At 40.6% G+C, this 57,671-nt stretch carries 55 protein-coding genes and 8 tRNA genes (2 of these 63 only partly in view); 8 read left to right on the top strand and 55 right to left on the bottom strand.

The window, feature by feature from the left end; genetic code table 11:
* The 11 genes from rplD to VAHSUH02_RS01960 form a co-directional block, all read right to left on the bottom strand.
* Window positions 1-348, bottom strand: the 5' portion of a protein-coding gene (rplD, locus tag VAHSUH02_RS02010) for a 50S ribosomal protein L4 (RefSeq protein ID WP_005377066.1). Its footprint begins 276 nt before the window's first position; only the first 348 of its 624 coding nucleotides appear in the window; the start codon lies at window positions 346-348; its stop codon lies beyond the left edge, outside the window.
* 26 nt (window positions 349-374) lie between these two features.
* Window positions 375-1,016: a 50S ribosomal protein L3 gene (gene rplC / locus VAHSUH02_RS02005; RefSeq protein WP_005377130.1), complete on the bottom strand. Its 642-nt coding sequence runs from the start codon at window positions 1,014-1,016 to the stop codon at window positions 375-377.
* Between the two features lie 12 nt (window positions 1,017-1,028).
* Complete coding sequence (gene rpsJ, locus VAHSUH02_RS02000; RefSeq protein WP_004695100.1) at window positions 1,029-1,340, bottom strand: 30S ribosomal protein S10; 312 nt, start codon at window positions 1,338-1,340, stop codon at window positions 1,029-1,031.
* A 182-nt stretch (window positions 1,341-1,522) separates the two neighbouring features.
* Entirely contained in the window at window positions 1,523-2,710 is a 1,188-nt protein-coding gene (gene tuf, locus VAHSUH02_RS01995) for an elongation factor Tu (protein WP_005377009.1), read from the bottom strand.
* Between the two features lie 50 nt (window positions 2,711-2,760).
* Window positions 2,761-4,836 carry an elongation factor G gene (fusA, locus tag VAHSUH02_RS01990; protein WP_005377031.1) on the bottom strand — a complete coding sequence of 692 codons (2,076 nt, stop codon included), beginning with the start codon at window positions 4,834-4,836 and terminating at the stop codon, window positions 2,761-2,763.
* A 15-nt stretch (window positions 4,837-4,851) separates the two neighbouring features.
* A complete protein-coding gene (rpsG, locus tag VAHSUH02_RS01985) occupies window positions 4,852-5,322 on the bottom strand; it encodes a 30S ribosomal protein S7 (protein ID WP_004693556.1) in 471 nt (156 codons plus the stop codon).
* Window positions 5,323-5,374: 52 nt separating this feature from the next.
* The gene (gene rpsL / locus VAHSUH02_RS01980; protein ID WP_004693554.1) at window positions 5,375-5,749 is read right to left on the bottom strand and encodes a 30S ribosomal protein S12; all 375 of its coding nucleotides are present in this window, start codon (window positions 5,747-5,749) and stop codon (window positions 5,375-5,377) included.
* 76 nt (window positions 5,750-5,825) lie between these two features.
* Complete coding sequence (locus tag VAHSUH02_RS01975) at window positions 5,826-6,071, bottom strand: ribosomal L7Ae/L30e/S12e/Gadd45 family protein (protein ID WP_005377124.1); 246 nt, start codon at window positions 6,069-6,071, stop codon at window positions 5,826-5,828.
* Window positions 6,072-6,434: 363 nt separating this feature from the next.
* A complete protein-coding gene (gene rpoC, locus VAHSUH02_RS01970; RefSeq protein ID WP_005381686.1) occupies window positions 6,435-10,640 on the bottom strand; it encodes a DNA-directed RNA polymerase subunit beta' in 4,206 nt (1,401 codons plus the stop codon).
* 29 nt (window positions 10,641-10,669) lie between these two features.
* On the bottom strand, window positions 10,670-14,818 hold the full coding sequence (rpoB, locus tag VAHSUH02_RS01965) for a DNA-directed RNA polymerase subunit beta (RefSeq protein WP_105112035.1): 4,149 nt from the start codon (window positions 14,816-14,818) through the stop codon (window positions 10,670-10,672).
* Window positions 14,819-15,154: 336 nt separating this feature from the next.
* A complete protein-coding gene (locus VAHSUH02_RS01960) occupies window positions 15,155-16,570 on the bottom strand; it encodes an aspartate ammonia-lyase (RefSeq protein ID WP_005379846.1) in 1,416 nt (471 codons plus the stop codon).
* Window positions 16,571-16,781: 211 nt separating this feature from the next.
* On the opposite strand from VAHSUH02_RS01960, the gene VAHSUH02_RS01955 reads away from it, so the two are divergent.
* Window positions 16,782-18,428: an ArnT family glycosyltransferase gene (locus VAHSUH02_RS01955; RefSeq protein ID WP_038148732.1), complete on the top strand. Its 1,647-nt coding sequence runs from the start codon at window positions 16,782-16,784 to the stop codon at window positions 18,426-18,428.
* Window positions 18,429-18,543: 115 nt separating this feature from the next.
* Here the strand turns inward: VAHSUH02_RS01955 and rplL are convergent, their stop codons facing one another.
* The 24 genes from rplL to hcp form a co-directional block, all read right to left on the bottom strand.
* Window positions 18,544-18,912 carry a 50S ribosomal protein L7/L12 gene (gene rplL / locus VAHSUH02_RS01950; protein ID WP_005377172.1) on the bottom strand — a complete coding sequence of 123 codons (369 nt, stop codon included), beginning with the start codon at window positions 18,910-18,912 and terminating at the stop codon, window positions 18,544-18,546.
* A gap of 70 nt (window positions 18,913-18,982) precedes the next feature.
* Window positions 18,983-19,489, bottom strand: coding sequence for a 50S ribosomal protein L10 (gene rplJ / locus VAHSUH02_RS01945; RefSeq protein WP_005382951.1), 507 nt, complete (start codon window positions 19,487-19,489; stop codon window positions 18,983-18,985).
* Between the two features lie 174 nt (window positions 19,490-19,663).
* A complete protein-coding gene (gene rplA, locus VAHSUH02_RS01940) occupies window positions 19,664-20,374 on the bottom strand; it encodes a 50S ribosomal protein L1 (protein ID WP_005377180.1) in 711 nt (236 codons plus the stop codon).
* Window positions 20,375-20,449: 75 nt separating this feature from the next.
* Window positions 20,450-20,875 (bottom strand): 50S ribosomal protein L11, encoded by a 426-nt coding sequence (gene rplK / locus VAHSUH02_RS01935; protein ID WP_004693535.1) that lies wholly within the window; start codon window positions 20,873-20,875, stop codon window positions 20,450-20,452.
* Between the two features lie 99 nt (window positions 20,876-20,974).
* Window positions 20,975-21,511 (bottom strand): transcription termination/antitermination protein NusG, encoded by a 537-nt coding sequence (gene nusG / locus VAHSUH02_RS01930; RefSeq protein WP_005377143.1) that lies wholly within the window; start codon window positions 21,509-21,511, stop codon window positions 20,975-20,977.
* Between the two features lie 11 nt (window positions 21,512-21,522).
* On the bottom strand, window positions 21,523-21,744 hold the full coding sequence (gene secE, locus VAHSUH02_RS01925; RefSeq protein WP_005377007.1) for a preprotein translocase subunit SecE: 222 nt from the start codon (window positions 21,742-21,744) through the stop codon (window positions 21,523-21,525).
* A 41-nt stretch (window positions 21,745-21,785) separates the two neighbouring features.
* On the bottom strand, window positions 21,786-21,935 hold the full coding sequence (rpmG, locus tag VAHSUH02_RS01920) for a 50S ribosomal protein L33 (RefSeq protein WP_004693530.1): 150 nt from the start codon (window positions 21,933-21,935) through the stop codon (window positions 21,786-21,788).
* Window positions 21,936-22,170: 235 nt separating this feature from the next.
* On the bottom strand, window positions 22,171-23,358 hold the full coding sequence (gene tuf, locus VAHSUH02_RS01915) for an elongation factor Tu (RefSeq protein ID WP_005377009.1): 1,188 nt from the start codon (window positions 23,356-23,358) through the stop codon (window positions 22,171-22,173).
* 220 nt (window positions 23,359-23,578) lie between these two features.
* A tRNA-Met gene (locus VAHSUH02_RS01910) sits at window positions 23,579-23,655 on the bottom strand.
* A 5-nt stretch (window positions 23,656-23,660) separates the two neighbouring features.
* A tRNA-Thr gene (locus VAHSUH02_RS01905) sits at window positions 23,661-23,736 on the bottom strand.
* 30 nt (window positions 23,737-23,766) lie between these two features.
* A tRNA-Met gene (locus tag VAHSUH02_RS01900) sits at window positions 23,767-23,842 on the bottom strand.
* A 5-nt stretch (window positions 23,843-23,847) separates the two neighbouring features.
* Window positions 23,848-23,932, bottom strand: a tRNA-Tyr gene (locus VAHSUH02_RS01895).
* 10 nt (window positions 23,933-23,942) lie between these two features.
* A tRNA-Thr gene (locus VAHSUH02_RS01890) sits at window positions 23,943-24,018 on the bottom strand.
* A 197-nt stretch (window positions 24,019-24,215) separates the two neighbouring features.
* Window positions 24,216-25,013: an undecaprenyl-diphosphate phosphatase gene (locus VAHSUH02_RS01885; RefSeq protein WP_105112034.1), complete on the bottom strand. Its 798-nt coding sequence runs from the start codon at window positions 25,011-25,013 to the stop codon at window positions 24,216-24,218.
* Between the two features lie 76 nt (window positions 25,014-25,089).
* A complete protein-coding gene (gene brxF / locus VAHSUH02_RS01880) occupies window positions 25,090-25,554 on the bottom strand; it encodes a BREX-3 system P-loop-containing protein BrxF (protein WP_005377114.1) in 465 nt (154 codons plus the stop codon).
* 26 nt (window positions 25,555-25,580) lie between these two features.
* Entirely contained in the window at window positions 25,581-26,918 is a 1,338-nt protein-coding gene (locus tag VAHSUH02_RS01875) for a hypothetical protein (RefSeq protein WP_005383922.1), read from the bottom strand.
* Entirely contained in the window at window positions 26,918-27,568 is a 651-nt protein-coding gene (gene hypB, locus VAHSUH02_RS01870) for a hydrogenase nickel incorporation protein HypB (protein ID WP_005377062.1), read from the bottom strand. Before hypB ends, VAHSUH02_RS01875 begins: the two co-directional genes overlap by 1 nt.
* A gap of 7 nt (window positions 27,569-27,575) precedes the next feature.
* Complete coding sequence (locus VAHSUH02_RS01865) at window positions 27,576-27,917, bottom strand: hydrogenase maturation nickel metallochaperone HypA/HybF (RefSeq protein WP_038148934.1); 342 nt, start codon at window positions 27,915-27,917, stop codon at window positions 27,576-27,578.
* Window positions 27,895-28,737: a bifunctional 5,10-methylenetetrahydrofolate dehydrogenase/5,10-methenyltetrahydrofolate cyclohydrolase gene (locus tag VAHSUH02_RS01860; RefSeq protein WP_038148936.1), complete on the bottom strand. Its 843-nt coding sequence runs from the start codon at window positions 28,735-28,737 to the stop codon at window positions 27,895-27,897. The genes VAHSUH02_RS01865 and VAHSUH02_RS01860 overlap by 23 nt, the downstream gene beginning before the upstream one ends.
* A gap of 135 nt (window positions 28,738-28,872) precedes the next feature.
* Window positions 28,873-30,822 carry a penicillin-binding protein gene (locus tag VAHSUH02_RS01855; protein ID WP_005383931.1) on the bottom strand — a complete coding sequence of 650 codons (1,950 nt, stop codon included), beginning with the start codon at window positions 30,820-30,822 and terminating at the stop codon, window positions 28,873-28,875.
* 21 nt (window positions 30,823-30,843) lie between these two features.
* Window positions 30,844-32,256: a CCA tRNA nucleotidyltransferase gene (locus VAHSUH02_RS01850; RefSeq protein ID WP_005383938.1), complete on the bottom strand. Its 1,413-nt coding sequence runs from the start codon at window positions 32,254-32,256 to the stop codon at window positions 30,844-30,846.
* A gap of 124 nt (window positions 32,257-32,380) precedes the next feature.
* Window positions 32,381-33,253, bottom strand: a complete 873-nt coding sequence (gene sdaAA, locus VAHSUH02_RS01845) for an L-serine ammonia-lyase, iron-sulfur-dependent, subunit alpha (protein WP_016476490.1) — start codon at window positions 33,251-33,253, stop codon at window positions 32,381-32,383.
* A gap of 9 nt (window positions 33,254-33,262) precedes the next feature.
* Window positions 33,263-33,925: an L-serine ammonia-lyase, iron-sulfur-dependent subunit beta gene (gene sdaAB, locus VAHSUH02_RS01840; protein WP_005383948.1), complete on the bottom strand. Its 663-nt coding sequence runs from the start codon at window positions 33,923-33,925 to the stop codon at window positions 33,263-33,265.
* 328 nt (window positions 33,926-34,253) lie between these two features.
* Window positions 34,254-35,819 carry a hydroxylamine reductase gene (gene hcp, locus VAHSUH02_RS01835; protein WP_005377073.1) on the bottom strand — a complete coding sequence of 522 codons (1,566 nt, stop codon included), beginning with the start codon at window positions 35,817-35,819 and terminating at the stop codon, window positions 34,254-34,256.
* 313 nt (window positions 35,820-36,132) lie between these two features.
* Here hcp and VAHSUH02_RS01830 point away from each other — a divergent pair, with 313 nt between their 5' ends.
* A complete protein-coding gene (locus VAHSUH02_RS01830) occupies window positions 36,133-36,858 on the top strand; it encodes a Crp/Fnr family transcriptional regulator (protein WP_005379849.1) in 726 nt (241 codons plus the stop codon).
* A gap of 70 nt (window positions 36,859-36,928) precedes the next feature.
* Here VAHSUH02_RS01830 and VAHSUH02_RS01825 read toward each other — a convergent pair whose 3' ends face one another.
* From VAHSUH02_RS01825 to VAHSUH02_RS01810, 4 genes are all read right to left on the bottom strand, one after another.
* On the bottom strand, window positions 36,929-38,521 hold the full coding sequence (locus VAHSUH02_RS01825; RefSeq protein WP_005379852.1) for an LPO_1073/Vpar_1526 family protein: 1,593 nt from the start codon (window positions 38,519-38,521) through the stop codon (window positions 36,929-36,931).
* Window positions 38,522-38,533: 12 nt separating this feature from the next.
* Window positions 38,534-39,085, bottom strand: coding sequence for a TIGR01440 family protein (locus VAHSUH02_RS01820; protein WP_005377059.1), 552 nt, complete (start codon window positions 39,083-39,085; stop codon window positions 38,534-38,536).
* A gap of 189 nt (window positions 39,086-39,274) precedes the next feature.
* Entirely contained in the window at window positions 39,275-39,835 is a 561-nt protein-coding gene (locus VAHSUH02_RS01815) for a Fe-S-containing hydro-lyase (RefSeq protein ID WP_005377058.1), read from the bottom strand.
* Between the two features lie 19 nt (window positions 39,836-39,854).
* Window positions 39,855-40,697 carry a fumarate hydratase gene (locus tag VAHSUH02_RS01810; RefSeq protein WP_005377154.1) on the bottom strand — a complete coding sequence of 281 codons (843 nt, stop codon included), beginning with the start codon at window positions 40,695-40,697 and terminating at the stop codon, window positions 39,855-39,857.
* 659 nt (window positions 40,698-41,356) lie between these two features.
* Between VAHSUH02_RS01810 and VAHSUH02_RS01805 the strand changes: the two genes are divergently transcribed.
* The 4 genes from VAHSUH02_RS01805 (at window position 41,357) to VAHSUH02_RS01790 (ending at window position 42,540) form a co-directional block, all read left to right on the top strand.
* Window positions 41,357-41,432 (top strand) — tRNA-Asn (locus VAHSUH02_RS01805).
* Between the two features lie 5 nt (window positions 41,433-41,437).
* Window positions 41,438-41,512: transfer RNA gene (locus VAHSUH02_RS01800), tRNA-Glu, on the top strand.
* Between the two features lie 3 nt (window positions 41,513-41,515).
* Window positions 41,516-41,591, top strand: a tRNA-Val gene (locus VAHSUH02_RS01795).
* A 97-nt stretch (window positions 41,592-41,688) separates the two neighbouring features.
* Complete coding sequence (locus VAHSUH02_RS01790) at window positions 41,689-42,540, top strand: hypothetical protein (RefSeq protein ID WP_005377182.1); 852 nt, start codon at window positions 41,689-41,691, stop codon at window positions 42,538-42,540.
* Between the two features lie 125 nt (window positions 42,541-42,665).
* Here VAHSUH02_RS01790 and atpC read toward each other — a convergent pair whose 3' ends face one another.
* The 16 genes from atpC to VAHSUH02_RS01710 all read right to left on the bottom strand — a co-directional run bounded on the left by atpC (window position 42,666) and on the right by VAHSUH02_RS01710 (window position 56,472).
* A complete protein-coding gene (atpC, locus tag VAHSUH02_RS01785) occupies window positions 42,666-43,073 on the bottom strand; it encodes an ATP synthase F1 subunit epsilon (protein WP_005377150.1) in 408 nt (135 codons plus the stop codon).
* A 3-nt stretch (window positions 43,074-43,076) separates the two neighbouring features.
* A complete protein-coding gene (gene atpD / locus VAHSUH02_RS01780; RefSeq protein ID WP_005383952.1) occupies window positions 43,077-44,501 on the bottom strand; it encodes a F0F1 ATP synthase subunit beta in 1,425 nt (474 codons plus the stop codon).
* A gap of 18 nt (window positions 44,502-44,519) precedes the next feature.
* The gene (atpG, locus tag VAHSUH02_RS01775) at window positions 44,520-45,374 is read right to left on the bottom strand and encodes an ATP synthase F1 subunit gamma (protein WP_005383954.1); all 855 of its coding nucleotides are present in this window, start codon (window positions 45,372-45,374) and stop codon (window positions 44,520-44,522) included.
* Between the two features lie 3 nt (window positions 45,375-45,377).
* Window positions 45,378-46,916 carry a F0F1 ATP synthase subunit alpha gene (gene atpA, locus VAHSUH02_RS01770; protein ID WP_005377173.1) on the bottom strand — a complete coding sequence of 513 codons (1,539 nt, stop codon included), beginning with the start codon at window positions 46,914-46,916 and terminating at the stop codon, window positions 45,378-45,380.
* Window positions 46,917-46,926: 10 nt separating this feature from the next.
* Window positions 46,927-47,484, bottom strand: coding sequence for an ATP synthase F1 subunit delta (atpH, locus tag VAHSUH02_RS01765; protein ID WP_005377000.1), 558 nt, complete (start codon window positions 47,482-47,484; stop codon window positions 46,927-46,929).
* A gap of 4 nt (window positions 47,485-47,488) precedes the next feature.
* On the bottom strand, window positions 47,489-47,986 hold the full coding sequence (atpF, locus tag VAHSUH02_RS01760) for a F0F1 ATP synthase subunit B (protein ID WP_005381595.1): 498 nt from the start codon (window positions 47,984-47,986) through the stop codon (window positions 47,489-47,491).
* 18 nt (window positions 47,987-48,004) lie between these two features.
* Entirely contained in the window at window positions 48,005-48,232 is a 228-nt protein-coding gene (gene atpE / locus VAHSUH02_RS01755; RefSeq protein ID WP_005377043.1) for a F0F1 ATP synthase subunit C, read from the bottom strand.
* Between the two features lie 19 nt (window positions 48,233-48,251).
* A complete protein-coding gene (gene atpB / locus VAHSUH02_RS01750) occupies window positions 48,252-48,926 on the bottom strand; it encodes a F0F1 ATP synthase subunit A (protein ID WP_005377061.1) in 675 nt (224 codons plus the stop codon).
* Between the two features lie 228 nt (window positions 48,927-49,154).
* Window positions 49,155-49,517, bottom strand: coding sequence for a hypothetical protein (locus VAHSUH02_RS01745; RefSeq protein WP_005383965.1), 363 nt, complete (start codon window positions 49,515-49,517; stop codon window positions 49,155-49,157).
* 10 nt (window positions 49,518-49,527) lie between these two features.
* A complete protein-coding gene (locus tag VAHSUH02_RS01740; protein WP_005377088.1) occupies window positions 49,528-49,722 on the bottom strand; it encodes an AtpZ/AtpI family protein in 195 nt (64 codons plus the stop codon).
* Between the two features lies 1 nt (window position 49,723).
* The gene (gene wecB / locus VAHSUH02_RS01735; protein ID WP_005383967.1) at window positions 49,724-50,866 is read right to left on the bottom strand and encodes a non-hydrolyzing UDP-N-acetylglucosamine 2-epimerase; all 1,143 of its coding nucleotides are present in this window, start codon (window positions 50,864-50,866) and stop codon (window positions 49,724-49,726) included.
* 56 nt (window positions 50,867-50,922) lie between these two features.
* Window positions 50,923-52,077: a glycosyltransferase family 4 protein gene (locus tag VAHSUH02_RS01730; protein WP_005377132.1), complete on the bottom strand. Its 1,155-nt coding sequence runs from the start codon at window positions 52,075-52,077 to the stop codon at window positions 50,923-50,925.
* A 46-nt stretch (window positions 52,078-52,123) separates the two neighbouring features.
* Window positions 52,124-53,482, bottom strand: a complete 1,359-nt coding sequence (locus VAHSUH02_RS01725; RefSeq protein WP_005383969.1) for a PFL family protein — start codon at window positions 53,480-53,482, stop codon at window positions 52,124-52,126.
* 10 nt (window positions 53,483-53,492) lie between these two features.
* Window positions 53,493-53,768, bottom strand: a complete 276-nt coding sequence (locus VAHSUH02_RS01720; protein WP_005377141.1) for an ACT domain-containing protein — start codon at window positions 53,766-53,768, stop codon at window positions 53,493-53,495.
* A gap of 121 nt (window positions 53,769-53,889) precedes the next feature.
* Window positions 53,890-55,536 carry a phosphoglucomutase gene (locus VAHSUH02_RS01715; protein ID WP_005383970.1) on the bottom strand — a complete coding sequence of 549 codons (1,647 nt, stop codon included), beginning with the start codon at window positions 55,534-55,536 and terminating at the stop codon, window positions 53,890-53,892.
* Between the two features lie 15 nt (window positions 55,537-55,551).
* Window positions 55,552-56,472 carry a YitT family protein gene (locus tag VAHSUH02_RS01710; protein ID WP_038148939.1) on the bottom strand — a complete coding sequence of 307 codons (921 nt, stop codon included), beginning with the start codon at window positions 56,470-56,472 and terminating at the stop codon, window positions 55,552-55,554.
* Window positions 56,473-56,667: 195 nt separating this feature from the next.
* On the opposite strand from VAHSUH02_RS01710, the gene ispE reads away from it, so the two are divergent.
* Window positions 56,668-57,564, top strand: coding sequence for a 4-(cytidine 5'-diphospho)-2-C-methyl-D-erythritol kinase (gene ispE, locus VAHSUH02_RS01705; protein ID WP_005383973.1), 897 nt, complete (start codon window positions 56,668-56,670; stop codon window positions 57,562-57,564).
* Window positions 57,561-57,671: the 5' portion of a GntR family transcriptional regulator gene (locus VAHSUH02_RS01700; protein WP_005383974.1), read on the top strand. It continues 588 nt past the right edge of the window; 111 of the gene's 699 nt are visible here — the first part of the coding sequence; it begins with the start codon at window positions 57,561-57,563; its stop codon lies beyond the right edge, outside the window. Before ispE ends, VAHSUH02_RS01700 begins: the two co-directional genes overlap by 4 nt.

Here is a 57,671-nt window from a genome sequence, read left to right as displayed (position 1 = left end):
ATCGCTAAGAGCAGATTTAACTGCTAAACGTCTAGCCTTACGAGGCATAGCTTTGTAATAGCTGCGAGGTTGTGGACCAAATGTAGTACCGCCACCAATCCAGATTGGGGAACGGCTGGAACCGGAACGTGCACGACCAGTACCTTTTTGTTTCCAAGGTTTACGGCCACCGCCACGAACCATACCTCTAGTTTTTGTTGCATGTGTGCCGAGACGTTCGTTAGACAATTGACGAACTACGGCTTGATGCATAACGGCTTCGTTTACTTCAACGCCGAATACTGCATCGTTTAACTGTATTTCACCGACTTTAACGCCGGATTGATTATATGTTGCTACTGTAGGCATTACATAATCCTCCTTTCGACAAATGATTATTTAACAGGTTTAACCGTGTTGCGAACCATAACCAAGCTACCTTTAGCGCCTGGGATACCACCTTTAACCAATAAAAGGTTACGTTCAGCATCAACTTTCACAACGGATAAGCGTTGTACGGTAACTCTGTAACCACCCATTTGTCCAGGGAGTTTTTTACCTTTGTATACCTTACCGCCGCCACCGGAGATCATAGGACCGATGGAACCAGGTTCACGGTGAGATTTGGAGCCATGAGTTTCAGGACCACGAGAGAAATTATGGCGTTTAATTGTGCCAGCAAAACCCTTACCTTTACCTGTACCTACTACGTCCACCAATTCACCTTCTGCGAAGATATCAGCTGCCAGAGTTTGGCCTACTGTGTAGTCAGCTGCACTGTCAACGCGAACTTCGCGAAGATATTTAACTGGAGCTACGCCAGCTTTGTCGAACTGACCTTTTACAGGTTTTGTTAAATGTTTTTCTTTAATGGAACCGTAACCAATTTGTACTGCTTCATAACCGTCTGTTTCAACAGTCTTAACGCGCACTACAACGCTTGGGGTAGTTTCCACTACTGTTACAGGAACTAATTGGCCTTCAGCTGTGAAGACTTGTGTCATTCCTAATTTTTTACCCAAAATAGCTTTAGACATTATCGCACCTCCTTATAGTTTTATTTCAATAGATACACCAGCTGGTAAATCTAAACGAGTGATAGCATCTACTGTTTTCGAATTTGGTTCAAGAATATCGATCAAGCGTTTATGTGTACGCATTTCGAATTGTTCACGGGAATCTTTGTTAACGTGTACGGAACGAAGAATCGTGAAGATATTCTTTTCTGTTGGCAATGGAATCGGACCAGATACCATAGCGCCATTTCTTTTTGCAGTGTCTACGATCTTAGCAGCGCTTTGATCGAGAGCTTTGTGGTCGTATGCCTTAAGGCGAATACGGATTTTTTGCTGTTTAGCCATTATTAATAATTCCTCCTGTCGTCCATTTCGTGAATGAACTGCTCCATAGAAATTCTCCTCCGCAGAGGCAACCTTCTACTTCATAGTTTGAAAACACAACACGAGAGCGGCAGAACATGCCGCTCTTACATGTCGTGGATATTGTGCCCAACGCATCACTACGATGAGCATAAAAGGTTAAATTAACCTTCGATTTCAGTTACAACGCCAGCGCCTACTGTATGGCCACCTTCGCGGATCGCGAAGCGAAGACCTTCTTCGATAGCGATTGGAGTAATCAATTCGATATTCATTGTTACGTTATCGCCAGGCATACACATTTCTACACCTTCAGGAAGGTTTACAACACCTGTTACGTCTGTTGTACGGAAGTAGAATTGTGGACGGTAGTTGGAGAAGAATGGAGTATGACGGCCACCTTCTTCTTTAGTCAAAACGTATACTTCTGCTTTGAATTTTGTGTGTGGGTTGATGGAACCTGGTTTAGCCAATACTTGACCACGTTCGATGTCTTTACGGTCAACACCACGAAGCAATGCACCAACGTTGTCACCTGCTACTGCAGAATCCAAAGTTTTGCGGAACATTTCAAGACCAGTTACTACGTATTGTTCAGCTTTTTCTTTCAAGCCTACAACTTCTACTGTGTCGCCTACGTTTACTTGACCACGTTCAACACGGCCAGTTGCTACTGTACCACGACCAGTGATTGTGAATACGTCTTCCACAGGCATCAAGAAAGGTTTGTCAGTATCACGAACTGGTGTTGGGATGTAGGAGTCTACAGCTGCCATCAATTCGTCGATTTTAGCTACATATTGAGCGTCGCCTTCCAAAGCTTTCAAAGCGGAACCTACAATGATAGGTACTTCGTCGCCAGGGAATTCGTAGGAGGAAAGAAGTTCACGAACTTCCATTTCTACTAATTCGATCAATTCTTCGTCGTCAACCATGTCAGCTTTGTTCAAGAATACTACGATTGCAGGAACACCAACTTGGCGAGCCAACAAGATGTGTTCGCGAGTTTGAGGCATAGGGCCGTCAGCTGCGGAACATACCAAGATAGCGCCGTCCATTTGAGCCGCACCAGTGATCATGTTTTTAACATAGTCAGCATGGCCTGGGCAGTCAACGTGTGCATAGTGACGGTTTTCAGTTTCGTATTCAACGTGTGCAGTGTTGATTGTGATACCACGTTCACGTTCTTCTGGAGCTTTATCGATCATGCTGTAATCTTGGAAATCAGCTTGGCCTTTTTCAGCCAATACTTTAGTGATTGCAGCAGTCAAAGTAGTTTTACCATGGTCAACGTGACCGATTGTACCGATGTTAACATGCGGTTTCGTACGTTCAAATTTTTCTTTAGCCATTTTAAATTATCCTCCGAGGAAAATAGTAATTCTATTAATCTAATGTAAGATTAACCGTTTTTCTTTGCTTGAATTTCTTCAGCAATTTTCTTAGGAACTTCTTCGTAATGATCGAATGTCATGGAGTAGTTACCGCGACCTTGAGTTTTGGAACGAAGGTCAGTTGCGTAACCGAACATTTCGCTCAATGGAACATATGCTTTGATATGTTGGTTACCATTACGAGCTTCCATGCCGTCCATGCGACCACGACGAGAGTTCAAGTCACCGATAACGTCGCCCATGTATTCTTCAGGAACGTCTACTTCTACGGACATGTATGGTTCAAGCAATGCAGGATCTGCTTTGCGAGCACCTTCTTTAAAGCCCATGGAACCAGCGATTTTGAAGGCCATTTCGTTGGAGTCAACGTCATGGTAGGAGCCGTCAAATACGATAACTTTGATGTCAACCATTGGATAACCAGCAATAACACCGGATTCCATAGCTTCTTTAACACCATTTTCAACAGGTCCGATGTATTCACGAGGAATTGCACCACCTACGACCTTATTTTCAAATTCGAAGCCAGCACCTGGTTCTTGAGGAATTAATTCCAACCAGCAGTGACCATATTGACCACGACCACCAGATTGACGAACGAATTTACCTTCAGCTTTAACAGCTTTACGGATAGTTTCGCGATAAGCTACTTGAGGTTTACCTACGTTACATTCTACTTTGAATTCACGGTTCATACGGTCGACGATGATATCCAAGTGAAGTTCGCCCATACCGGAGATAATAGTTTGACCTGTTTCTTCATCAGTACGAACTTTGAAAGTAGGATCTTCTTCTGCCAAACGAGCAAGAGCTGTACCCATTTTTTCTTGGTCAGCTTTTGTTTTAGGTTCAACAGCAACGGAGATAACTGGTTCAGGGAATTCCATGGATTCAAGAATTACAGGATTCTTTTCATCACAAAGAGTATCACCAGTAGTAGTATCTTTCAAGCCTACAGCTGCAGCGATGTCGCCAGCGTAAACCATATCGATTTCTTTACGAGTGTTAGCGTGCATTTGAAGAATACGGCCGATACGTTCTTTCTTACCTTTTGTGGAGTTGAAAACGTAGGAACCGGATTCCAATGTACCGGAGTACACACGGAAGAACGCTAATTTACCAACATAAGGGTCAGCCATGATTTTGAATGCCAATGCGGAGAATGGTTCATCATCGGAAGAAGGACGAGTAGTTTCTTCTTCAGTACCAGGAACGGTACCTTTAATAGCTGGAATGTCGATAGGAGCTGGCATGTAATCTACAACAGCGTCCAACAACATTTGTACACCTTTGTTTTTGTAGGAAGAACCACAAAGAACTGGGAACAATTGGTTAGCAATAACTGCTTTACGCAATGCTGCTTTCAATTCTTCAATGGAGATTTCTTCACCTTCCAAATATTTCATCATGATATCGTCATCAGTTTCAGCGATAGCATCGATCATCATTTCGCGACGAGCTTCAGCTACTTCTTGATATTCTGCTGGGATATCAGTGATTTCATATTCTTTACCGTCATCGGATTTGTAAATTTCCGCTTTCATAGTCATCAAATCGATGATGCCTTCGAAAGTATCTTCAGCGCCGATTGGCACTTGGATAGCTACGGAATTTGCACCCAAACGGGATTTCATCATATCAACTACGTTGAAGAAGTCAGCACCTACTGTATCCATCTTATTTACATAAGCGATACGAGGTACGCCGTAGTTAGATGCTTGACGCCATACTGTTTCGGATTGAGGTTCAACGCCACCTTTAGCACTGAACACCGCTACGGAGCCATCAAGTACACGTAGAGAACGTTCTACTTCTACAGTAAAGTCAACGTGACCAGGAGTATCGATGATATTGATACGATGATCTTTCCAGTGACATGTTGTCGCCGCAGAAGTGATTGTGATACCACGTTCTTGTTCTTGCGCCATCCAGTCCATCGTAGCAGCACCTTCATGTACTTCGCCGATTTTGTGAACAATACCTGTATAGTAGAGGATACGTTCTGTAGTTGTTGTTTTACCAGCATCGATGTGAGCCATGATACCGATATTACGAGTTTTTGCTAGGGAAAACTCTCTTGCCACAGTTGTCACCTCTTATTACCAACGATAATGAGCAAATGCTTTATTAGCTTCTGCCATTTTATGAGTATCTTCTTTTTTCTTGATTGCAGCGCCTGCATTGTTGAAAGCGTCCATCAATTCGCCTGCTAAGCGTTCTTTCATAGTGCGTTCACCACGAAGACGAGCGTAGTTTACAACCCAACGAATACCGAGGGTTTGACGGCGATCAGCACGAACTTCAACTGGCACTTGGTAGTTCGCACCACCGATACGGCGAGCACGTACTTCAAGTACAGGCATAACATTTTTCAATGCTTGATCAAAAACTTCCATTGGGTCTTGACCCATTTTGGAACGAATAATTTCAAATGCATCATATACGATAGTTTCAGCAATGCCTTTTTTGCCATCGTACATAACTTTGTTAATGAAACGTGTTACTAATTTGCTGTTGTACACCGGATCTGGAAGTACATCACGTTTCGGAACAGGGCCTTTTCTTGGCATGTTCAATTCCTCCTTTATAATGATGTGTGTTAATTTCGTTTAATGGCTAAAATTATTTTTTAGCTTTTTTCGCGCCGTATTTGGAACGACTTTGCATACGATTTTGTACGCCAGCTGTATCCAATGCACCACGAACGATGTGATAACGCACACCTGGAAGGTCTTTTACACGACCGCCTCTGATAAGTACAACACTGTGTTCTTGTAAATTGTGACCAATGCCTGGAATGTAAGCAGTTACTTCAATAGCGTTTGTCAAACGTACACGGGCAACTTTACGAAGCGCGGAGTTTGGTTTCTTTGGAGTAGCTGTGTACACACGAGTACATACACCACGTTTTTGTGGAGATTCTTGAAGCGCTGGAGCTGTAGATTTTTTAGTCAAGCTCATGCGACCTTTGCGTACTAGCTGATTAATTGTTGGCATTTGGGCACCTCCTTTCCAAATTTGAGATTTATAATTGATCCGTCATAACAAATTGTTACATCGGATATTACCGAGATTAACGTAGGATGCCTACCGCTGTAGCCCGCACCTTAATGCGGCACGCACGACCAAGGTCATCCATCGTATGCTTATCGTCGAACGGTATATTATGTTCCACGCAAGCCATCCGTACAGGATCTACTACGTAGCTATCGCTATCGCAGCCGAGAAACACAAACTTAACAGAGCCTTTTGCAATTGATTTAATCGTTTGCTTAGCACCTATTGTCTTGTTCGCCGATGCCAAATGGGCAATGTCCATGGTTACATCTTCTCCTTACGAAACTATGCTCAGGGCGCACTTGCCCTCTAAGCACTATGTAAGTATATCAATTACTCAAACGCATGTCAAAGGTTTTTTAACACTCAAAACCGCTATTTCACTGTATTTAATATGTACACCTATCCGTGTGTATCATTTATAAGAATTACATTAAGTATTCTCGTTTTTTTATACAAATATAGATAATTTCGCTTATTTTTATACACTTTATACATATTCAATTCTATTGGCGCAGTCTTGTTATGCAAAATTGATATAACAAAAAAAGAGATATCCCTAAATTATATAACAATCTAGGAATATCTCTTTTATTTTCTAATCATAGCTATAAGCTATAAAACCTTATTTTTCTATGATTTCACCGTCATCAGTTAATTCCAAAATTTCAGGAGCCTTTTTAACTACTTCAATTTTACGGTAACGGCTCATACCAGTACCGGCAGGAATCAATTTACCGATGATAACATTTTCCTTAAGACCCAATAATGGATCGATTTTGCCCTTAATAGCAGCATCTGTAAGAACACGTGTAGTTTCTTGGAATGATGCAGCAGACAAGAAGGAATCTGTAGCCAATGCAGCTTTAGTAATACCCAACAATGTACGTTTACCAGTAGCATTTTCACGGCCATTCAATGTTAAACGACGATTTTCTTCATCAAATGTGTTGATATCAATCATGTCGCCAGGAAGCATATCTGCATCGCCAGCAGTTTCGATTTTAACCTTATGAAGCATTTGACGAACAATAACTTCAATGTGTTTATCGTTGATTTCTACACCTTGAGATTTATATACTTTTTGTACTTCGTATACGAGGTAACGTTGTGTTGCTTGTGTGCCCATTACACGCATGATGTCATGAGGATTAATGGAACCTTCTGTCAAACGTGCGCCCAAGGATACAACATCACCGTCTTTAACGATAATGCGGGAACCATAAGGGATGAGGTAATCGAGTTCAATACCATCTTCACCTGTAATAAAGATAGTATTAGTACCTTTTTTACCTTCGTTAGGTACAACACGTACTACACCTTCATTTTCAGCAATGATTGCATTACGTTTTGGTTTACGAGCTTCGAACAATTCTTCAACACGAGGCAAACCTTGTGTGATATCGTCACCTGCGACACCGCCTGTATGGAATGTACGCATTGTCAATTGTGTACCAGGTTCACCGATGGATTGAGCCGCAATGATACCAACTGCTTCACCGACTTGAACTTGGTCACCTGTACCAAGGTCACGACCATAGCACTTACGACATACGCCATAAGGGCTACGACAAGTCAATACGGAACGGATTTTAACAACATCGTAATGTTTTACAACTTCATCAGCAAGTTCTTCAGTAATTTCACCATTCAATGGAACGATAACTTCACCAGTTTCCTTATTGATTAATTCTTCAGCTGCAATACGACCTACGATACGGTCTTTCAATGGTTCAATAATACCCGTACCTTCAACGATAGCTTCTACTTCAATACCGTTGATTTCATTATTGCGTACTTGTACCTCTTTTACATCAGAGTTTAGAATTGCTTCGATACCTTCTTCTGTAAGGCGTGTATCAGCAGGGTAGATTTCTACGCCATTGCTGTCCACGATAGCATTCACAGTATCCTTGTTCAACATATTTTGAATCATAGTTTCTTTTAATGTCGCACGGATACTATCGTCGCTTTCACCAAGAAGAATCTTTTGTACCAAATTAGTATGGTTAATATCGCTATCCGATCCCAAATGTGCACCGCGCAAGGAGATAGCTGTTACACCAGCATCTGCGATATCTGCTAAGCTTTGTTCATCAAGAATAGTTTCTGCAGGAACAGCCAATTCACCTGTTTCAGCATTTACTACATCTTTATCGAGAACGCGGCCAATCAATTTGTCTTTCAACATTTCAAGAGCTTGACGTGGAGATGTAGCCAAACGAGCGCGTTCACGAACGAGATCGATACCTACAACGTCACAATCGTCCTCACGAACGATAACGTCTTGAGATACGTCAACAAGACGACGAGTCAAATAACCAGAGTCAGCTGTACGAAGTGCTGTATCGGCCAAACCTTTACGAGCACCATGAGAGGAGGTAAAGTAATCCAATACAGTCAAACCTTCTTTAAAGTTTGCCTTGATTGGCAAGTCGATGATACGACCAGATGGGTCAGCCATCAAACCACGCATACCAGCAAGCTGACGAATTTGTTGTTTGTTACCACGGGCACCGGAGATAGCCATCATATATACAGGGTTGAAGCCATCTTTATCGCGCGCCATATTATCCATCATGGCATCAGTAACATCTTCTGTTGCTTTTGTCCACAATTGGATAGTTTTACGATAACGTTCTTCTTCTGTAATAAGACCACGGCGATATAGACGAGATACTTTTTCTACTTCTTGTTCTGCGGTATCAAGTAAATCGAATTTTTCTTCTGGTACTTTAATATCCGCAATGGCTACTGTCATACCTGCACGACGTGCAAAGGAGTAACCAAGGGATTTAATTCTGTCTAAGAGTTCAGCAGTTTTTTCATTGCCGAATAATTGGAAACATTGATCTACAAGTTTACCAACCGTCTTCTTATCCATAACCTTACCCAATGTGTAAGTACCGTCTTCTTTTTGTTCATATTGCCATAATTCTGGGAACAAAGCGTTGTTAAAGATCAAACGACCAGCTGTAGTTTCTACGCGACCGTGTTCAGGCAAGCGAATGTATAAAATATCTTGCAATCCGATAACATGAGAATCGTAAGCAAGCATTACTTCGTCATATGTAGCAAATGTTTTTGCTTTATCACGAGTATCTTCGCGTACAACTGTTAGGTAATAAGTACCCAAAATCATATCTTGAGATGGAATAGCAACTGGCTTACCATCTTTTGTTGATAAGATATTATGAACGGATAGCATCAATGTACGAGCTTCGGATTGAGCTTCTACGGACAATGGTAAATGACAAGCCATTTGGTCACCGTCAAAGTCGGCATTAAAGGCTGTACATACTAATGGATGCAATTTGATAGCACGGCCTTCCCAAAGGATTGGTTCGAAGGCTTGGATACCAAGTCTATGCAATGTAGGGGCACGGTTCAAAAGAACTGGATGTTCTTTGATAACCTCTTCCAAGGATTCCCATACACCAGGACCTACGCGTTCTACTTGGCGCTTAGCAGCCTTAATATTGGATGCTTGTCCACGTTCTACCAAGCGTTTCATAACGAATGGCTTGAACAATTCCAATGCCATTTCTTTAGGCAAACCACATTGATGCATTTTAAGTTCTGGACCTACTACGATAACGGAACGACCGGAGTAGTCAACACGTTTACCGAGCAAGTTTTGACGGAAACGACCTTGTTTACCTTTAAGCATATCGGACAAGGATTTTAATGGGCGGTTGCCAGGGCCAGTAACAGGACGGCCACGACGACCATTATCGATCAATGCATCAACCGCTTCTTGCAACATGCGTTTTTCATTGCGCACGATGATATCAGGAGCACCTAAGTCCAACAAACGTTTCAAACGGTTGTTACGATTGATAACACGACGATACAAATCATTAAGGTCAGATGTAGCAAAGCGACCACCATCTAATTGAACCATAGGGCGCAATTCAGGTGGAATAACAGGAACGACATCCATAATCATCCATTCTGGGCGATTGCCAGATTGACGGAATGCTTCTACTACTTCAAGACGGCGAACGGCACGGATTTTACGTTGACCACTTGCAGTGTTCAACTCTTCGCGCAATTCAGCATTTAATTGTTCTAAATCAAGTTCAGATAATAATGCTTTTACCGCTTCTGCACCCATGTCGATACATACGAATAAGATTTCTTCTGTAGCACCTAATTCGTAACGTTCTTCACGAGTTAATTCTTCATATTCTTTATCAGCTTCTGGAATTGTAGCATCTTCACGAAGTGCTGCATTATAACGTTCTTTACGTTGTGCTTCACGAACGATAGCCAAACGTTCATTACGTTGTGCCACAGTTTCAATAACTACGGATTTACCACCGATAGTATATCCTTCTTCATTGAATTGAGCTTCGTATTCACGGTATTCTTGTTCAGATAACAATTGGCGTTTTGCCAATGGGCTACCTGCAGGATCAACTACGATATAGGAAGCAAAATACAATACGCGTTCCAAGGAACGTGGAGATACATCAAGGATAAGGCCCATACGAGATGGGATACCCTTGAAGTACCAAATATGGGATACAGGTGTAGCCAATTGGATATGGCCCATACGTTCACGACGCACTTTAGCACGTGTTACTTCTACGCCACATTTATCGCAGACAACGCCTTTATGGCGGATGCGTTTATATTTACCGCAGTGACATTCCCAGTCCTTTGTTGGTCCAAAAATGCGTTCGCAAAATAGACCATCACGTTCTGGCTTTAACGTACGGTAGTTAATTGTTTCTGGTTTTTTAACTTCCCCATGAGACCATTCTAAAATTTGCTCTGGAGAGGCTAAACCGATTCGCATGGAATCAAATTCATTTACGTCTAGCACTACTATCGCTCCCTTCCTAATATTCAGTATCAGTCTTCATCTGCAGAGGATTCACTAATTGGATATGCTAATTGGCTAAGAATATCATCATCGCCACCATTAGATACTTCTTCCTCTGCTTCTGGGTCTACAACTGTTACTTCATCTGTTTCAACAGCATCGCCGTCCATAACATCTTCAATACCAGTTTCTACCACTTCATCTTCGTCATCAAGTTCTTTCATAACAACTTCTTCTTGATCTTCGTTCAAGATTTTTACATCAAGACCGATACTTTGAAGTTCTTTGAGCAATACTTTGAAGGACTCAGGCACACCTGGTTCAGGAATATTTTCGCCTTTAACGATTTTTTCGTATGCTTTAACACGACCAACAACGTCGTCAGACTTAACAGTTAATAGTTCTTGAAGAGTATAGGCTGCGCCATATGCTTCAAGGGCCCAAACTTCCATTTCCCCGAAACGTTGGCCACCAAATTGAGCTTTACCACCCAATGGTTGTTGTGTAACAAGGGAGTACGGACCTGTGGAGCGCGCATGAATTTTATCATCAACCAAATGGTGAAGTTTCAACATGTATACGTAACCAACCGTTACACGGTTATCCATAGGTTCACCGGTACGGCCATCGTACAATATGGTTTTACCATCATCTGGGCGACCAGCGATATCCAATGTTTCGAATACATCTTTTTCATGGGCACCATCAAATACAGGTGTAGCGATATGAATACCAGCTACATCCGGTTTTGGCATACCATAGGTATCATAGTCATAGCCTAATTTTTCCAAATCTTTGCGAATTTCAACGCGTTTAGCACGAGCTTCTTCGATATGGTTCAATGTAGCACGTACCTTGTTGATGCGTTCTAATTCTTCAACAAGAGATGGATCCATTTCAGGCACTTCTTCTTCAGTGCCGAAATATTCCATGTGAAGTGCATTGTATTTAGATTCTAATGCTTTCAATTCATTGTAACGAGCTTCGCCACCAAGTGCAGCCAATTTCTTTTGAGCAGCTTCTTCTACGTGACCTAAGATTTGAGATTTCAAATCGATGATTTTTTCATCAATATCAAAATGAGCTACTGTTACATCTTCTTTCGCTTTAGCTTCTAACTCTTCAATTTCAGCATATAATTTGCGAATTGCATCGATTTGTTCCCAATAGGATTCATCAGTACGCGCTTCTTTCAATACATTTTGAATATGAAGATCTGTAGCCTTAATTTTCATGCCCAAGCCTTGAACAGCCCAGCCTAAGTGAGTTTCAAGAACCTGACCAATGTTCATACGAGAAGGTACGCCCAATGGGTTCAATACGATTTGTACTGGAGTACCATCTGGAAGGAATGGCATATCTTCTTTTCTCATTACGCGAGAAACGACACCTTTGTTACCATGACGACCGGCCATTTTATCGCCTTCGTGGATTTTACGTTTTTGAGCGATGTAAACGCGAACAAGTTTGTTTACACCTGGTTGTAACTCATCACCATTTTCACGAGTGAACACTTTAACGTCTACAACCTTACCACATTCACCATGAGGCACACGGAGGGATGTATCTCGAACTTCGCGTTCTTTATCACCAAAAATAGCACGTAACAAACGTTCTTCTGGTGTTAATTCAGTTTCGCCTTTTGGTGTAGCTTTACCTACGAGGATATCACCAGGATGTACTTCTGCACCGATGCAAATGATACCATCTTCATCTAGGTTTTTAAGTGTATCATCACCAGTATTAGGCAATTCACGAGTGATTTCTTCGGCACCTAGTTTAGTGTCGCGCGCATCACATTCGTATTCTTCAATATGAATGGATGTATAGATATCTTCTTTGCAAAGTTCTTCACTAAGCAAGATAGCATCTTCGTAGTTATAACCTTCCCAAGGCATGAACGCTACAAGAACATTAAAGCCAAGAGCCAATTCACCACCATCAGTAGCAGGACCATCAGCCAATACTTGGCCTTTTACAACATGGTCACCACGATTAACGATTGGTTTTTGGTTAAAGCATGTGGATTGGTTAGAACGAAGGAATTTATTCAAACGGTATGTATCAACACGACCATCGCTATCGCGAAGAACGTGGATTTCATTACCCCAGCAACGTACGACTTTACCAGCTTCGCGTGCCAATACGCAAACGCCAGAGTCAGTAGCCGCTGTATATTCCATACCTGTACCAACTAAAGGTGCTTGAGCACGGAGCAAAGGCACCGCTTGACGTTGCATGTTCGCACCCATCAAGGCACGGTTCGCATCATCGTTTTCAAGGAATGGAATCATAGCTGTACCGATGGATACAACTTCTTTTGGACTAACGTCCATGTAATCAACCTTATCAGGTGTTACTTCTAATACGTCATGACCACGACGACATGCTACATGGTCATTAGCAAAACAACCGTCTGCATCAAGAGGGGAGTTCGCTTGGGCAATTGTCATGCCTTCTTCTTCATCGGCAGTCATATAAGCAACGCTTTCAGATACGCGTACTTTTACAACCTTATCCGCGTCAGCACCTTCGCCGTAAATTTTTTCAACCTTACGGTATGGAGCCTCGATGAAACCGAATTCATTAACCTTCGCATAGTTAGATAAGGAGTTAATCAAACCGATGTTAGGACCTTCTGGTGTTTCAATAGGACACATACGGCCATAGTGAGAGTGATGCACGTCACGAACTTCGAAACCTGCACGTTCACGAGATAAACCGCCAGGTCCAAGGGCAGATAGACGACGTTTATGTGTCAATTCTGCTAATGGGTTTGTTTGGTCCATAAATTGAGACAACTGAGAAGAACCAAAGAATTCTTTAATCGCTGCTACAACAGGACGAATATTAATCAACGCTTGAGGCGTAATGGATTCAATTTCTTGAATTGTCATGCGTTCACGTACAACACGTTCCATACGAGTCAAACCAATACGGAATTGATTTTGTAACAATTCACCTACGCAACGAAGACGACGGTTACCCAAATGGTCGATATCATCTGTATGACCGGCACCATCCATCAAGTTCAAGAGGTAAGAGATATTAGCAATCATATCTTCTCTTGTAACTGTACGATGGTTAAATTCTAAGTTGCAGTTGTTGCAAATGATTTTGGATACTACACCATCTGAATTAGTGATATAGAATTCAGCAAAACCTTCGCCGCTAAATACACCGCTCTTAGCAACGATATCAAGTTGTTCTTCCCCAACTTGTACGCCTGCATCAAGGATGATTTCACCTGTTTCAGTATCAACAATTGGTTGTGCCAATGTTTGACCCAACATACGTTGACGCCATCCTAGTTTTTTATTTAATTTATAACGACCTACGCGCGCTAAATCATAACGGCGAGCATCGAAGAATAAATTATCGAATAAATTACGAGCAGATTCTACAGTAGGAGGTTCACCTGGACGTAATTTTTTATAGATTTCTACCAATGCTTCATCAGCAGATTGAGTTGTATCTTTTTCCAATGTACGAACAATGCGTTCATCATATACTGGCAAACCATCTTCATCTGTTTGACCGTTCCAGAAAAGATCAAGAATACTTTCATTAGTATCCCAACCTAATGCACGAACAAGCACAGTAGCTGGTAATTTACGGTTACGGTCGATACGAACGGCTACAACTTCGCTAGCATCTGTTTCTAATTCAATCCAAGCACCGCGATTTGGGATAACTGTGGATTCATACAAACGGTTACCCATGGTATCGATTTCTTTACCATAGTAAACGCCAGGGGAGCGTACTAATTGAGATACGATAACACGTTCTGCACCATTGATAATGAAAGTGCCTGTATCCGTCATCAATGGGAAATCACCCATAAATACTTCTTGTTCTTTAATGTCCATATTTTCAGGATCATTATTAACTAAACGGATATTTACACGAAGTGGTGCTGCGTATGTAGCATCACGATTTTTGCACTCATTAATATCATACTTAGGCTCACCTAAGCTAAAACCTTCAAAAGAAAGTACTAAATTACCTGAATTGTCTTTAATCGGAGAAATATCGTTGAAAATATTTTGTAAACCGCTCTCCAAGAACCATTCGTACGATTTACGCTGAATGTCCAACAAATGCGGCATCTTAATAACTTCGTTAATTTTTGCATATGTATAACGAGTCCGTTTGCCTACCTGTTCAGGTTTGAACATATGTGCTTTCCCTCCTTCAAATACACTGGTCCACCATATTTCTATAACGGCATAGAAAAGACATCTTACAGGTCTCAGTTTTCCTGCTTTAATAACGCCAAATAAGCAAGGCCCTTTTTTATTTAAAAAATAACCTTGCTCTGTTCATTATCCAAGCACAACCTTGGAAGAAAACCCTTAATACGTAAGTTATAGCTTCTACATGGAAAAGTAGAAAATGCTACTTTTGCAATTTATAATTCTATCATCATATAAAAAAGCTGTCAACCAAAAGGCTGACAGCTTTCACATTTTCACGTATTATTCACATTATATGACAAAGTTCATTAATAAAAATTAATTTCCTTTGTGTTTTAACAAATCAGCAGCGGCAATACCAGGGCGTGTCATTTCTTTAGGAGAAAGAATATGATTGATTTCATCTTCGGTCAATAAACCTTTTTCTAGGATAATATCGCGAATAGCACGACCAGATGTGTAGGCTTCTTTTGCAAGTGCAGAAGCGGTTTCATAACCAAGGTGAGGCAACAATGCAGTTACGATACCAACAGAACGGTTCAACCAGTATTCGCATTGTTCACGGTCTACTTCAAGATCGATAAGCAATTTATCAACGAATGTGTTAACACCATTTTTAAGGTAGCAAAGATTATTGAACAAATTGTAAGCCAATACAGGTTCCATTACGTTCAATTCAAATTGACCATTTTCTACAGCCAAAGAAATGGTAAGATCGTTACCGATAACTTGATAACATACTTGATTCAATACTTCGGCGATAACTGGGTTCACCTTACCAGGCATAATGGAAGAACCAGGTTGACGAGCAGGTAATTTCAATTCCCCGATACCACAACGAGGGCCAGATGCCATCAAACGGAAATCGTTGGCCATTTTAATCAATACAAGAGCCGTAACCTTCAAACCACTAGAGATATCAGCAAAGATATCCGTGTTGTTCGTAGCATCAATCAAGTTATCTGCAGTATAGAATGGTTCGCCTACGACTTCGCTAAGTTCGTATGCTACGTCATGAATGTAATTTGGTTCTGCATTAAGGCCTGTACCAACGGCAGTAGCCCCCATATTGATAACATGTGCTCCTTCAACAGCAGATTTAATACGTCTAATACCACGGCGAACACCTGATGCATAAGCACCCATTTCTTGACCTAATGTAATAGGCACCGCATCTTGTAAATGAGTGCGCCCCATTTTTAAAATTTCGCTATACTCATCAGCCTTTTTCTCAAGTTCATCCACAAGGCGTTGCAACGCTTCAAGCAAAGGTTTAGATTTCAAAATCGCACAAACCTTAATAGCCGTTGGAAATGCATCATTGGTAGATTGCGCCATATTACAATGGTTATTAGGACTTACAATATCATAGGATCCTTTTGGATGACCCAAAATTTCACAAGCGCGGTTTGCTAATACTTCATTCATGTTCATATTCACAGAAGTACCTGCACCACCTTGAATTGGGTCGACTGGAAATTGATCTGCGAATTCGCCGGCGATGACTTCATCTGCGGCTTGAACAATGGCTTTACCAATAGATACATTGAGGCGACCTGTTTTCATATTGGCCAAAGCGGAGGCTTTTTTTACCATTGCTAAAGCTTTAATAAAATCTTGGTCTAAATGTTTTCCTGTAATGTGAAAGTTTTCTAACGCACGAATCGTTTGTACACCATAATATAACTCATCAGCTACTTCTAATTCACCTAGGAAATCATGTTCTTTTCTCATTGCTATCCTTCTTTCCACTGAATGTGTATATCATTCAAATTACATTGTATAAAATGGTCTTTCTTTTGAATTTATTATAACATGTATTTTGTATACACAAAAGTCATTTAAGGTATTCCATAAAAACAATATTCTATATAATTTCTCTCATGACATATCTGAACATTGCAAAGTATAGTAAAATATAAGCATATACTATTAACATAAAGGAGTGTTTAAAATTAACATAAGTCATCGAACACGAATCATAGCGCTGTTTTTAATTACAGTCATAAGCTATGGTTTTTATAATGCCTATATACCGATTACCGATCCAGTAGAATCTAACTATGTATTAAGTGCCATAACCATGTTAACTCACAATTCATGGATTTCACCTATGATTTACGACCATGTATGGTATGATAAACCACCATTAACATATTGGGCACTTATGATTTGCTATAAATTGTTCGGCATATCAGATTTTGTATCACGCATCCCCAACACATTAATTGCAGGGGCCAGTGTATCACTCATGTATCACATGGTATACCGTATCAAACAGTCCGTCCCAGTCGCAGTAACCAGTGCCATCCTCTTGATGAGCACCTTACAATTTTGGTATATATCACATGCGGTTATAACAGATGGCTTTTTATTTTTCTTTAGTCTTGCCATATTTGGTTATGCTTACCTAGCTTTTACAAACAATGATAAGTCGTCGATGATGAAAGCCTATATTGCAGCTGCCTTTGCAGTCTTAACAAAAGGACCCATCGGATTACTATTACCAGGACTCATATTATTAGTGTTTATGGTCCTTCAAAAATATATTAAAACCAATAAGGATGAGGTAAGTTTACTAAGAAATTTAAAGATTGCGTTTACACCGCTAGGTATTGTATTATTTTTCGCCATTGCTAGTCCATGGTACATAGCAATGTATTCTATTCACGGCCAAGATTTTATTAGTGGATTTCTTGGTCTACAAAATGTAGGTCGTGCCCTCGTATCCGAACACCCTAAATTCGACGTGTGGTACTACTATCTAATAATTACGCCCCTTGCTTTATTGCCATGGACACCAGTGGTTATATATCAATTGCGGAAACTGAACTGGAAGGAATCATTCAACCTACTTGGCGGTATATGGTTTGTTATTATAATACTATTTTATTCTATTGTAGCAACCAAGTATTTAACCTATACACTACCTGCAATTATTCCTTGTATCATATGGGGTAGTGATGCAATTGTCAATTTACTGTTTAACCCTAATCTATCTAAATATTGTACTTCTTTAGTGACACTACCATTTGGCATATATACATGCATTCTAGGTATTGGCGTAGCCGTCAGTGCTAGCGACTATATATTAGAATATATGATTATAGTTAGCATAGGCGCTCTGATTTTTAAAATAGCTAGACATTACATACGAACATATTCACAACTCACATTGCTATTTTTACTTCCGATACTAGCCCTATATTCGGCCACTACCATTTCTGTGACGCCCATATTAACGAGTCAATCTGGTATTCAGTTTACATCTTATATAGAAAATACGAATCAACCTGTTTTCGTATATGGTGGATATTATACTTCAGTCGTGTATTATACAAAACATATACCAACACAAGTATATTTAAATAAGACTGATGACGAACGCTGGGCTAAGGCCAGAAACATTATGCCTACCATTACCAAAGATGAGTTTTTAGATCAACTTCCAAACGAATCAAATGCTATTGTTATCGTACCTAATCGGAATATAAAAGACTTTGAAAGTTCACCTGCAGCTGTCATTACAAAACCATTGGGCAAAACTAATGGAGCTACCATATATAAAGTACAAGATAATATTTCATTTTAATAGAGCGTGTCCTTCGGGGCACGCTTTTTAATATCAAGTTTATACAGAGTCGTTTCACAGTAATCAGAACGCAAAAAAGGCGTACCTAAAGGTACGCCTTTTAATATGGCTAGAATTATTTCAATTCTACAGTTGCGCCAGCTTCTTCCAATTGAGCTTTCAAAGCTTCAGCTGCTTCAGTAGCTACGCCTTCTTTTACAGGTGCAGGAGCGCCGTCAACGATAGCTTTAGCTTCTTTCAAGCCAAGACCAGTTGCTTCACGAACAACTTTGATTACGTTGATTTTGGATGCGCCAGCTTCTTTCAAGATTACGTCGAAGGAATCTTTAGCAGCGCCGCCGTCAGCACCACCAGCAGCTGCTACAGCTACAGGAGCTGCTGCAGTTACGCCAAATTCTTCTTCGATTGCTTTTACAAGATCATTAAGTTCAAGAATAGTTGCTTCTTTTAATTCAGCAACGATGTTTTCAATGTTCAATGCCATTTTAGTTTTCCTCCATAAAATAGTTTATTGTATCGGTCTTAAGCGACCAATGAATAATTCGCAGAAATTATTATTCTGCAGCTTCTGCTGGTTGAGCGTCTGCAACAGCTTTGACAGCGTATGCAACATTGCGAACAGGTGCTTGCAATACGGAAAGCAACATGGAAAGCATACCTTCGCGGTTTGGAAGGCTTGCGATTGCTTTAACGCCTGCAGCGTCCATAACTTCGCCTTCAACGATACCAGCTTTTACAGTAACAACTTCTTGTTCTGTAGCTTTGATGAATTGTTCGATTACACGAGCAGGTGCAACAGCATCTTCTTTAGAAGTAGCCAATGCAGTTGGACCTTCTAAATGCTCAGAGAAACCTTCAAGATTCAATTCGTTTGCAGCAATGCGAGTCAAAGTATTTTTGATTACTTTGTATTCAACACCTTCAGCCAACATTTTGCGACGAAGATCAGTTGCTTGCGCAACAGTCAAACCAGAGTAACCAATCAATACAGCACCTTTTGCTTCAGAAAGAGTTTCTTTCATTTGAGCAACAATTGCTTTTTTTGATTCAGTGACAGCCATTAGATTACCTCCTTATAGATTTTGTGGTGCTCTATGTACTATCTTAGCGTAAAAACGACCTCATCGCACGCGATGAGGTCGTAACTAGTCCTAGGTTGTTCTAGTGTCAGCCTCAGCGGGCGGATTTACATCCATTATACATACCAGCCGTCTACAGCTAAGAGACATATGTGATTATTGCTCTTTGGTTACGTTGCTCAATTTGAACACGTTCAAAGGCACACCAGGGCCCATTGTAGCGGACAAGGTTACAGATTTAATGTATTGACCTTTAGCTGCTACAGGTTTAGCCTTGATAATAGTATCAACGATTGTACGGTAATTGTCAAGTAATTTTTCATCATCGAAAGAAGCTTTACCGATGGAGCAAGAAATGATACCTGCTTTATCAGTACGGTATTCGATTTTACCAGCTTTAATTTCGTTTACTGCACGAGCAACGTCTGGAGTTACAGTACCAACTTTAGGGTTTGGCATCAAGCCTTTAGGACCCAAGATTTTACCAAGACGGCCAACTTGACCCATCATGTCTGGTGTAGCAACTACTACGTCGAAGTCGCTCCAACCACCTTGGATTTTAGCTACTAACTCTTCAGAACCTACGAAATCTGCGCCAGCTTCTTCAGCTGCTTTAATGTTGTCGCCTTTAGCGAACACAAGAACGCGTTTAGTTTTGCCAGTACCATGAGGCAATACTACTGCACCACGAACTTGTTGATCAGCGTATTTAGGGTCGACATTCAAGTTGAAAGCGATTTCAACTGTTTCATCGAAATTTGCAGTTGCAGTTTTCTTAACTAACTCAATTGCTTCAACTGGTTCATAGAACTTACCAGCTTCAATAAGTTTTACTGCTTCAGCGTATTTCTTACCTACTTTTGCCATTATAATATCCTCCTTATGTGGTCAAACGGGAATTCCCTCCCACCGATTTGCGCTTATGCGCAAGTCGTACGCTTATTAGTCAACGATTTCAATGCCCATGCTGCGAGCAGTACCTTCTACCATGCGCATACCTTGTTCTACGGTATTAGCATTCAAGTCAGGCATTTTCAATTCAGCAATTTCACGAACTTTATCGCGACCTACTTTAGCTACTTTATCACGATTAGGTACACCAGAACCTTTTGGGATACCTGCAGCTTTTTTCAACAATACTGCAGCTGGTGGTGTCTTAGTGATGAAGTCGAAGCTACGATCTTCATATACGTTAATAACTACTGGAATAATCAAGCCAGCTTGTTTAGCAGTACGTTCGTTGAATTCTTTTGTGAAAGCAACGATGTTAACGCCTGCTTGACCTAATGCAGGACCAACTGGTGGTGCTGGAGTAGCTTTAGCGGCTTCAATTTGTAGTTTTACTTGTTTAACTAATTTCTTAGCCATGGGTAATTAAACCTCCTATGATTCTACTGTGGTGGTAACGGATAAATATCCTCCCACTGCAACCAAAATCGATTGCTCTTTTAGAGTTATATTTATATATTAAAGAGCTTTTTCAACTTGAGAAAACTCTACCTCTACCTCTGTATCTCGATTGAACATTTCTACATTAAGTTTCAATGTTCCTTTTTCAGGGTTAATTTCGGTAATAACACCTAGTCTATCTTCAAAGGCACCGGATGTAATGCGTACCGTTTCACCAACCTCTACATCGACGTTGATTGTTGGTTTCTTATCCAAGCCCTGAGACTTAAGTATATGTTCTACTTCGGAATCAGAAAGTGGAACTGGTTTAGTGGCAGAGCCAACGAAACCTGTTACACCTGGTGTGTTGCGCACAACATACCAAGAACGGTCGTTAACTTCCATTTCAACCAATACGTACCCAGGAAATATTTTACGTTTTACTACTTTTTTAACCCCATCTTTTTCATCTATTTCATCTTCAAGAGGTACTAGAATTCGACTAATAACATCTTGTAAGCCCATAGATTGAACCTTAAGTTCTAAAGTGGTTTTAACTTTATTTTCGTAGCCTGAATAGGTATGAATTACATACCACTTCTTATCTGCTTCCATGTAATGGCCCCCTATCCAACAATCCGCAACAACATATTAATAAGTTGAGCAAAAATCGCATCAAATACATAAATGAGTAAAGCGATAAATATAGTTACCAAAAATACTACAATTGTGTAATTAATGAGCTCTTTTCTTGTTGGCCAGACTACTTTTTTCAGTTCAGCCTTTACGCCGCGGAAGAATTTACCAAATCCGCCACGTTGTTGTACTGCTGAGTTAGACTTTGCCATTTGTTCACATCCTCAAATCAACAGGTAATGAATGATAAGAATTATTTCGTTTCACGGTGTAATGTATGTTTACCGCAGAATTTGCAATATTTCATCATTTCAATACGATCAGGATTGTTTTTCTTATTCTTGTTCGTTTGGTAATTACGTTGTTTGCAATCTGTGCAAGCTAAAGTAATGGCATTACGCATCCGGACACACCTCGCTTTATATTTACTAATAAGTCTCTTGTACTCGAAAACGCTCGACTACATACTAATGAATAGTATCATATGTGTCTAGCAATGTCAAGATTTTGAGCAACTCAAAAAAGCCAGGCACATGTACCTGACAGAAATAGTATAACAAAAAATGGCGTTCCTTGTCTAGAACTTTACACAAAAATAGGACCCCTTACGGAGTCCTATTTATTACAAAGGCTACTAATTAACCTTCGATTTCAGTTACAACGCCAGCGCCTACTGTATGTCCACCTTCGCGGATCGCGAAACGAAGACCTTCTTCGATAGCGATTGGAGTAATCAATTCGATATTCATTGTTACGTTATCGCCAGGCATACACATTTCTACACCTTCAGGAAGGTTTACAACACCTGTTACGTCTGTTGTACGGAAGTAGAATTGTGGACGGTAGTTGGAGAAGAATGGAGTATGACGGCCACCTTCTTCTTTAGTCAATACGTATACTTCTGCTTTGAATTTTGTGTGTGGGTTGATGGAACCTGGTTTAGCCAATACTTGACCACGTTCGATGTCTTTACGGTCAACACCACGAAGCAATGCACCAACGTTGTCGCCTGCTACTGCAGAGTCCAAAGTTTTGCGGAACATTTCAAGACCAGTTACAACGTATTGTTCAGCTTTTTCTTTCAAGCCTACAACTTCTACTGTGTCGCCTACATTTACTTGACCACGTTCAACACGGCCAGTTGCTACTGTACCACGACCAGTGATTGTGAATACGTCTTCCACAGGCATCAAGAAAGGTTTGTCAGTATCACGAACTGGTGTTGGGATGTAGGAATCTACAGCTGCCATCAATTCGTCGATTTTAGCTACATATTGAGCGTCGCCTTCCAAAGCTTTCAAAGCGGAACCTACAATGATAGGTACTTCGTCGCCAGGGAATTCGTAGGAGGAAAGAAGTTCACGAACTTCCATTTCTACTAATTCGATCAATTCTTCGTCGTCAACCATGTCAGCTTTGTTCAAGAATACTACGATTGCAGGAACACCAACTTGGCGAGCCAACAAGATGTGTTCGCGAGTTTGAGGCATAGGGCCGTCAGCTGCGGAACATACCAAGATAGCGCCGTCCATTTGAGCCGCACCAGTGATCATGTTTTTAACATAGTCAGCATGGCCTGGGCAGTCAACGTGTGCATAGTGACGGTTTTCAGTTTCGTATTCAACGTGTGCAGTGTTGATTGTGATACCACGTTCACGTTCTTCTGGAGCTTTATCGATCATGCTGTAATCTTGGAAATCAGCTTGGCCTTTTTCAGCCAATACTTTAGTGATTGCAGCAGTCAAAGTAGTTTTACCATGGTCAACGTGACCGATAGTACCAATGTTAACATGCGGTTTCGTACGTTCAAATTTTTCTTTTGCCATTAGGATTATATCCTCCTTCACAAAAACAAAATACTTTTATAGTATTACTATAATATAATAACCTAATTTAATCAACGGAATATACATTCCTACAGATTATTATACCATAATACACAAATGTCAATAAACAAAAAATTACATCCTATTTCGAGGGATGTAATTAGTTATAATTATATTTTTATAGTAGATACAAAAAAATCCCCACCAATGTGAGGTTTAATGGTGGCGGCACACGGATTTGAACCGCGGACACACCGGGTATGAACCGATTGCTCTAGCCAACTGAGCTATGCCGCCATGTATGGAGCTAGTGACCGGGATTGAACCGGTGACCTTATCCTTACCAAGGATACGCTCTGCCGACTGAGCTACACCAGCACAATGAACGTTCACTTCACTGTGAAATTATGGTTGCGGGGACAGGACTTGAACCTGCGACCTTCGGGTTATGAGCCCGACGAGCTACCAACTGCTCCACCCCGCTATAAATGGTGGAGGGAGAAGGATTCGAACCTTCGAAGTCGAAGACGGCAGATTTACAGTCTGCTCCCTTTGGCCGCTCGGGAATCCCTCCATAAATAAAATGGAGCTGGCGATAGGAATTGAACCCACAACCTGCTGATTACAAGTCAGCTGCTCTACCTATTGAGCTACGCCAGCATCATTACGACAAGATGTATTGTATCATCTGCCACACTAAGTGTCAAGAACTTTTCAAAACTTTTTTGAAAGTTTTGTTCGTTCTTCGCAGTCACCCTTAGTGCTATATCAATATATCATGAAAGTTTTTCTGACGCAAGTATTTTTTTAGAATTTTTCCAACTTCATTTTTGCCTCATAGGAACTCACATCTAAACTCACATATATAAATAGATTATTGCTAGAATAGCAACTATAATTCGATAATATCCAAACGACGCCAACGAGGATCTATTTAGATACCACAAAAAGCCTTTTACCGTTATATATCCCACTATATATGATACGACGGTGCCAATGATAAACATAATGATATCATTTAATCCCAATGCATGTATGACACGCACTAAATCATACACACACACGATAATCATAACAGGCACAGCCATGATAAACGAAAAATCAGCTGCGGCCCTCCGTGTACAGCCGATAAGCATCCCCCCTGCAATGGTTGCGCCAGAGCGCGGAAATCCAGGCCATAGACAAAGCATTTGATATAGACCAATTTGAAAGCATTGATATATAGTCAAATTATTTACAGAATCCACCAATCGCCCAGATACTGTTCTTTTTTCCGCATAAATCATAAATATAGCACCTATAATAAGGCCTACTATAACGGGAATTGGTCCAAATAAATACTCTTTTATAATGTATTGCAATAGATATCCAGCCATTAATACGGGTAACATGCCCGCACTAATATGTAGCAAAGATACGCCGCGTGTTTTTATCCAATTTTTCCGTTTCAAAAAGCCGTTAAATGTACGTCTATAATGTGTATAAATAGCAAGGATGGCACCTATCTGAATAAACACTTCAAATACATCAGCATGTGTGCCTTCAAAATTGAGCATATGCCCAATAATAATCATATGACCTGTACTCGATACAGGAATACATTCTGTTATACCTTCTATAACACCTAAAATGAGGGCTATTACATATTGTTCCATGTCATTCACCTTCTTTCAAAATGTGGTCACAACGCATGGCAATATATAATGCCCTCATTAATTAATGTAACGCTAATTAATCAATAACCATAACACGCTCAGGTTTAGTGATTGTCACTACCGCATGTTTTGGATCATTATTGTGTTCTAAGTACAATTGATCACCTTCGAGATGACCACGCCAACCTACAACAATCGGATATGTTTTACTAATAGTCTTTAATAGTTCAAGAGGATTTAAATTTAATATCGGTGCAAACAATACATTAATACCATCGATAAGAACAACTTCTGTATCACTGCGACTTAATGCACGACGAATTACTTCTTCTGCAAGTTGTGGTCTTTCATCACGAGGTACTAACAAAAACTCTTCTTCAATAAGTTGTTTGGCTTCTAGATACTTCCACCCTTTTTGTTCTGATAATTCACGAATCAATAAACTTTTACCAGAACCTGGGCCACCAACGATAAACAATATGCGTTCATCATTATTTTGAATTTGTTCCCACCGTTCTTTCACATCTTGTACAGTAACCATATCCTTGCCTCCTCACATAAGATGACCTATTTAACAGGTCTGTCAGACAACATCACTGATTTGATATATTGATTTTTATCATCTAAGGCGAACTGCAAATAGGAATTATTCAACCTTGGATTTTTATATTCATATACCGTAGCCGTTCCCGTACTAGTTGTAGATTCAGCAATACGTGTCGGCATACCATATACAAAGAGCAATAAATATTTAGTATCACCCATAGCGATACCACGACGTGTTGGTGTGTAGACATTTAATAAAACGCGATTAATAAGCGAATTATCGTCAACACTAACACCATATTCATTATAGCCTATGAACGTAGACCCAAACAGCATTCCCTGTGTACGCCATTCACCATTTGCATCATTTACAAAATGCTGATTCAAATGCAATCCGCGTAGTACAAAGTCATCCTCAGTCAACTGACCGGCATGGAAGGAATACATAGGCGCCTTAGGCAATCCAAATCGAGACCATACTTGACCATCCAAAATATCAACAGCCTCTACCGTATTATTTTTAATGGTGAAAGCCACATAGAATTTTCCATTTTGAATAGTTTCTGGTAATTGGCTATTATTATTTGTATTCGCTACGGAAGAAGAAAATTCCTTTTTTTCTGACCATGAATTTTCGGAATGACCTTCATATAAGAAGATATATGACTCATCAGTCTGATTCCGCCACATCGCATTAGGGCTACCATAGGAGAAAATCATTTCCATACGAGAACTGCCTACTCCGATATCACGAATTGTAACCAATCCTTTATCAATAGTATGAAGATTAGTAATAGTACCAACAGGGAATAAATAGGTCGCACCTTGTCCACGCAACTGATTATCTACTAAACGCGATTTATCTGGGCCTGTATACACAGTTATATCTATATCTTTTTCATGATACGTTGTGAATACACCCTTCACCGTCTTTTGAGCAGATGGACTAGGTACATACACATCACCAACGCGATAAACCGGTCCAATACTTGTACCATCTTCAGACTCGGGCTTTTGAGCCAGACTATAGTCATCCTCATCACCAAGCGCTGGTAAATTATTAGACGTATAAGAACGTCCGATATCTGCTAGATTATTTTTTGAATCTTGTGGCATAACACCATCATTTTCACTAGCAGCTTGCCAATACTGTAAGGAGTCACCAAAAGCAGTGACAGCCAACTGTTCTGCTAACCAACCTGTTTTCGAAGATTCATCAGCAGCAGGAGCTTTCACAACAGCCACTGTATTTTTTACTTCCGGTATTGTTGGTCCTGCATCAACAGCCCCCACCGATGCGGTTCCTAAAGCACTTAACACTGCCATCGTCAATGCAGTACGAGATAACATATGTTTCATTAACGTTTCTCCATTTGTTCTCTAATCCATGTTAACCAAGGCGCCAATCCATCCTTAGCAGTACAGCTAATTTCAAATATATAGCCTTGAGGATTTAAATTACGAATATCTTTAATGGCTTTATCTTTATCGAATGGCACATATGGCAATAAGTCAATCTTATTGAGCAATATAGCTTTTGATTCCTTAAAAATAAGAGGATATTTCAAAGGCTTATCTTCACCTTCTGTAACAGATAAAACGGTAACCTTCATCGCCTCACCAATATCGAACTCAGCAGGGCATACTAGATTACCTACGTTCTCGATAATAATCATATCGAGTTCATCAAGATCTAAATCAGTTATAGCATCTTGAATCATATTAGCATCTAAATGGCAACCCCCAACGGTATTAATTTGTATAACAGGCACACCTAGGGCATGAATACGTTCTGCATCCTTAGATGTAAATAAATCACCTTCGATAACAGCTAATTTATAGTCTTTAACTAAATCTTGAAGTGTTGCTTCTAGCAAAGAGGTCTTTCCGGCCCCTGGAGAGCCCATTAGATTAAAGACAAATATATTTTTTTCTTTAAATACTTGTTGTAACGATGATGCAATGGCATCATTTTTCGCCAACACATTTGTTTTTACTTCTACTTGCATATATACCTCAATCTATATCAATAGATGTCACTTGTAATTCGCGACCACCTATAGTATTTACAAAATGGCTTTCACAATGAGGACAGATGAATTTGTAATCTTGTACATCAAATATCGTATCACAATCTAAGCATTGCCCTTTAATAGGAATCGTATGAATATCGATTTTTGAATGCTCTGCCGGAGTATTCTTTGTAACGGCATCCCAGCAGAATAAAAGTGCATCAGGTTCTACACCACTCATCAACCCCAAATCGAGTTGCACAGAATGAACGATAGACGCATCATTGTTTTTCATGGTCTCTAAGACAATATCTAATATACCCTCAGCGATTGACATTTCGTGCATGGTACGCCTCATAAACAGCTTCTAACATCATCGTAGTCGTAACAGAGCCCACACCACCTGGTACAGGTGTGATAGCCGAAGCTACCGTGCTCACCGCATCATAATCAACATCCCCTACTGTTTTTCCGTCTAATTCATTAATGCCTACATCGATAACAACAGCGCTAGCTTTCACCATGTCGGCCGTAATCATATGTGCTCGGCCCGCAGCAGCAATCACGATATCAGCTTGTTGTACATGGTGTGCTAAGTCAGCTGTACGAGAATGGCAAATAGAAACCGTAGCATGACGTTCAAGCACCATCAACGCTACCGGTTTGCCAATCACTTGACTACGACCAACAACGACCACATGTTTACCTTCTAAAGGAATACCATAATGATCCAAGATTGCTAGGCATGCCTTCGCAGTACAAGGTGCAAAACCACCTTTACCAGCTGTAACAAGACCGATGTTATAGGTAGTAAGACCATCGATGTCCTTCTTAGGATTCAATGCATCGATTAATTGCTCTGTATCAATTTGTTTTGGCATCGGCATGAGTGGCAATATGCCATGCACCGCATCATCATTATTCAAAGCCATCAATGCATCGTATACCTCTTGATGCGTAGCTGTACTTGGTAGTTGCTTACGCACGAAACCATAGCCAAAATTTTTGGCCGTTTTCTCCATGAAGTCCGCGTACATGTTAGCGCCATGATCATCACCAACGAGCAATACAGCCATTGTAATTGTACCGGACTCTAGACCAATCATCTTCTCTTGTAAAATCGCTTTATGTGCATCAGCCACCGCTTTACCACGTAATTCTATCATGTATATCTCCATTCATTATCTCAAGGATAAACTTCATATAAATTCATGTAAAAAGGTGCCTATAGAGGCACCTTTAGTTTTCTCTTATTCTATTATATAACGTTTTGTCTATAGTTGCAGTTACCTATCCTGCGACTAATGACTAAATTGAACCACAATAGGTGTACCAGGAGATACTACGGTTCCCGGTAATTGTTCCTGTGAAATCGCCTTACCAGTACCATCTGGTTTAAAGTATAAACCCGCAGTATGCAACCAATCACGTACCTCTCCAAATGTATAGCCTCTAAAGTCTGGCAATACTACATTGCCATCACCATTAGGTTTTACTGCTGGAAGTTTGGCCGCTGGTACAGCCGCTACAGTAGCGCCATCCTTAACGGAAGGTGACATTTGGTAATACCGCACTAATTGAGACACGATATTCTTAAATACTGGGGCCGCAATTTGACCACCATAGATAGAACCTTTTTTAGGATCATCGATGGCAACAAGAACAACAAATTTAGGATCTTCTACCGGACCAAAGCCTATAAAGGATGCGATATAACGTCCTGCTAAATAGCCGCCATTTTTGGTGTCTAACTTTTCAGCAGTCCCTGTTTTGCCTCCAAAGTGATAGCCTTCAACCATCGCTTTAGTACCGCCACCTTCAGATACTTCTTTTTCAAGAATATCCGCAATCGTTTTAGCCGTTTCTTCTGGTATTGGTTGCCCCACAACTTCAGGGTCAGTAGTACTAGTTACCTCGCCTTTTATATTGCTGTAAGATTTAACAATATGTGGTTTCATCATGCTACCACCATTAGCTATAGCGCCAAAAGCACGGACCATTTGCAATGGTGTTACCGCAATACCTTGACCGATGGACATGGTTGCTACATCAAGCTTACTCATATCATCAGGATTATATAAGATACCATCACCTTCACCAGGCAATTCAATACCTGTTTTAGAACCAAATCTATAGTTACGAACATATTTAGATAATATATCCGCGCCTGTAGTGGTACCAATTTCTGCCATACCTGTATTGATGGAGAACTTCAAAATATCGATCAATCGAACAGGACCATAGCCTTCACCATTCCAGTTTTGCATAACATGTCCATTGGCCACAAAGGAACCTTTGTCGTTATACACTTGGTCTAGTTTCCATTTACCTGATGCCAATGCAGCAGATGCAATAATCGGCTTAAATGTAGAACCTGGTTCATACAAATTTGTTACTGCAATATTCTTAAAATCTTCCTCTGAACCTTGACTATAATGATTTGGGTCATAGGTTGGGCGGTTCGCCATCGCCAAGATTTCACCCGTTTTAGGATCCATAACAATAACGCTAGCATGTTTAGCGCCTGTATCTTCCATGGCTTTATCGAGAGCACGTTCTGCTATAAATTGAATACTTGCATCAATCGTTAGTGTCACACTCTTACCCTTATCAGGTAAATATTTAGATAGTACGGAGCCAAAGATGGCATTCCCCTTTCTATCTGTTGCAACTAGTTCCTTTTGGATACCGCCCTTCAATTCATCATCTAGCACCATTTCAAGACCATCAAGGCCTTTATCATCGGTACCGACAAAGCCGAGCACTTGTGCGGCCAAATTACCATTAGGATAATATCGTTTAGACTCTTCTACAAAATTAAGACCTTCTAAATTTTTATCCTCAATCAATTGGGCTACCGCTTTCGACTTTTCTGGTTCCATCATACGGTCAATCCATACGAACGCAGTATCCTCTTGTAATGATTTCACAATGTCCTCTTTTGACATCGTCACATATGGCGCTATAAGTTCAGCAACTTCACTAGGCGATTGCTTAATCATCTTAGGATCCGCATATAGGGATTTTGTAACCACACTCATAGCCAATGGTCTTCCATTGCGGTCATAAATCGTACCGCGCGGAGATTGTAATTTTCTATCCACTTGCACTTGGCTCAAGTTCTTCGCCTGCAAATCAGACTTATCTATTATTTGTAAAAAGAATAAGCGCCCCACTAATACGACAGCAATACACAGTAATACGCGTACCGTATATTCAATTCGCTTATTATCATTCCCTGAAATATTCATTATGGTCTCCCACTCAATATATTACTTCGATGACCTCTGCAACTTATGGATAAGCGCTTCATATAAATCATCCGGTGTATTGTTAACGACACCATTTTGCACCTGTTGCATCAAATATTGTAACCCTTTCGCCACATTATCGCCACAGGCTTCTAGAACGCGGTTGTCATAGTTCAAATCTTTAGTATGTACAGGCATTTCTAGGCTTAAATCAGCCATGCATTCCCCGAACGCCAATGTACCATCAGTAACGGAATATGGCTTACCACAACCAAGGACATCGGCCGCACAAACCTTCGCCAATTGCAACCATGCTTCCCGCATACTTTGACTATCTCTAAACTCGCCACTTCGAATTTCCTTGCGCATCCATTTTTTCTCATCTGCCTCTTCATTTTGCACGAAGAAATGAAAGCGCATGTGATTTTTAACAATCCACGAAACGCGACTAGCAAATTTCTTATTATAGCCGAGACGAATCAATAGGTCATAGGCCATCTCTGCGCCTAGATTATCATGGCCTCGGTCGGTGTAGCGTCCATTGATAACTTGCCTAATGGTAGGCATTCCCTTTGCCACATCATGTAATAGGGCGCCCCAACGAAGGGTTAAATCAGGTTCCGTTTCTGAAACGACAGCCAATGTATGATACCATCCATCAAATTCGTGAAACGCCTTTTCTTGAGGCAATCCCACCAAATGATATAGCTCTGGCAATATAGGAACCTCTTTAATTGCCCCATTTTCAACGACGCGGCACGAACATTCTGCCAAGCGCGATTGGACGAGTACATCTAGCCCTTTTGCAACTGCTGGTTCCAATAATAACCGGTCTAATTCATTGCGCACTCGTTCTAGTGAAAGCCCCGATACACGATGAAACGCTTTAGGCATAGCCGCTAATAAGGCCTTATCAGGAAGAAAATCGAGTTTTGCAACGAATCGGCAAGCTCTAAATAATCGCAGTGCATCCTCTTGGAACCGTTCTGTTGGATTCCCGATGGTACGCAAAACCTTATGCTTAATATCTCGGCGTCCACCGACTAGGTCGATAACCTCTTTATAGCGATTGATTGCCATACCATTAACGGTAAAATCGCGACGTTTTACATCTTCTTCGAGCGTATCTGCATAGATGACTTCTTCAGGGCGATGGCTATCTGCTCCATATCGTTCCTTACGATACGTAGCCACTTCATAATGTTTTCCATCTACAATGGCCACTACCACACCGAAGGACTTACCTATGATGCCTGTGGTTTCAATATTCGCATCACCTAAAACAGAGATGACCTGTTCAGGTCGGGCAGATGTAACGATATCAAAATCGTGTGGCTTTACATGCATGAGCATATCTCGCACAGCGCCGCCAATAATGAAAGCCTCAAAGCCCGCTTCTTCTAAAATTGTCAGCAAACGTATAGCTTGTTCCATACATCTACCCTCCCTTCTATTTATCTTTTTATTGTACTACAAATAGGGTTATGAAAAAAGGCTCACATACTATAAGCACATTGCAGATTATGCTCATAATAGTGAACCTTTTGTATATATGTAATTATAGTGAACAAACTTTCTCCGCTATGGCAAGACCTGTTTGAGTGACGGCTAAGCCACCATCACTTGTTTCGCGAAGAGCTGCAGGCATAGCGCGGCCAATATTATTCATAGCCTCAATTACCTCATCGGTAGGAATTTGGCTTTCAATACCAGCTAAAGCAAGTTCAGCCGCTGTAATGGCATGAACGGCATACACGCCATTCCGTTTCACACAGGGCACCTCAACAAGACCTGCCACAGGATCACACGCAAGACCTAGTAAATTTTTCATACACAATGACACGGCATGCCCGACCTGACGAGCAGTACCGCCCATCATTTCTACAATGGCAGCTGCCGCCATACATGCAGCTGTACCAATCTCAGCTTGACAGCCACCGACCGCACCGGCTACACAAGCGCGATTAGCAACCACATTCCCTACGCCTGATGCGGCAAGGAATCCTTTCACCAAGACATCTCTATCTAGTTTGTATTGCTCAGCCACGGCTTGAATGGCGCCAGGCATAACGCCACAAGAACCCGCCGTTGGGCAAGCCACAATTCTGAACATTTTCGCATTAGCTTCGTTGACCGCAATAGCATAAGACATCGCCTTATAAGCAGTTTCACTCATGAATAATGGTTTCCGTTCCATTAAACGAGCCGCATCTCCACCAGACATATTGGATTGAGTCCGCTGTAAATGACGCATACCATCGTGAATGGAGGCCTCAAAAATACTTAATCGATGCTTAATTTCTTTAACGATTTCCTTTTCACTACGATCATACTGTTCTAGCTCACTGCGCATTACCACATCACCAAAAGATATGTTATTCTCTTCGCTAAGGCGGATAATATCAGCTATCGTTTCATATTCATAACTCATCATATCCTCCTATAGGGCCTCAAAGGTCATCACATCTTGGATGCCTGGGCATTCACGCATAAATTGTACTGTAATAGGGTTTACAACGGAATCTGTAGTAATTACCATAACCGCGTCCTTGTATTTACCCTTTCTAAACACGCGCATGGACGCAATGTTGATATCCGATTCACTCAAGGCCTGACTAATTAGAGAAATTGCACCAGGTCTATCCTCATGGAATACAACAAGGGTAAATTCATCGCCCGTAATGGACATATCATTGCCATCAACCTCGGTAATCATGATTTGACCACCACCAATCGAACGACCTACAACGGCCATATGACGATTATGGTCGCCGTATAAATCAAACTTAACTACATTCGGATGGCCTATATCGAGTGGTGATTCGATGAAAGTATAGTCTAAACCTGCTTCATCAGCGAGTTCCTTTGCATTGCGGATGCGTTTATCATCCTCTTTAAAGCCTAATAAACCACCTAATAAGGCACGATCTGTACCATGCCCCTTATATGTTTTTGCAAACGACCCATACAAGGTCATTTCAACCTTCTTCGGCGTATTCCCAAATATACAACGAGCCATCTTGCCAAGCCGTGCTGCACCAGCGGTATGCGAACTAGATGGGCCAATCATAACAGGGCCGATAATATCAAAAATACTGTTCATAATGAGCCTCTATGCATATATAAATAAAGATATAATCTAATTCTTATCTATAGTATAGCAATCAATATCGAGGCTTGTCTATATGCACAATAGAGGTATATTTGTCCACTTATGACAAACATACCTCTATTCCATTAATTAACTATTAATATAACTCAGCCAAGAAAATAATAGCAAATCCCCATAGTACAACCCCATATGTCGTATTTATTTTGACGACAAAAAAGGCTATACCATCCGAAGATGGCATAGCCTAATTTATATAGCAACAGCCCGAATCATATAAGAGAGAGGGGATTAAGGCCGCTGTTATCAGTTTTTAATCCGATTAGCCCAAGATAGCTTTCATATCAGCTTCTGGAGTTGTAATTGGATGTAATTGGAATTTTTCTACCAAAATGTTCAATACATTGCTGGAGAAGAATTTAGGCAAGGAAGGTCCGATGTAGATGTTGCGGATACCCAATGCCAACAATGTTAACAAGATACATACTGCTTTTTGTTCGTACCAGGACAATACCAATGTTAATGGCAAGTCGTTTACGTCACATTCAAATGCACCAGCCAAAGCTACTGCTACTTGAATAGCGGAGTAAGCATCGTTACATTGACCCATATCAAGGATACGAGGGATACCACCGATTTCACCGATGTTAAGGTCGTTGAAGCGGAATTTACCGCAAGCCAATGTCAATACTACAGTATCATCTGGAGTTTGTTTTACGAATTCTGTGTAGTAGTTACGGCCTACTTTAGCACCGTCACAACCACCAACTAAGAAGAAGTGTTTGATTGCGCCAGCTTTTACAGCGTCGATTACTTTATCAGCAATACCCAATACTGTACCGTGACCGAAACCAGTAGTTACTTCGTGACCACCGTTGATGCCAGTGAATTCTTGAGCTTCTTTGTAACCGCCCAATTCGATAGCGCGTTCAATAACAGCGGAGAAGTCTTTAGTGCCATCAGCTTTTTCTTCTACGTGTGCACAGCCGTCGAAACCTACCATATCTGTAGTGAAGATATTAGCTCTGTAGTTTTCTTTTGGTGGCATAATGCAGTTTGTAGTGAACAAGAATGCGCCAGGAACGTCAACGAATTCTTTTTGTTGATTTTGCCATGCAGTACCGAAGTTACCTTTCAATTGAGGATGTTTTTTCAATTCAGGGTAAGCGTGGCAAGGTAACATTTCACCATGAGTATAGATGTTTACACCTTTACCATCAGTTTGTTCCAACAATTGATTCAAGTCGTGAAGGTCATGACCAGTTACAACGATGAAAGGACCTGGTTCTACAGTCAAAGGTACTGTAGTTGGTACTGGAGTACCATATGTTTCAGTATTAGCTTTATCAAGAATAGCCATGCATTTCAAGTTGATTTGACCGAATTCCATCAACAAGTTCAACCATTCTTCAGCACTGTGGTCTTTAGCAAATTCTACCATACCTTTGATGAACCAAGCATCAACTTCAGGATCATGGAAACCAAGGCGTGCAGCATGCCATGCATACGCAGCCATACCACGCATACCTAACAATAATGTGGAACGAAGGGATACGATATCTTCTTCACCTTTCCACAATTGTTCCCAATCGAAGTTTTGAGCTGCGCTATCGATTTTTGCATGATAAGCGTTTACTTCGTCGATGAATTCTTGAACGCGGTCTTCAGAGAAGTTTACGTTTGTTACACACATGAACAAACCGCGCATTAAATAGTCAACGCCTTCTTTAGTTTGGCCTTTTACGTCTAAAGCGCGTGCTAAACCAACTAAAGCAGCAGTTAATTCGTCTTGTAAATTAGCAACTGGTGCAGTTTTACCACATACACCTTGTACAGTACAGCCGCCTGGTGCTGCAGATTGTTCGCATTGATAACAGAACATGCTCATTTAAATCCTCCTTTGCGAGACTTTCTCGCATTCAAGCTAGATAATATAAAACCTATACATTACACTGATGAATTATCAGGTATCTGATTGATTACATTGAAAGTATAACGTAAAGGTGATACAATTTCTGTAGCTTGAGCAACAATAAAAAAACTTTTTCAAAAATTTCCTGACTCTTCTTTTGGAACAGGCTGCTCACAAGAGCATATATAATTATTTTACAATACTCATTACAAATTACCTATAAAAAGCATCACACTATACGATGTATAATTCGGGCTAAAATAGCTATATACTATATTAGGAGGCACACATGATTAAACAAGTTCTATCCGATGACATTATCAAACAATACTTACCAATCTTAACAGCTTGTCCTCTATTCAATACATTGGGTATACCAGAATTAACGAGCTACTTACATAATGCAAAAGTAATTATAAAGAATTATAAAAAGAACGACTTTATCGCTATTTCAGGAGATCCTATGGAAGGAATTGGCGTTATCTTGGAAGGCAGTGCTCTTCTTACGCGTGAAAATGTGCTAGGCCAACGAGTTATCATGGCCAATTTAGAGGCATCCTCTATTTTTGGGGAAGCCTTGCTATTTAGTAAGCATCCACTTTGGCCAGCCACCATAAAAGCATTAAAGCCAACAAAAATTATGTTTATACCACTCGAAACATTTATCGAAACATTACCGGATTGCCATCAATGCCAAACCAAAATCCTTTCTAATCTATTAGAGGATTTATCGGAAAAAGCATTGCTTCTTACCAAAAAAGTTCATTATTTAACATTAAAGGGCATGCGTGAAAAAATTTACGCATATCTTACAGATATATACACGATGCAACACAGTGAAAAACTGGTGTTACCTCATAATCGCGAACAAATGGCGGAAGCCCTCAACGTTTCACGTACTGCGTTAAGCCGTGAACTTGGAAGATTGCGCGACGAGGGTATCATTGAAATCAATGGCCGCCATGTGACATTATTAGACCCTCAACAAATTGTAGAATTTGGATTTAACAATTAAATACAGCGTGTACGCAACACAAAACCGCCTAGGCATAGCCTTAGGCGGTTTATTGTATATATGTATAGAATTAGAACCAATGAGATAAATCAAATTCTTCCCCAATGGTTGCTTTCACATGAGCTCGACCTAAATAGAGACCAAGTAATGTAAGAGAAATAGAACACATAGGACTTTCATCATAGACGCGAGCCAAATCAGAAAGAACCGGACTAATATCGTCCATGATTTGACGAGCCTCTTCCCCTCTAAATGCAGTAGGTTTACTCTTCATCAAAGCTATGAGATCACGTTGCACCATTGGATCAGAGATACGAGCCTCTCTAAAGAAGCGTTGTGCCAAGGATTCATCGACGACAGCCAATTTATAAAGATTAGAGTTTAGGCTGCGCACCACAAATCGTGGATCTACGCCGCGGCCATCAGTAGCACGGAATAACTCTTCCTTTGTAAAGCCACGATAGTTAAATACAAACGGATAGGAATTACTCAATAATTGCGTCAATGTTACGGACTCACGTTCTTGCTGAGTACAACGTAAATAATCTAGCTGACGATAAAACGATGAGTCATGAGGCAAATCCGAAATAAATGGTTCGATATATTTTTCCACATAATGTTGGAAATGAATACGTCCATAGTTATTAGAATTACGAGAGTATTGTAATAATAATGTTAACGCCATCACTTGAAAGTGTCCTAATGTAAGATGGGGCAAAACGCGCAATGCATCAAAAGCTACCAAGTACGGTGTACTCGACTTAGGCGATTGAACCACATCGGAAAAGGCTTCTAGCGCAGCTGTTTTCATCCAAGTCGTTGGAGATCCTGCATAGGCTTTTTGCATAGCCAATAATGCTTCTTGAATTACGATATTTTGCAATAGTAATTTGACTTCGCTTAATTTCGTAATGCCTAAAACGGCTAATGCATCCCGCGTAATATCTGCAACGAATTGCATAGCATCACCATGAACGACACCGAAAGCATGAGCAAATGGTTCAATTGCAAGGGCTACGCGTTTATCCTCTTGTGCAGCCTGTGCCCATGGACCAATTGGTTCTGGCTCATCCTCTTCTTTGTTGGATAAATGTTCATTAATTTCATCGGCATTAAACATGCGTGTTTCTTCTAATGCAGAGGGACCTTGTGGATTTACAACTTCACTATTTTCACTGCCAAACATCTGCGTTGCATCAGCATCAAAGCATCGTGTTTCGTCCATTACATCAGGAGACTCGCCTAATGCAATAGTATCCTCTGTAGAAGATTCAACAGCAGGAATTTCCATCGTTTTTTCTGTATCAGTCACTGCATCAATAGGTTCTGCAACAACGGGTTCTGTAACAATAGGTTCTGCGGTAACAGAATTCTCAAAATCATGTTGTTCTACAGGATTATGTAATTGAATAGCATCCTTACTAATAGATGTTCGTTCATCAACATGAGCCTCGTATACATCAACACCATCATGTGTTTCCCGAGGTGTTATATGAACCTTCTCTTGTTCATACAAACGCCCTGGACGTGATGTTTTTGGAGGCTTTGATATTACAGAATGCGCGTCACTGTTACTTTCACTTTTATTAAATACCGCATAGCATACTCCAAAGAAACCAAGTACGACAACGGCCAATACGACATATGGGATAAACGTTGACATTACATTCTCCTCTTATAATAATGCGTCATTATATACCGCACGGATACCGCCGATACTCTTAGGGCGAACACGACAAGCTGTCACATGAGCTTCCCCAATTTCTTTTAAGCTTAATCGTACAGGAACCGTTACATGTTTCATATGCATACCAATGAAAGTATCTCCTATATCGATTCCCGCATCTGCTTGTATAAATTCAACAATTACAGGATCCTTAAAGCGGTTATACGCAGTCATAGCCATAGCGCCACCAGCATGCAATTGAGGAACAACATTACATTCCTCTTCCCAAGTCATAGCCTCACGTTCCATTACAAGGGCTCTATTTAAATGTTCACAACATTGTACAGCAAGATATAAACCTCGTTCGCTAACGGCTTTATAAATCTCATCAAATACAACAGCTGCTACATCCTCATGAGAATCAGTGCCAATCTTTTTACCACAAATCTCACTTGTAGAACATCCCACTACAAATAGCTGTCCTTCGTGTACCTTTGCTACTGTTAAGAGTTCTTCCATAGCAGTATGTACTTCTTGTCTAATTGTTTCAATAGAATGCATGATATCGCCCCTTTTTAATATTCAAATCTATAAATATATTATCATAAATTATATGTCTTTTATAGACCAAACTATAGGACATATGCGTGAAATTATTATGATAAATTAATCTATTGTATATGTTACTAGTTTGAAATACAAAAAAGAGGCTCGCTAAAGCAAGCCTCTTCCAATCACTCAGTGGTGATATTAGATTTTTCTGTAAGGTTTTTGGCCTTGTTCGTAGAAGTTGTTACCTTCAGTATCGCCAACTACGATGCAAGGGAAATCTTCAACTGTCAATTCAGCCAAAGCTTCTGGACCAAGTTCACCATAAGCAAGTACTTCGTATTTTTTGATGGATTTTGCAATCAATGCTGCAGCGCCACCAACTGCTGCGAAGTATGTGCAACCATTTTTCTTCATGGATTCAACTACTTCTGGTTTACGGGAACCTTTACCAATCATGCCTTTGATACCTTGGTCAAGCATTGTTGGTGTGTAAGCATCCATACGACCGGAAGTTGTAGGACCAGCGGAACCAATTGGATCACCAGGTTTTGCAGGTGTTGGTCCAAGATAATAAACGAATTTATTTGTCCAGTCGATTGGTAATTTTTCACCACGCGCTAAAGCTTCAGTCATAACTTTATGAGCAGCGTCACGAGCGGAGTAAATTTTACCAGTGATAAGAACGCTATCACCAACTTTTAATTTGCGGGAAAACTCTTCATTATATTCTTCAGTATTAATGCGAATTGATTCAGCCATTGTTTTTACCTCCTATCGATTAAAGTACTACGTGAGCATGACGAGCAGCATGGCACATGATAGTAACTGCAACAGGAAGACCTGCGATGTGAGTTGCACCCCATTCGATGTTTACACCGATACAAGTTGTAGTGCCACCCAATTGTGGTCCAATACCAGTTTTGTTAACCATTTCCATGATTTCTTCTTCTAATTTTGCATAGTCTGCATCTTTATGAGGTACGCTAATGTCACGAAGCAACGCTTTTTTGGACATAACAGCTGCTTGGTCCATAGTACCGCCAATACCAATGCCGAGTACAATTGGAGGGCATGGGTTAGGACCTGCATGTTTTACGATTTCAAGGACTGCATTTTTAACGCCTTCCACACCATCAGCAGGTACGAGCATAGCTACATCGGATTTATTTTCAGAACCGAAACCTTTTAATTCTACTTGAATATCTACTTTATCGCCAGGAACGATTTCAGTATAGATGATTGCAGGTGTGTTATTTTGTGTATTTTTACGATTGAACAATGGTTCAGCTACAACGGATTTACGAAGATAACCTTCAACATAACCAGCTGCAACACCAGCATTGATAGCTTCTGTAAGATCACCACCAACGAAATGAACATCTTGACCAACTTTTAAGAATACCATAGTCATACCAGTATCTTGGCAGTATGGACGATCTTCAGCATCAGCAATTTCTGCATTTTTGATGATTTGATCGAGAACGATGCAACCAACTGGAGACTCTTCTGTTTCACGGCCTTTTTTCAAGCCTTCATAGATGTCTTTTGGCAAGTGGTAAGCTGCGTCCATACACATTTGACGGACTGTTTTTGTGATTTCAGATACTTGAATCTCGCGCAAGATAATCCCTCCTCAGGAAAATAATTAGATATTAACTCTAATACAATGAGATACATTTATTCTCAAAGTGTTAAGCTAAGATTAACTCTATGACTCCATACTAGCACACTACCGAAGGCCTTTCAACGCTTTACCTATACAGTTTTCTCAATGAAATTTATCGATTTGATAATTATTTTCAATGATTAATTATACCTTTTTTATGCACTTTGATAATATTAAAAATAGTAGCTTAACTCTAATAAAAGGCTATATAACTGTAATAAATATCACATTATATTATTGTATATGGTTCGTTTCCAATCAATATGTGTTCTAACCATAAAATATATTGCTTTCTTTAATGAGATTATCTATCATTTTTATATAAAAAGATTTTAATTATGAGTATGTATAACGATTATCTTCAATACAATTAATTTACTAACTCCCCTATTCATCAAGGAGTTCATATACACAAAAACACGCTTAATTAGTGGATTTCTCACCAATATATATAATTATCGTTTTTTATGACTATCTCATCAAATTATTTTATCATTCCTCAAGCTCTGTCTATTATGTGTTTTAGTTATAGCATATGCTAAAAATTTTTAACTTTTTATAACATTTCCCCTTGCTATTATCGATATGTTCCTTTATAATAATCACTATATTATTCCTCGATAGCTCAGTTGGTAGAGCAATCGGCTGTTAACCGATCGGTCGTAGGTTCGAGTCCTACTCGGGGAGCCAATATTGGCCCGTTGGTCAAGCGGTTAAGACACCGCCCTTTCACGGCGGTATCCCGGGTTCGATTCCCGGACGGGTCACCACATGGACGATTAGCTCAGCTGGGAGAGCGCCTGCCTTACAAGCAGGATGTCGGCAGTTCGATCCTGTCATCGTCCACCACAGTAAGAAGCAAGCTGACGCTTGCTTCTTTTTTATTGCAACTATGGTATACTGTAAGATATAGTTTTGATTATATTTATATCAAGGAGAGTCGAATATGAACTTTAGAGAAGCAACCATGCGTATCAGTTTTTGTCTCGCCTTAGCATTTGTTTCAACTTTTACAATCGCTAATGCAGCAAATGTAGATGCTCAAACTACAAAAGCCCGTTCTATTCCTATTGCGCCAGTAAAGATCATCCCTGATCCTGGCACTATCAAAACGTCGCCGATTCAAATTACTTCGACCACGTCAAATACACCATCTACAGTGGGAAAGGCTAACTACGATGGCCATTTAGACAATTTCCCATCTCGCAAGGTAACACTTGTAGTACCAACAACATTGCGCAATGAAAATACGGCTGCCTTTGGTAAATATTTATCCGATTCAGTGGCAAATGTCTTGCGCTATCCATACTATGATACAACCGTAGTAAGCACCAACACACCATTAGCACAAATCACAGCCGTTGATTTAGCCGAAGTGGCAGCATCACAACATTCCGAAATTGTCATTATGCCTGTGCCAATGCAAGACATATATGTACAATTACCAACGTCCTATCTCAGCCAATACTATCATGATGATAGCGACGACATTCACATTCAAGCTAAAGTATCTGCTATGATTTATTTCTACGATACTAATGAAGGTATCGTTCACACCATCCGTAGTGGTTTTAACCAAATCGATGATACCTTGACTATGCCAACACATAAATCCATATGGAATAAAGTCATAAAAGACTTACTTGAACAATTACCATATAAACGTGTTCCAACAGATCGAGATCGTTATCAAGCTCCTGGTATTAATGCAGAAATGCCAGTTGTTCCAGACTATGAATTTCAAGTAGAACAACCAAAAAATACAGCTTACTCACTAAAAGGTGTTAGTGTATTATAATTCAAAACAATGCAACAGCAAAAGGGTGCCACCCACATGGGTGACACCCTTTTTGCGTATACAAGCAAATAAGGAGTACTACAAGAGTACTCCTTATTTACCAAGGCTATATCAATGTATAACTACTATATGCGTTGTGTTACCTTTAAACGAAGTAATGCCCGAGCTAAGGCGAGTTCAGCACGCTCTACATCTATATCAGGTGTAGGATTAGACAAACGGCCTTCAGCGCGTTCTTTTGCTCGTTTCGCGCGATCGATATCGATGGTTTCTGGGCTTTCACAATTAGGTGTTACAATGCTCACCTTGTTGTGTTCAATTTCAACAAAGCCCCCGAAAACAGCAAATGTATGCTGTTGTCCATCAGGATTATCGACACGTAAAGGGGCTATATCGAGGGCAATAATCATAGGTGCATGATTAGGCAATACACCAAATTCGCCATCGATAGCATGCCCTACGAAAAAGTCAGCCTTACCATCATATACAATCGCATCAGGTGTTATTATCGTTAGGGTCATAGGTTCCGCCATGGATTATTCCCCCTTCTCTTGCATTTCCTTTGCTTTTGCAACGGCTTCATCAATGGTACCAACCATATAGAATGCGCCTTCTGGTAAATCATCATGTTTACCATCAAGGATTTCTTTAAAGCCACGCAATGTTTCTTGCAATGGTACATATTTACCAGGAGAACCGGTAAATACTTCTGCTACGAAGAATGGTTGACTCAAGAAACGTTGGATTTTACGAGCTCGAGATACAGTTAACTTATCTTCATCAGATAATTCTTCCATACCTAGAATTGCGATGATATCTTGTAAGTCGCGATATTTTTGCAACACTTCTTGAACGCCACGAGCCACGTTATAATGTTCATCCCCAAGTACATGAGGGTCCAAAATACGGCTTGTAGAATCAAGTGGATCTACGGCAGGATAAATACCAAGTTCCGCGATGGAACGAGACAATACTGTTGTTGCATCCAAGTGAGCAAATGTAGCTGCTGGTGCAGGGTCAGTCAAGTCATCGGCAGGTACGTATACGGCTTGTACAGACGTAATGGAACCTTCTTTTGTAGATGTAATACGTTCTTGTAAAGCACCTACGTCATTTGCCAATGTAGGTTGATAACCTACAGCAGATGGCATACGACCTAAAAGAGCAGATACTTCGGAACCAGCTTGAATAAAACGGAAGATGTTATCGATAAACAAGAGCACGTCTTGTTTCTTCACATCACGGAAATATTCAGCCATTGTAAGACCTGTCAAACCAACGCGCATACGAGCCCCTGGTGGCTCATTCATTTGTCCATATACCAAGGCTGTTTTATTAATAACGCCGGATTCCTTCATTTCGTTCCAAAGGTCATTACCTTCACGAGTACGTTCACCTACGCCAGAGAATACGGAATAGCCACCATGTTCTGTGGCAACATTGTGAATCAATTCCATAATCAATACAGTTTTCCCTACGCCGGCACCGCCGAACAAACCGATTTTACCACCTTTTACGTATGGTGCGATCAAGTCTACGACTTTGATACCCGTTTCAAGAATTTGTGTATCTGGTGAAAGGTCATCAAATTTAGGTGCTGGACGATGGATAGGCCACATTTCATCTGCTACTACAGGAGCTGAATCATGGTCTACGGTTTCACCCAACACATTAAAGATACGACCCAATACGCCTTCACCAACCGGTACGGAGATTGCAGCACCAGTGTCTTCTGCTTCCATACTACGGGTCATACCATCAGTAGAACTCATAGCAACGCAACGAACCATATCGTCCCCTAAGTGTTGCATAACTTCTACTACAATTTTTTGTCTATCGTGCGCTTTATGGTCATGGTAGATGTGAATGGCGTTATAGATAGCTGGTAAATGACCAGCTTCAAAACGCACGTCTACAACTGGGCCGATGACCTGCACCACTTTCCCAATATTATTACTCATTAAGAGGTCTCTCCTTATCTATTGCAAGGCATTGGCACCGCCAACAATTTCAGAAATTTCATTCGTAATACTGGATTGACGTAATTTATTATATTCAAGCCCTAAGGAACTGATGAGATCCCCAGCATTATCAGTAGCAGATGTCATAGCTGTCATACGAGCACCTAATTCACTTGCCGCCGCTTGTAATAATCCATTATATACGGTAATTTCTAAATATTTTGGTAATAATGCATCCAGAACTGCTGCAGGGTCCGGCATAAATTCATACTCTTCGCCCTTTACTTCATCATCTGGTTGCTCTAACGGTAGAATGCACTCTGCCTGTGCAATTTGCGTCATAGAATTTACAAAGCGCGTATAAATCATGATAACTTCGTCAACTTCATGACGTTCATATAATGAAAGTGCATGATCCATAATATGTCGCGCATGTTCGTAACTCGGTTTATCGGAAAAACCACTGTACGATTGATCAATATGATAGTGACGAGATTTTAAACTATCCTTTGGTTTTCGCCCAGCTGTAATGAGGCAATATTCATCAGGTGTTTTTTGACCGATTTGTTCTATTGCCAATTTTAATACGTTAGACGAATAGGCGCCTGCAAGGCCCTTGTCAGCACCGATAACGATATAACAAGTCCGTTTTACAGGTCTACTTTCAAGTAGAGGACTCACATAATCTCGTAAATCACTAGTGGAGATATGACGCAAGATTTGCCCTATTTTTTCTGCGTATGGCCGCGTTGCATCAGCTTTTGCTTGAGCCCTACGAAGACGAGCAGAAGCTACCATCTTCATCGCTTTTGTTATTTGTTGCGTATTAGTAACACTCTTTATACGCTTTCGCAAATCTTGTGCACTAGCCATACATTACGCCTCCTTACGGGAAACTAATGTATGTGTAGCACCAAAGGCTTCTACACATTCTGGAATAGCTTGTTTTAACAAGTTTTCTGTTGCTTCATCAAGTTTATTTGTGCTTTCAATATTGCTGATAATTTCAGGATAATTTGCACGAATAAAACGTAATAATTCCGCTTCAAATGCCAATACATCAGCTACTTGAATGCTAGCTAAGTATCCCTTAGTACCAGCATATAGGTTAATAACCATTTCAGCTACACTCATTGGCTCATATTGACCTTGTTTCAACATTTCAGTCAATCGTTCACCACGGTCTAATTGTGCTTTTGTGGCTGCATCAAGATCAGAACCGAACTGAGCAAATGCTGCTAATTCACGATATTGTGCAAGGTCCAAACGCAATTGACCAGCTACTTGTTTCATCGCTTTAGTTTGCGCACTACCACCTACACGAGATACGGACAAACCTACGTCAACAGCAGGACGAATACCGGAGTAGAACATATCTGTGCCCAAGAAAATTTGACCATCAGTAATGGAAATTACGTTTGTTGGGATATAAGCAGATACGTCACCAGCTTGCGTTTCAATGATTGGCAACGCTGTAATAGAACCGCCACCAAGTTCTGGTGAAAGTTTAGCAGCACGTTCCAATAGACGGCTATGTAAGTAGAATACGTCCCCTGGATACGCTTCACGCCCTGGTGGACGACGTAATAATAGAGACATAGCGCGATATGCAGCCGCTTGTTTTGTTAAATCATCATATACGCAGAGTACATGTTTTCCTTTGTACATAAAGTATTCGCCCATTGCAACACCTGCATATGGAGCAATGTATTGAAGTGGAGCGCCTGTGGAAGCACTCGCAGAAACGACGATTGTGTAATCCAATGCGCCTGTTTCTTCTAATTTTTGTACTACACGAGCTACGGTAGATTCTTTTTGACCAATCGCTACATAGATACAAATTACATCTTTCCCCTTTTGGTTGATGATTGTATCAAGAGCAATTGCAGTTTTACCTGTACCACGGTCACCAATGATAAGCTCACGTTGACCACGACCAATTGGTACCATCGCATCGATAGCTTTCAAACCTGTTTGCAAAGGTTCGTTTACAGATTGACGATCCGCAATACCAGGTGCTGGATGTTCTACAGGACGACGTTCTGTCGCTTGAATAGCACCCTTGCCATCGATAGGTTGCCCCAACGGATTAACTACGCGACCAATAAGGGCATCCCCTACTGGTACGTCCATGATTTTGCCGGTACGGCGTACTTCATCGCCTTCTTTAATCAAGAAGTCGTCACCAAGTAGTACGGCACCAACATTGTCTAATTCTAAGTTCAAAACCAGGCCATATACGCCGTGTGGTAATTCTAACAATTCACCGGCCATGGCTCTTTCAAGACCATAAATATGGGCGATGCCATCCCCTACGTCGAGGACAGTACCCACGTCATCGACATTAAGGTCAACATCATAGTCCTGAATCTGCTGTTTGATTATAGCAGTGATTTCTTCAGGCTTCATTTTCATATATACCCATTCACCCCAATCTAATAGAGTCAGTTCGTACTAACGTTTTTTTCAATTCGTCTAAGCGACGTGCAATCGATCCATCAATGCGTTTATCACCGATTTGAATGATAATACCACCCATGATTCTAGGGTCTTGACGCACCGATACAATGACATCCTTGCCGGTCATCGCTTGTAATTTAGCTTGTACATCATCACGCAATGTATCAGTTAATGGTTCTGCTACAGTTACAATTGCTTCTAAAATACCTCGTGCTTCGCGAGATTTTTTTATGAAAGCTCTAATTGTATCTTGCAAATAACGATATCTGCCACGTTTAACCATGACATACATGAAATGAAGTACTGTCTTTTCTACAGCAGTGCCAAAGACCTTTCCAAGTAGAGAAATCTTTGCATCTGCTTCCACAATAGGATTATTAATAAACCCTACCAATTCTGGTTGTTCATTAAGAACAGAGGCCACATATAAAAGATTTTCTTCTGTAGTTACTAAATTACCTTGTTCTTGAGCTAGCTCTAACATAGCTGAACTGTATTTATCTGCTACAATTTCTGTGCTCATAATATCACAACCCTATCGTTTTACTATCAAGTTTCGCAATAGCGTCTTCAATTAATTTTGTATTAGTTTCGCTGTCCATATCTTTTGCCACAACCTTAGTCGCCATTGCAACAGATAAGGAAATAACTTCGTTACGCAAATTATTCATAGCACGATCACGTTCGTTTACGATATCTTGACGAGCTCGTTCTTTTTCACGTTCAATTTGTTCACGAGCTGCTGCCAATTGTTCACGCGTAGTCGCTTCTGCTTGTTGCACTGCCTTTTCAACGATTTGTTGAGCCTCTTGACGTGCATTCGCTATTTGCGCAGCATAATCAGCTTTGAATTGTTCCGCTTCATTACGAGCAGCTTGAGCATCTGCTAAGTCCTTAGCAATGCGTTCTTTACGCTCTTGCATCATAGAAACCAATGGTTTATATGCAAAACGGGCCAAAATCCAAACTAATATAAAAAAGTTTAGCATTTGAGCAAGAATTGTCCCTAGTGTTAAATCTACCAAGGTCGTTCCTCCTCGCTATTATCTGAACAATAAAATGAAAGCAACTACTACGCCGATGATAGGCATAGCTTCGATTAAGCCGATAGCTACGAACATTGTGGACATTAATTGACCGCGCAATTCAGGTTGACGTGTAATACCTTCAATAACTTTACTAGCTACCATGCCGTCACCAATACCTGCCGCGATAGCACCACAACCTACTGCGATTGCCGCAGCTAATGCGAATAAACCTTGAACTTCCATAATAAATCCTCCATTAAAATTAGTGTTCTTCACTTAATGCCATACCTAAATAGTTGGCTGTTAGAACTGTAAAAATAAAAGCTTGAATAATACCAATAAATAAACTAAAAGCAATCCAAACCCATGGTACAGGTACGAACCAAGGCAAATTATAAAGGATTTCCAATAAAATTTCGCCAGCTACAATATTACCAAATAGACGGAAAGCTAATGTGATAGGTTTTGCTATTTCTTCAAATATGTTTAGAACTAGCATAGCCTTATAAGGCTGTAAGAAATGATTAAAATAAGATAAGCCTTTTACTTTAATCCCCATTCCCCAAACTATAAAGCTACTGCACAATGCGAGTGCTGCTGTTGTATTAATATCCGCCGTAGGCGAAGTAACAGCATGTAGCGTTGGCAATAAACCAAGCTCATTACCAACAAAGATAAATAAGAAGAATGTGAATAACAATGAACTCACCATCGGCCAGTGTTTCCCAAGCGTTGGCGATAATTGACCTTCTAATGCTTCCAATATAGTTTCCACTACATTTTGAACACCCGAAGGCACTAATGCTCGATTTCGCGTAGCAAGCACGGAAATGATGATGACGATCGCCATCGTAATCCACGTAGCAATTAAGGTATCGATGTTAAACGATAAACCTAGCCACTGTACTACTTGATGGTGACCCGCATGCAGTTCCACAGACTCAACCCCTTTCTCACGTAGCAATATAAATTTTATATATATCCATATAATATATATCTATGTATTATCATACCTCTTTATAGGTATATAATCAACACTTCCAGAGTAAACAATTCGTGATTTACATATTAAAAATGCATTTTATGCATTTAAAATTCATAATAGGAATGTAATTAATCCTTATTTCATGCGATTTAGTCCTATCGCCCAATGCAATAAATTTTATTACTTACTTAATCGCCAAAACACGATATACAATACAGGCTGTATAAGTACAACTGAAATCAATAAACTTTCAGCTCGTACACCAGGTATTTGCAATCCTATGACTACGAAGGCGCCAATCAGAGCCAATCGCCACATCATTTGACGTCGCGCTTTAGCTACAGCCTGGTGTGGATTGCCATATGCTAGCCCTTTATTATGTAGACCTAACAGTACTAAATAAACCATCATAGTCAACATGCCCCATAACCAACCGAGCACGTACTGATTCCAGCCCATAATATATTGGACAAGTAGGCCTAAAAAGGTAACAAAAAAACAGGCCCATAGCACATGACGTATGAATTTAATATATTGATTCATAAATACCTCACTATTTAACCTGTTTATATAACATATAAAAGCCTGTTAGGGCACCGATTAATCCAAGAATAACCATGCATAATGGCATGGTATCCATCCATGTATCCAGTTTATATCCTATCCAGATAAATCCACCGATACAAAATAAAAGGGTCAGCCCTGCCGATGTAGCCATCGCCAGAGCTTTCACCATATCCTTGTCCATATTATTTACCAAATCGTTCTGGTCGATTAGCATCGCCTAAGAACTCGTGACGCAACGCTTGTAAAATACGTTCAGATGCTTTGCCATCACCATAAGGGTTAACGGAATTTGACATTGTCTTATAGGCTGCTTCACTGTGTAATAGCTCATAAGCAGCTTCATATACCGCCTCTTTATCAGTACCTACAAGGCGAACTGTACCAGCATCTACAGCCTCTGGTCGTTCAGTAGTATCGCGCAATACGAGAACTGGTTTACCAAGAGCAGGAGCCTCTTCTTGAATCCCACCAGAATCTGTAAGAATTAAGTAAGACTTAGCCATCAAGTTTGCAAATGGCTCATAATCAAGAGGATCGATAAGTGTAACACGGTCAACATCCCCTAGTTCCTCTCGAACTACTTGACGAACTTTTGGATTTTTATGCACCGGGAATACCACTTGAATATCATCAAAATCATTCAATAAATCACGAATAGCTTGATACACATGACGCATAGGTTCACCAAGGTTTTCACGACGATGTGTGGTGACAAGAACTGTACGCTTATTTGGATCGAGTGCATTAATAGCCGCATCATCAAAGACATAATTATCTTTTACCGTAGTATCTAGTGCATCAATTACAGTATTACCAGTAACATAAAGGTGATCAGTATTAATATTTTCTCGTTTTAAATTCGCTTCAGAACTAGCGGTAGGTGCAAAATGATATGTTGCCAAGGAACCTGTTAATTTGCGGTTCATCTCTTCTGGAAATGGAGAGTAAATATCGCCTGTACGAAGGCCTGCCTCCACATGACCTACTGGGATTTCTTGGTAAAAGGATGCCAACGCACCTGCAAAGGTTGTTGTCGTATCACCATGAACGAGTACTACATCAGGTTTTGCTTCTTCTAAAACGGATTTTAATCCCATCAATGCACGATTTGTCACATCGTACAACGTTTGACCTTGGCTCATGATATTCAAATCATAATCAGGCGTAATGTCAAACAGGCGCAACACTTGGTCGAGCATATCTCTATGTTGTGCTGTTACAGTTACAATTGGCTCCATATCTGGTGCCGCTTCTAAGGCTTTTACTAGCGGAGCCATTTTGATTGCCTCTGGTCTTGTACCAAAGATAGTCATTACTTTCAACATTTACTCATCCTCCACAGAGTCTAATAAAAAAGGGGCGCATTGCGCCCCTACATTGGTTACTCTTTTTTAGAGTCATCATCTGCATGCTCTAATGCTTTTGCCAATTCTTTGCGATCAAACGAAATAGTTTCATCTAAATTGCTACGTTCAATTGTAGGGCGAGGTAAGGGATGTCCCGCCGCATCACTATGTGTAATAACACCCAAGCGACGAGCCACATAGATACTACATAGGAAAATAGCTAAGACTAGTACGCAACCAATCCAAGCATTAACCTCTGCAACGATAACAGAAACACCACCAAAGAGAGCGGTAACAGCATACATCATCAATACTGCTTGTTTTTGAGATAAGCCTTGTGCCAATAAACGATGGTGTACATGACCTTTATCTGGTTTAAAGATAGGTCGTCCACTAATCTTACGACGTACGATAGCAAACAATGTATCTAATATAGGTAAACCAAGAACGATAGCTGGAACAACTAAAGCAATGGTAGCTGCCGTTTTCACGGCCCCCATAACAGATATAGCTGCTAAGGTATAGCCGAGGAGCATCGAACCGGTATCCCCCATAAATATCTTGGCGGGATTAAAATTGTACCGCAAGAAACCTACCGTCGCACCTGCAAGAGCCAATGCGATACAAGCTAAATCAATTTGACCTAATTGTAATGTCATCGCACATACGGCAATACAAGCGATAAAGGAAATCCCTGCTGCCAAGCCATCAAGCCCATCGATTAGATTGACAATATTGGTAAATCCTACAATCCAGAATATGGTCAACGGAATGGCCCAATACTTTAAATAAACTACACCACCCCAAGGGAGGTTGATAAAGTCTACGCGAATATCATAGGCCACAAGAATGGCGGCAGCAATAATTTGCCCCATCAATTTCGTCTTCGGCTCGATTTGTCGAATATCGTCCCAAATACCAACAAGGACTAGAATAACAGTACCCAATACGAAGCCGAATAATTTATGGTCATGAGGAATACTGTTGTTAAATAACACAGATCCTATATAACCAAGGAAAATAGCCAATCCACCAAGACGGGGAATAGCACCATGATGCACTTTACGAGCATCAGGTTTATCAATGGCCCCTACGGCAACGGCGAACCGTTTTACCAAGGGGGTTAGTGCAAAGGTTATGACGAGAGCCAACACAAAGGCCCACACATAATCAGGCACATACTCACTCATAAGTACACCTCCAACAACTCGAATTCAACAGATTCGAGGTTTCAACTTAGTTTGTTAAGCTGCGAATAGGTGCTGGAATACGACCGCCACGAGCAATAAACTCAGCTGCGCTGTATGGACTTACTTCAATAATTGGAGCATAGCCAAGAAGGCCGCCAAATTCAACAACTTCACCAACTGTTTTACCAGGAACTGGGATAACGCGGACTGCTGTTGTTTTATTATTAATCATGCCGATAGCAGATTCGTCGGCGATGATAGCAGAAATTGTATCTGCTGTTGTGTCGCCAGGAATAGCAATCATATCGAGACCTACGGAACATACACAAGTCATAGCTTCTAATTTATCAAGGGATAGACTACCGCAAGATACAGCATCAATCATACCTGCATCTTCAGAAACCGGAATGAAAGCACCACTTAAACCGCCTACGTGAGAGGATGCCATAAGGCCACCTTTTTTCACCGCATCGTTTAACAATGCTAATGCTGCTGTAGTGCCATGACAACCACAGGCAGATAAGCCCATTTCTTCAAGTACATGAGCTACGGAGTCACCTACTGCAGGCGTTGGTGCCAAGGACAAGTCGATGATACCAAATGGTTTACCAAGGCGACGAGATGCCTCTTGTGCTACCAATTGACCAACACGTGTAATTTTGAACGCCGTACGTTTAATAGTTTCGGCCACAACGTCAAATGGTTCACCACGCACTGCTTCAAGAGCATGTTTTACAACACCTGGGCCAGATACACCTACGGAAATAGCGCTATCACCTTCGGTTACACCGAAGAAAGCACCTGCCATAAATGGATTATCTTCTACAGGATTACAGAAAATAACGAGCTTAGCACAACCAAGTGCATCATTATCTTTAGTAAGGTCAGCCGTCTTTTTAACGATAATGCCCATATCACGAACTGCATCCATGTTGATACCTGTTTTAGTGGAACCAACACCAACAGAACTACAAACGATGTCTGTTGTGGCTAACGCTTCAGGAATAGAATCGATAAGAATACGGTCAGCTTTAGTCTCACCTTTCGTAACGAGTGCAGAAAAACCACCGATAAAATTAACACCCACAGTTTTGGCTGCGCGGTCAAGCGCTTCTGCAATTGGTACATAAGATGTTAAATCACTGCCAGCTGCCACTAAGGAAATCGGTGTTACAGAAATACGTTTATTGATGATAGGCACACCAAATTCACGCTCAATGTCCTCACCGGTTTTAACCAAATGTTCAGCTTCTTTAGTAATACGGTCATAAATGCGATTGCAGAGCTCTTTACCAGAGCTAGATGCACATTCTAACAAGCTAATGCCCATTGTAATGGTACGCACATCGAGCTTGTTATCATGAATCATCTGATTCGTTTCAAGAATATTGTCAATAGATAACATGTGCGCCTCCTTATCCTACGCGGTGCATGCTAAGGAAAATATCAGCATGTTGCGCACGAATTTCTACGCCTAATGTATTACCTAGTTCGGATAAAGCATCTTGAATAGATGTTAAATCTTTTACGTCGTTAGTTTCGGTTTCACACATCATAATCATATTAAACAAACCATCTAGAATCGTCTGATTAATAGATAAGATATTTACTTTATGGTCTGCCAAAATACTGCTGACACCAGCAATGATACCTACACGGTCGACACCAACTACGGTAACTACTAATTTCATACAATCACCTTTTCTGACTCACTACAAACTATGTACATGAAAATTCATTCATTCTATAAACTATATTAATATATTATATCACATATATCATATTAAGAGCGTGAAAACTTTATGAGAATGCTCATTCGGTCTCTATGGTGCCATTTAATGCAGCATTGACAATTTCCTCACCTGCAGTGAGTAGTGCCACAAGACCTAAATCGCCTTTGTAACTTTCACCATAAATTTTGTATAAATCTTCTGTACCAGATGGTCTAGCTACGAACCACCCTTTATCAGTTTCTACGCGTACACCATCGATTGGCATATCATTATACAATGATGTGGTACGAATATTCGTGATGGGATCACCATCAACAGTAGTGGCAGTAATTAATTCAGCACTCATTTGTTTTAGGATTTGTTTTTGCTCTTTTTTGCATGGTGCATCAATACGGCCAAAACTTGGATTTCCAAACTCCTCAACAAATTCGTCAGCCATTTTTAGTGCAGATTTTCCCATAACGGCCATGATTTCCATACTTAACAAAGCCATAATCATACCATCTTTATCGGTAGTCCAAACAGTGCCATCCTTTTTCAAGAAGGAAGCGCCCGCACTTTCTTCACCACCTATGCCAATGGCTCCATCAAATAAAAGCTGTGAAAAATATTTAAAGCCCACAGGTACCTCATACACAGGAGTTTCAGCATCAGCAGCCCATTTATCAATCATCGTAGTGCATACAACAGTCTTACCAACACCCTTATTTTTCCATCCGCGCGTGGTAAATAAATAGCGAGCTGCTAATGTTAAAAATGTATTAGCCGATATAAGCCCACTGGACACGACAATGCCATAGCGATCATAATCAGGATCATTACCAACTGCTAAATCAAAATCCCCGATTCGATTAATAACCGAAGCCATCACATAAGTGGAAGAACAGTCCATACGAACTTTGCCATCATGGTCATAGGTCATAAAACTAAAGGTCGGATCATAATCATCATGAATGATAGTTAAATCAAGACCATATCGTTCCTTGATAGCATTCCAATAGCTGGCACCGCTACCACCTAATGTGTCCACCAATACCTTTGGACCGGCCGCTTTAATGGCCTCCATATTAATAACATCGCCTAATTCTTCCACATATAAGCCTTTATAGTCATATGGCACTTGTGCAGTAGGTTCAATATTATCTATGCTAATGCGCTTAAAGTCCTCGCTTTCACAATAGGCAGTCAAATACTCGTTGGCACGCATCTCAATCCATTTTGTCACCACCGTATCAGCAGGACCACCGATAATCGTATTATATTTAATGCCCCCATTATCAGGCGGGTTGTGAGACGGTGTAATAATGATACCGTCCGCCTTATCGTCATGTTCTTCATTGTATCGAATAATAGCGCGTGATACAGAAGGTGTTGGAACGAAAGCCATATCACAATCTACCATAGCTGTAACGCCATTACCAGCTAATACCTCAAGCACGGTCACAAGTGCGGGCTGAGATAATGCATGCGTATCTTGGCCTACGAATATAGGACCAGTAGCACCAAATTGTTTACGACCATCACAAATGGCTTGTGTAATAGCCGCTACATGAAGGTCTGTAAATGTACCATCTACGGAGGTACCACGATGGCCAGATGTACCGAATGAAACCAATTGTGTAGGATTTGTCATATCTGGAACATTATCAAAGTACGCATCTACAATGGTCTGTACATCTATAATATCTTGTTCTTGAACAGGTTTTCCTGCTAATGCATGAGCCATGCTAGCCTCCTTATTCTAATCTTTGTGTTCTACATAATGAGCATTATCCTTACATTCTTTGACGAGATTTTCTATCGGCGTCGGCACAACAGGTGTAGTGAATCCTTTGCCGATAACCTCTTGTGCATCTGTGATGAGAATGAAAGCCTCATTATCCACTTCTTCTATAACTTCTTTTAATTTATTGACTTGCAGCAAATTAACCGCTACCATTACAATCTGTTTCGGCGTTCTCGTATAAGCACCGATACCATTGATAATCGTCGCACCACGGCCGACCTTACTAATGACCGCATCACAGACCTCATAGGTTCGATAGGTAATGATGAAAGCTACCTTTCGTTGATTAAAACCAATGACGACCTTATTGGTAATAATCGTATATACATACAACGATACGAGTGTAACCGCTACAGCCTCTAAGCCAACCACAAATACAGCAGCTGCTAAGATAGCAGCATTGATGACACTATTAATGGATCCCATTTGAAGTCCATAGTATTTTCGGACAATCAATGCTATCGGATCAAGTCCACCCGTATTACCGCCAACACGATATACCATACCGAGGCCTATCCCCGTTGTAAGACCAGCCATCATAGAACTCAACAATGGATCAGAAATGACCATATTATATTGTAAGAAATCAAAGGCATCTACCATCCAGGACAACATGACGGTACCGTACAAGGTATTGACAACCACGCGCTTGCCTAGCCAATGCCAAGCCGCCCAAAATATAGGAATATTTAAAATCACATTCCATGTACCGACGGAAAGTCCTGTGATGTAATAGAGTATAAGACCAATACCACTAATTCCGGTGCTCACCAATTTGTGCGGTAACACAAACGCATCAAGGCCAGCGCCAAAAATAGCACAGCCAATGGCAACGATTATACATTGGTATACATCATCTTTATATTTAGACCACATATAGGCCTCCCTAAATTGCCATTTCACTATAAATATTCTATAATTAATTAATTGAATATATAGCATTATCACTATATATTTACATACATATACAGTTTCATCATAAACTACTTAATGTTTATTTTCAATCATTTTTAATCTCATGTACGAATGGTATAGAAATTTGTACAAATCATATGTCGCATCGAGGATTTTATGTCAAAAAGTATCGAACAATTAGGTCATAGTAAAATCAATATTGGCCTTGCTATTACTGGTAAACGCGATGACGGATATCACAATATCGACAGTATATTCCAGTCTATTCGTTTGGCGGACTCCATCTACTTTGCCAAACATCACTCCGTTGTATTCTCCGGTGTAGCACCAGAGTTACCACAATACATTCAAGATCTCATCCCCTATGATGAACGCAATTTAGCATTAAAAGCATTGCGCGAAGTACAAAAGTATACAGGATGTAAGGCAGGTGCCGCTATTCACCTCATGAAACGCGTACCCGCGGCGGCAGGTCTTGGCGGTGGCAGCGCAGATGCAGCAGCGATGCTACTAGGCCTCAATAAGTTTTGGGATTTGCGCCTCACCATGGATGAGTTGATGACATTAGGTGCTAAACTCGGCTCCGATGTACCATTCTTATTAAAAGGTGGCACGGCTCGTGGTACAGGTCGCGGCGAAGAACTCGTCTATCACCCATCCCCTGAACCTCATTGGCTATTATTGGTAAAACCTGAAATTTCTGTATCCACTGCAGTAGCCTACGGTCGTTATAACGGCCAGTCCAACGCCACATCAGATACAATTACTAATGTATTACACCATTTGGAACAAAATGATATGTATGGGGCTTTCACAAATAGTGCTAATACATTTGAAGAATTATTATTCCCTGATCACGAAGAACTGATTACGTGTAAAGAGTTCTTTACGAGCCGTGACTATCCAACCATCATGACCGGCAGCGGCCCTACCATGGTTGTGTTGTTGGAAAAGCCGGCTCAAGCATTGTCCTTACAAGAAGAGATCAAAAAAACTGGTCATAACTGGCTTTCACTAATTACAAAAACCTGCACACAGGAGGAGGTAGAATGACAAAACGATTACAACCTATACGTCTAGATGCCTATAAACCATTAAGCGAAGTAGTGAGTGAAACTTTGCGCTCAGCCATTCAGGACGGCACCCTTAAACCGGGCGAG

Origin of the sequence: Veillonella atypica KON (assembly GCF_002959915.1) — a bacterium.
Classification (GTDB): domain Bacteria; phylum Bacillota; class Negativicutes; order Veillonellales; family Veillonellaceae; genus Veillonella; species Veillonella atypica.
This window is presented reverse-complemented; position numbering and strand designations above follow the sequence as displayed.

Excerpts from the sequence above, each read along its gene's own strand:
- rplC (WP_005377130.1), bottom strand. The coding sequence starts at position 1,016 with ATGTCTAAAGCTATTTTGGGTAAAAAATTAGGAATGACACAAGTCTTC.
- rpsJ (WP_004695100.1), bottom strand. The coding sequence starts at position 1,340 with ATGGCTAAACAGCAAAAAATCCGTATTCGCCTTAAGGCATACGACCAC.
- tuf (WP_005377009.1), bottom strand. The coding sequence starts at position 2,710 with ATGGCTAAAGAAAAATTTGAACGTACGAAACCGCATGTTAACATCGGT.
- rpsG (WP_004693556.1), bottom strand. The coding sequence starts at position 5,322 with ATGCCAAGAAAAGGCCCTGTTCCGAAACGTGATGTACTTCCAGATCCG.
- rpsL (WP_004693554.1), bottom strand. The coding sequence starts at position 5,749 with ATGCCAACAATTAATCAGCTAGTACGCAAAGGTCGCATGAGCTTGACT.
- VAHSUH02_RS01975 (WP_005377124.1), bottom strand. The coding sequence starts at position 6,071 with ATGGACATTGCCCATTTGGCATCGGCGAACAAGACAATAGGTGCTAAG.
- rpoB (WP_105112035.1), bottom strand. The coding sequence starts at position 14,818 with ATGTTCAAACCTGAACAGGTAGGCAAACGGACTCGTTATACATATGCA.
- VAHSUH02_RS01960 (WP_005379846.1), bottom strand. The coding sequence starts at position 16,570 with ATGAGAAAAGAACATGATTTCCTAGGTGAATTAGAAGTAGCTGATGAG.
- rplL (WP_005377172.1), bottom strand. The coding sequence starts at position 18,912 with ATGGCATTGAACATTGAAAACATCGTTGCTGAATTAAAAGAAGCAACT.
- rplJ (WP_005382951.1), bottom strand. The coding sequence starts at position 19,489 with ATGGCTGTCACTGAATCAAAAAAAGCAATTGTTGCTCAAATGAAAGAA.
- rplA (WP_005377180.1), bottom strand. The coding sequence starts at position 20,374 with ATGGCAAAAGTAGGTAAGAAATACGCTGAAGCAGTAAAACTTATTGAA.
- rplK (WP_004693535.1), bottom strand. The coding sequence starts at position 20,875 with ATGGCTAAGAAATTAGTTAAACAAGTAAAACTACAAATTGAAGCCGCT.
- nusG (WP_005377143.1), bottom strand. The coding sequence starts at position 21,511 with ATGGAAGCAGATAAGAAGTGGTATGTAATTCATACCTATTCAGGCTAC.
- secE (WP_005377007.1), bottom strand. The coding sequence starts at position 21,744 with ATGGCAAAGTCTAACTCAGCAGTACAACAACGTGGCGGATTTGGTAAA.
- rpmG (WP_004693530.1), bottom strand. The coding sequence starts at position 21,935 with ATGCGTAATGCCATTACTTTAGCTTGCACAGATTGCAAACAACGTAAT.
- tuf (WP_005377009.1), bottom strand. The coding sequence starts at position 23,358 with ATGGCAAAAGAAAAATTTGAACGTACGAAACCGCATGTTAACATTGGT.
- VAHSUH02_RS01885 (WP_105112034.1), bottom strand. The coding sequence starts at position 25,013 with ATGGAACAATATGTAATAGCCCTCATTTTAGGTGTTATAGAAGGTATA.
- brxF (WP_005377114.1), bottom strand. The coding sequence starts at position 25,554 with ATGGTTACTGTACAAGATGTGAAAGAACGGTGGGAACAAATTCAAAAT.
- VAHSUH02_RS01875 (WP_005383922.1), bottom strand. The coding sequence starts at position 26,918 with ATGAAACATATGTTATCTCGTACTGCATTGACGATGGCAGTGTTAAGT.
- hypB (WP_005377062.1), bottom strand. The coding sequence starts at position 27,568 with ATGCAAGTAGAAGTAAAAACAAATGTGTTGGCGAAAAATGATGCCATT.
- VAHSUH02_RS01865 (WP_038148934.1), bottom strand. The coding sequence starts at position 27,917 with ATGCACGAAATGTCAATCGCTGAGGGTATATTAGATATTGTCTTAGAG.
- VAHSUH02_RS01860 (WP_038148936.1), bottom strand. The coding sequence starts at position 28,737 with ATGATAGAATTACGTGGTAAAGCGGTGGCTGATGCACATAAAGCGATT.
- VAHSUH02_RS01855 (WP_005383931.1), bottom strand. The coding sequence starts at position 30,822 with ATGAATATTTCAGGGAATGATAATAAGCGAATTGAATATACGGTACGC.
- VAHSUH02_RS01850 (WP_005383938.1), bottom strand. The coding sequence starts at position 32,256 with ATGGAACAAGCTATACGTTTGCTGACAATTTTAGAAGAAGCGGGCTTT.
- sdaAA (WP_016476490.1), bottom strand. The coding sequence starts at position 33,253 with ATGAGTTATGAATATGAAACGATAGCTGATATTATCCGCCTTAGCGAA.
- sdaAB (WP_005383948.1), bottom strand. The coding sequence starts at position 33,925 with ATGAACAGTATTTTTGATATTATCGGCCCTGTTATGATTGGCCCATCT.
- hcp (WP_005377073.1), bottom strand. The coding sequence starts at position 35,819 with ATGAGCATGTTCTGTTATCAATGCGAACAATCTGCAGCACCAGGCGGC.
- VAHSUH02_RS01830 (WP_005379849.1), top strand. The coding sequence starts at position 36,133 with ATGATTAAACAAGTTCTATCCGATGACATTATCAAACAATACTTACCA.
- VAHSUH02_RS01825 (WP_005379852.1), bottom strand. The coding sequence starts at position 38,521 with ATGTCAACGTTTATCCCATATGTCGTATTGGCCGTTGTCGTACTTGGT.
- VAHSUH02_RS01820 (WP_005377059.1), bottom strand. The coding sequence starts at position 39,085 with ATGCATTCTATTGAAACAATTAGACAAGAAGTACATACTGCTATGGAA.
- VAHSUH02_RS01815 (WP_005377058.1), bottom strand. The coding sequence starts at position 39,835 with ATGGCTGAATCAATTCGCATTAATACTGAAGAATATAATGAAGAGTTT.
- VAHSUH02_RS01790 (WP_005377182.1), top strand. The coding sequence starts at position 41,689 with ATGAACTTTAGAGAAGCAACCATGCGTATCAGTTTTTGTCTCGCCTTA.
- atpC (WP_005377150.1), bottom strand. The coding sequence starts at position 43,073 with ATGGCGGAACCTATGACCCTAACGATAATAACACCTGATGCGATTGTA.
- atpD (WP_005383952.1), bottom strand. The coding sequence starts at position 44,501 with ATGAGTAATAATATTGGGAAAGTGGTGCAGGTCATCGGCCCAGTTGTA.
- atpG (WP_005383954.1), bottom strand. The coding sequence starts at position 45,374 with ATGGCTAGTGCACAAGATTTGCGAAAGCGTATAAAGAGTGTTACTAAT.
- atpA (WP_005377173.1), bottom strand. The coding sequence starts at position 46,916 with ATGAAAATGAAGCCTGAAGAAATCACTGCTATAATCAAACAGCAGATT.
- atpH (WP_005377000.1), bottom strand. The coding sequence starts at position 47,484 with ATGAGCACAGAAATTGTAGCAGATAAATACAGTTCAGCTATGTTAGAG.
- atpE (WP_005377043.1), bottom strand. The coding sequence starts at position 48,232 with ATGGAAGTTCAAGGTTTATTCGCATTAGCTGCGGCAATCGCAGTAGGT.
- VAHSUH02_RS01745 (WP_005383965.1), bottom strand. The coding sequence starts at position 49,517 with ATGAATCAATATATTAAATTCATACGTCATGTGCTATGGGCCTGTTTT.
- VAHSUH02_RS01740 (WP_005377088.1), bottom strand. The coding sequence starts at position 49,722 with ATGGACAAGGATATGGTGAAAGCTCTGGCGATGGCTACATCGGCAGGG.
- wecB (WP_005383967.1), bottom strand. The coding sequence starts at position 50,866 with ATGTTGAAAGTAATGACTATCTTTGGTACAAGACCAGAGGCAATCAAA.
- VAHSUH02_RS01730 (WP_005377132.1), bottom strand. The coding sequence starts at position 52,077 with ATGAGTGAGTATGTGCCTGATTATGTGTGGGCCTTTGTGTTGGCTCTC.
- VAHSUH02_RS01725 (WP_005383969.1), bottom strand. The coding sequence starts at position 53,482 with ATGTTATCTATTGACAATATTCTTGAAACGAATCAGATGATTCATGAT.
- VAHSUH02_RS01720 (WP_005377141.1), bottom strand. The coding sequence starts at position 53,768 with ATGAAATTAGTAGTTACCGTAGTTGGTGTCGACCGTGTAGGTATCATT.
- VAHSUH02_RS01715 (WP_005383970.1), bottom strand. The coding sequence starts at position 55,536 with ATGGCTCATGCATTAGCAGGAAAACCTGTTCAAGAACAAGATATTATA.
- VAHSUH02_RS01710 (WP_038148939.1), bottom strand. The coding sequence starts at position 56,472 with ATGTGGTCTAAATATAAAGATGATGTATACCAATGTATAATCGTTGCC.
- ispE (WP_005383973.1), top strand. The coding sequence starts at position 56,668 with ATGTCAAAAAGTATCGAACAATTAGGTCATAGTAAAATCAATATTGGC.